This window comes from Pseudoalteromonas sp. SR43-3, from assembly GCF_014163875.1.
Classification (GTDB): domain Bacteria; phylum Pseudomonadota; class Gammaproteobacteria; order Enterobacterales; family Alteromonadaceae; genus Pseudoalteromonas; species Pseudoalteromonas distincta.
This window is the reverse complement of record NZ_JACJEC010000014.1, coordinates 57672-99332: the sequence shown is the minus strand read 5'-3', so window position 1 is coordinate 99332 and position 41661 is coordinate 57672. Positions and strand designations below refer to the sequence as shown.

At 38.5% G+C, this 41661-nt stretch carries 35 protein-coding genes and 1 pseudogene (1 of these 36 cut by a window edge); 7 read left to right on the top strand and 29 right to left on the bottom strand.

The genetic code is table 11. The annotated features are described in order from the left end of the window. Positions 1-154 precede the first annotated feature (154 nt). From H5088_RS15080 to H5088_RS15045, 8 genes and pseudogenes are all read right to left on the bottom strand, one after another. Positions 155-2098 (bottom strand): BRCT domain-containing protein, encoded by a 1944-nt coding sequence (locus tag H5088_RS15080; RefSeq protein WP_182671355.1) that lies wholly within the window; start codon positions 2096-2098, stop codon positions 155-157. Positions 2099-2116: 18 nt separating this feature from the next. Then, positions 2117-3379, bottom strand: a pseudogene (gene ligA / locus H5088_RS15075) (NAD-dependent DNA ligase LigA); the annotation flags it as partial. Positions 3380-3459: 80 nt separating this feature from the next. Further along, entirely contained in the window at positions 3460-4227 is a 768-nt protein-coding gene (gene zipA / locus H5088_RS15070; RefSeq protein WP_154903395.1) for a cell division protein ZipA, read from the bottom strand. A 74-nt stretch (positions 4228-4301) separates the two neighbouring features. After that, entirely contained in the window at positions 4302-7703 is a 3402-nt protein-coding gene (locus H5088_RS15065) for a chromosome segregation SMC family protein (protein ID WP_182753509.1), read from the bottom strand. A 67-nt stretch (positions 7704-7770) separates the two neighbouring features. Then, complete coding sequence (locus tag H5088_RS15060) at positions 7771-8502, bottom strand: RNA methyltransferase (protein ID WP_182724598.1); 732 nt, start codon at positions 8500-8502, stop codon at positions 7771-7773. Positions 8503-8578: 76 nt separating this feature from the next. Next, on the bottom strand, positions 8579-10615 hold the full coding sequence (locus H5088_RS15055; RefSeq protein ID WP_182695306.1) for an FUSC family protein: 2037 nt from the start codon (positions 10613-10615) through the stop codon (positions 8579-8581). Between the two features lie 10 nt (positions 10616-10625). Further along, positions 10626-11486 carry an HlyD family secretion protein gene (locus H5088_RS15050; RefSeq protein ID WP_138489375.1) on the bottom strand — a complete coding sequence of 287 codons (861 nt, stop codon included), beginning with the start codon at positions 11484-11486 and terminating at the stop codon, positions 10626-10628. A gap of 168 nt (positions 11487-11654) precedes the next feature. After that, on the bottom strand, positions 11655-11858 hold the full coding sequence (locus tag H5088_RS15045; RefSeq protein ID WP_024605434.1) for a DUF1656 domain-containing protein: 204 nt from the start codon (positions 11856-11858) through the stop codon (positions 11655-11657). A 392-nt stretch (positions 11859-12250) separates the two neighbouring features. On the opposite strand from H5088_RS15045, the gene H5088_RS15040 reads away from it, so the two are divergent. The 3 genes from H5088_RS15040 to H5088_RS15030 are packed head-to-tail and all read left to right on the top strand — an operon-like array spanning position 12251 to position 14777. Then, entirely contained in the window at positions 12251-13360 is a 1110-nt protein-coding gene (locus tag H5088_RS15040; RefSeq protein WP_182753507.1) for a YjgN family protein, read from the top strand. A 9-nt stretch (positions 13361-13369) separates the two neighbouring features. After that, the gene (locus tag H5088_RS15035; protein ID WP_182753505.1) at positions 13370-14392 is read left to right on the top strand and encodes a M48 family metallopeptidase; all 1023 of its coding nucleotides are present in this window, start codon (positions 13370-13372) and stop codon (positions 14390-14392) included. After that, a complete protein-coding gene (locus H5088_RS15030; RefSeq protein ID WP_182748455.1) occupies positions 14379-14777 on the top strand; it encodes a DoxX-like family protein in 399 nt (132 codons plus the stop codon). Before H5088_RS15035 ends, H5088_RS15030 begins: the two co-directional genes overlap by 14 nt. 54 nt (positions 14778-14831) lie before the next feature. Here H5088_RS15030 and speB read toward each other — a convergent pair whose 3' ends face one another. The 7 genes from speB to H5088_RS14995 form a co-directional block, all read right to left on the bottom strand. Continuing rightward, a complete protein-coding gene (gene speB / locus H5088_RS15025) occupies positions 14832-15755 on the bottom strand; it encodes an agmatinase (protein WP_182695308.1) in 924 nt (307 codons plus the stop codon). Between the two features lie 3 nt (positions 15756-15758). Continuing rightward, entirely contained in the window at positions 15759-17672 is a 1914-nt protein-coding gene (gene speA / locus H5088_RS15020) for a biosynthetic arginine decarboxylase (RefSeq protein ID WP_182724593.1), read from the bottom strand. Between the two features lie 487 nt (positions 17673-18159). Continuing rightward, on the bottom strand, positions 18160-18558 hold the full coding sequence (locus H5088_RS15015) for a hypothetical protein (protein WP_182753503.1): 399 nt from the start codon (positions 18556-18558) through the stop codon (positions 18160-18162). A gap of 294 nt (positions 18559-18852) precedes the next feature. Beyond that, a complete protein-coding gene (locus H5088_RS15010; RefSeq protein ID WP_182753501.1) occupies positions 18853-19185 on the bottom strand; it encodes a YnfA family protein in 333 nt (110 codons plus the stop codon). Between the two features lie 62 nt (positions 19186-19247). Continuing rightward, complete coding sequence (locus H5088_RS15005; protein WP_154903389.1) at positions 19248-20117, bottom strand: MYG1 family protein; 870 nt, start codon at positions 20115-20117, stop codon at positions 19248-19250. A 232-nt stretch (positions 20118-20349) separates the two neighbouring features. After that, entirely contained in the window at positions 20350-20811 is a 462-nt protein-coding gene (locus tag H5088_RS15000) for a GNAT family N-acetyltransferase (RefSeq protein ID WP_002958569.1), read from the bottom strand. Positions 20812-21018: 207 nt separating this feature from the next. Then, positions 21019-23271: an EAL domain-containing protein gene (locus tag H5088_RS14995; protein ID WP_024597466.1), complete on the bottom strand. Its 2253-nt coding sequence runs from the start codon at positions 23269-23271 to the stop codon at positions 21019-21021. Between the two features lie 310 nt (positions 23272-23581). Here H5088_RS14995 and cysZ point away from each other — a divergent pair, with 310 nt between their 5' ends. Continuing rightward, complete coding sequence (gene cysZ, locus H5088_RS14990) at positions 23582-24292, top strand: sulfate transporter CysZ (RefSeq protein WP_182671383.1); 711 nt, start codon at positions 23582-23584, stop codon at positions 24290-24292. Positions 24293-24365: 73 nt separating this feature from the next. Here the strand turns inward: cysZ and H5088_RS14985 are convergent, their stop codons facing one another. From H5088_RS14985 to hemA, 14 genes are all read right to left on the bottom strand, one after another. After that, complete coding sequence (locus tag H5088_RS14985; protein ID WP_182753499.1) at positions 24366-24887, bottom strand: hypothetical protein; 522 nt, start codon at positions 24885-24887, stop codon at positions 24366-24368. 1 nt (position 24888) lies between these two features. Next, positions 24889-28197, bottom strand: coding sequence for a PKD domain-containing protein (locus tag H5088_RS14980; protein ID WP_182753497.1), 3309 nt, complete (start codon positions 28195-28197; stop codon positions 24889-24891). Positions 28198-28213: 16 nt separating this feature from the next. Then, positions 28214-29299 (bottom strand): 23S rRNA (cytidine(2498)-2'-O)-methyltransferase RlmM, encoded by a 1086-nt coding sequence (gene rlmM / locus H5088_RS14975; protein WP_182753495.1) that lies wholly within the window; start codon positions 29297-29299, stop codon positions 28214-28216. Positions 29300-29316: 17 nt separating this feature from the next. Then, complete coding sequence (locus H5088_RS14970; RefSeq protein ID WP_024595287.1) at positions 29317-29685, bottom strand: DUF423 domain-containing protein; 369 nt, start codon at positions 29683-29685, stop codon at positions 29317-29319. Between the two features lie 19 nt (positions 29686-29704). Beyond that, positions 29705-30340: an alpha/beta family hydrolase gene (locus H5088_RS14965; RefSeq protein WP_182753493.1), complete on the bottom strand. Its 636-nt coding sequence runs from the start codon at positions 30338-30340 to the stop codon at positions 29705-29707. Between the two features lie 2 nt (positions 30341-30342). Beyond that, positions 30343-31245 (bottom strand): transcriptional regulator GcvA, encoded by a 903-nt coding sequence (locus tag H5088_RS14960; RefSeq protein ID WP_002958561.1) that lies wholly within the window; start codon positions 31243-31245, stop codon positions 30343-30345. A gap of 121 nt (positions 31246-31366) precedes the next feature. Continuing rightward, a complete protein-coding gene (gene kdsA / locus H5088_RS14955; protein WP_002958560.1) occupies positions 31367-32221 on the bottom strand; it encodes a 3-deoxy-8-phosphooctulonate synthase in 855 nt (284 codons plus the stop codon). A 9-nt stretch (positions 32222-32230) separates the two neighbouring features. Further along, positions 32231-33484 carry a DUF819 domain-containing protein gene (locus H5088_RS14950; protein WP_182753491.1) on the bottom strand — a complete coding sequence of 418 codons (1254 nt, stop codon included), beginning with the start codon at positions 33482-33484 and terminating at the stop codon, positions 32231-32233. Between the two features lie 14 nt (positions 33485-33498). Beyond that, on the bottom strand, positions 33499-34326 hold the full coding sequence (locus H5088_RS14945; protein ID WP_002958558.1) for a tetratricopeptide repeat protein: 828 nt from the start codon (positions 34324-34326) through the stop codon (positions 33499-33501). 149 nt (positions 34327-34475) lie between these two features. Beyond that, the gene (locus H5088_RS14940) at positions 34476-34850 is read right to left on the bottom strand and encodes a SirB2 family protein (RefSeq protein ID WP_007583965.1); all 375 of its coding nucleotides are present in this window, start codon (positions 34848-34850) and stop codon (positions 34476-34478) included. 29 nt (positions 34851-34879) lie between these two features. Then, positions 34880-36424 (bottom strand): response regulator, encoded by a 1545-nt coding sequence (locus H5088_RS14935; protein WP_024595292.1) that lies wholly within the window; start codon positions 36422-36424, stop codon positions 34880-34882. 54 nt (positions 36425-36478) lie between these two features. Beyond that, positions 36479-37318: a peptide chain release factor N(5)-glutamine methyltransferase gene (gene prmC, locus H5088_RS14930; protein ID WP_182753489.1), complete on the bottom strand. Its 840-nt coding sequence runs from the start codon at positions 37316-37318 to the stop codon at positions 36479-36481. A gap of 2 nt (positions 37319-37320) precedes the next feature. Beyond that, entirely contained in the window at positions 37321-38406 is a 1086-nt protein-coding gene (prfA, locus tag H5088_RS14925; protein WP_002958554.1) for a peptide chain release factor 1, read from the bottom strand. 7 nt (positions 38407-38413) lie between these two features. Further along, positions 38414-39670, bottom strand: coding sequence for a glutamyl-tRNA reductase (gene hemA / locus H5088_RS14920; protein WP_024594740.1), 1257 nt, complete (start codon positions 39668-39670; stop codon positions 38414-38416). Between the two features lie 83 nt (positions 39671-39753). On the opposite strand from hemA, the gene lolB reads away from it, so the two are divergent. The 3 genes from lolB to H5088_RS14905 all read left to right on the top strand — a co-directional run. Beyond that, complete coding sequence (gene lolB, locus H5088_RS14915) at positions 39754-40341, top strand: lipoprotein insertase outer membrane protein LolB (protein ID WP_033020640.1); 588 nt, start codon at positions 39754-39756, stop codon at positions 40339-40341. 2 nt (positions 40342-40343) lie between these two features. After that, entirely contained in the window at positions 40344-41201 is an 858-nt protein-coding gene (gene ispE / locus H5088_RS14910; RefSeq protein ID WP_138489384.1) for a 4-(cytidine 5'-diphospho)-2-C-methyl-D-erythritol kinase, read from the top strand. A gap of 88 nt (positions 41202-41289) precedes the next feature. Continuing rightward, on the top strand, positions 41290-41661 hold the beginning of the coding sequence (locus tag H5088_RS14905; RefSeq protein ID WP_002958550.1) for a ribose-phosphate pyrophosphokinase. It continues 576 nt past the right edge of the window; 372 of the gene's 948 nt are visible here — the first part of the coding sequence; it begins with the start codon at positions 41290-41292; the stop codon falls past the right edge of the window.

The window sequence follows — 41661 nt, the reverse complement described above, 5'->3', positions numbered from 1 at the left end:
GTCGAAAAATCTAATGCTCTGGCTGAATCGGCATAAAAGGTAGCCAGTTTAGTAACTGGCTGATATGCTATTTACGACAAAGTCGCTCGGTAATTAGACCGACATAATCCCTTGGTAATCACACTTCTTCATATAATTTTTTGGGATAATTGATTTATCCAATTAAGCTAAGATATTCTTGCTCTGTTAACACTTCTACGCCCTTATCTTTTGCGGCATTAATTTTTGTTTCACCAACCTTTTCGCCCGTTACCAAATAGGTCGTGTTACCTGTAACAGACTTAGCTACTTTTGCTCCGAGTGTTTTTGCATGTTTTTCCATGTCTCCACGAGAACCTTGTTGCATGGAGCCAGTAAAAACAACAACGGTTCCAGCAATTGGAGAATTTAAACTTACTCTATCGGACTCCTTAGCCGTAACACTTAATTTAAAGCCAAGATTATAAACCTTAAAAAACTCTTCTCTAATGTTTGCTAGGCCTTCAACGATAGCTTCAGCGCTCAGTTGTGCAAATCCATCTATCTTAACCATATCCTCGACTGATATTTCGAAAAGCTCCACTATAGGACAATGCTGAAGCAATTTCTCGCAGTTCCCACCACCTAATCGACTTACTCCAAAAGCTGAGAGGAAACGCCAATCTTCTATTTCAATCTCACGACTTGCTTGCAGTTGATCTACTAAGTTTTGTGACGTCTTATCACCAAAGCCAAAAGCTAAAAATTTATGTTTAGGAATTTGATATATTTCATGTATATGTTTAATTCCAAAGTTAGTAATCTTTTCTATAACTTTAGGCCCAAAACCATCATTGTTACCTAACGTCTTGAAAAAATGTATTAAAGTGTTTTCGGTTTGGGCTGGACAATCACTTTTGTTAGGACAAATTAAATGATCTGACTCCCACAAGAGCTTCGAGCCGCAACTAGGGCAATTATCCGGGAGTTGAACCTCAGATTCCTTAATAACTCTTTCAATTTTTGGTATTACAAGACCACTTCTGACTATTTCAACTATTGCACCGGAGCCAATTTTTTTGGTTTTAACCATATTATAATGATGGACAGTAACCCTCTTAATTGTTACACCACTTAATTTTGTAGGAACTAACTCAGCTACAGGAGATATGCGACCAGTCCTTGAAGTTTGCGGTGTTATGCTTATCACTTTTACTTCAGCAGAATCTTCATTAACTTTAAAAGCAATTTGCCACCTATGGCTCTTTCTTGTAGCGCCCATATACTCTTTCAAGTCTTCATGAGTTGTTTCAAGAATGACACCATCGATATCAAAATCTACAGCTTTCCATATTTCTTCAACTATTGACTCGAAATTTTCAATGATTTCAGAAAAGTGAGCTGTTTTGTTTTTAATTAAAGTGAATGGATAAAAAACGCATGCACCATCTTTTATAGCTTTCTGGACGTTTTCGTCTAACTTCTTTTCTGCGATTATAGCTGCTTGTATATTTCTTGAGTTTTCAAAAATATCACTCAATTTACTATCGAAATAACTCTTCTTAATGACTATTTCACCGGGACCTAAACCTCGAACGCCATTTTCTGCAACTTTTAGCCCTCTATCAAATGCCCTTGTGATATCTTGGCCTCTGTAACCATCGCCTCTTGTATATAATTTCTGACCATCATCAAAAGCTGCGTAACCGTCAAGTTTCGGTGTTACTCTTAAATAAATATCTTTTTCTGAAATATTAATTTCTTGAGCCGCTTTCAAGATCCTTTTCAACCATTTTTCTATATCTTCTTTTGAATAAGCTTTTTCTGTTGAAAGCATTCTTTGCGGTAATTCTACTGTTTTTGCTTCTGCAAGAGCTTCAGGTTCAGGTTCAACTTTATTAAGGTATGGGTGAAGGTGATTAATACTTCTTAGCATAGAAATATATAAATCATATTGTTCATCTGTTATGACTTGAAGACCTACTCTATAAAGAGCGTTTGATGCTTTTAAGATTTGTACTAATTCATCTGAATCTAAGTTTGATTTATCAAAAAGACTAATTAACTCATTTGGCTTAATTTCTTTATCTATTTTTTTTAGAGTGTCTATTTGCTCATTACTGAAAGTGGCTTTTAACATTACAAGATATCCTTAATGGGCTGCTGTCGATAGAAGATTTAAAGAAGATTTGCCATCGGAAAAATGATTATTCATATAGTAACTTCTTATTTGATGATTCCTACTTGAAACAAACTTACTTAAGGTGACACTCACATCTCCTGCGCGGCGAATAATAACTGTATCGCCTACTTTTACGCCTAAACGTGCAACTTCATCACTGTTATGAAGCGTTGCATTTGATACGGTAACGCCACCCACAAAAACAGGCTTCAAACGTGCAACCGGTGTAATGGCGCCAGTACGACCGACTTGAAAATCAACATCAAGTAGTTGGGTTATTTCCTCTTGCGCCGGAAATTTATACGCAATAGCCCAGCGGGGAGCTCGTGCCACAAAGCCTAAACGCTCTTGTAAGGCCTTTTGGTTTATTTTTATTACTACGCCATCAATTTCATATTTAAGCTCGCCACGGCGCGTTAAAATATCGCTGTAGTACTCAAGCGCGGCTTTAGGACCTTCAACTAATTTTGTTTCTGGGCACAGTGGCAACCCCCAGTCAGTTAACTTTTCTAATTGCTGATAGTGATCCTCAGGAATACTGCCATCAGCTACAAGCCCGGTACTATAGGCATAAAACATGAGTGGGCGTTTAGCTGTAATTTTAGAATCGAGTTGACGCAAACTCCCCGCGGCTGCATTACGCGGGTTAACAAATACTTTTTCACCGCGTTTTTGCGCTTCAGTATTTAATTTATCAAAGCCAGCGCTGTCCATAAATACTTCGCCGCGCACTTCAAGCTCTTTTGGGTAATCACCACGTAACTTAAGCGGTACATTACGAATGGTTTTAACATTTTGAGTAATGTTTTCACCGGTAAAACCATCACCTCGCGTAGCCGCTTGTACAAGCACACCATCACGATAAATAATTGATACGGCTAATCCATCAAGTTTTGGCTCACAACAAAAAGTAAGCTCATCAGTACTCATTAAGCGCTCTTTTATACGACGATTAAACGCAGTGAATTCTTCTTCACTAAACGCGTTATCAAGCGATAACATGGGTACTTGGTGCGCTACTTGCTCAAATTTACTCAGTGCGGCACCGCCTACTTTTTGTGTCGGAGAGTCGGCGGTTAAAAATTCAGGGTGCTGCATCTCTAGTGCGCTTAATTCGCGTAATAACCTATCGTATTCAGAATCAGGAATACTGGGGGTGTCGAGCACATAATAGTTATAGTTGTGTTGCTCTAATGTAGTACGAAGATGATTAATTTGCTCACTAATGCTGCTAGACATTTAAACCTCAATAAACATAAAAAAAGCCACTTTGACGATTCACCGTCCAGTGGCTTATAAAAATATAATGTATGCGTTATTTACGCTGAAAAAGAACGAACCTGTTCAACATATTGCCTGATGCGCTCTACTGTCATTTCATTTCGCTCAGCATCTAAAATTTGTGCACCAAATTCATCCGCTAACTTTTTAGCTGCGCTGTGCAACATATTAAATGCCGCTAGACCATCGCCGTCGCACGGTAACGTCATAAATAAGCTTACCCCAGCGGTACTAAACTGTTCCATATTATCAATATCAAACGTACCTGGGTTATACATATTTACTAATCTAAATAAAACAGGGCCTTGGCCAGCCGGATCTAAGTGGCGATTAAAAAAACCTTCCTCAGAATATTTAAAACCTAAAGTATTAACTGCTGGTAATAATTTACTGCCCTGCATACTAAGCTCTTCTGGCATTTGAATATGCACAATAACAAAGTCAGACATTTGAGTAGGCGCTTCTTCAGCACTTTGATCTTTTGTTTCAAGATCATCAACTATCTCTAGGTCGTCTTCAATTGGTGTTTCTGGCACGCTTGTATCAATTTGCGGCTCATTTGCATCAAAGTTAAGCTCGCCAAATTGTGGCTCATCACGTTCGTCTTGCATTGGCTCTTTTGGCTCAGCCTCAGTACGAAACGGTTTAGATGAAGCTGGTGCGCTTTGTTGTAATGGCTCAACCCGTTCATTATCCGATACTTCTGGGCGGTCTTTTTTTCTAACTGACCACAATCCATGTATTAATAAACCACCAATGACAATTACACTGATAACGATTAAAACCCATCTTAATTGTTCGGCCATCCCCTCACCTTTTATTATTTGATATGCCTAAAACCTGTATATTAATGAAAAACTAATACACTTGTTATAAAAATTTATGCGTGTGCAAGTTGCACAGCTTGCTCTATATCTACAGCAACCATACGCGATACGCCAGGTTCTGCCATAGTAACACCTGTTAATCTACCTGCCATTTCCATCGCAATTTTATTATGACTAATATAAATAAATTGCACTGATTGTGACATTTCTTCAACCAAACGGCAAAAACGCACAACGTTGGCATCATCTAGTGGTGCATCTACTTCGTCCAGCATACAGAAAGGAGCTGGATTGAGCCTGAATATAGAAAACACTAATGATAATGCGGTCAGCGCTTTTTCTCCACCACTTAACAAATGAATTGTTGAATTTTTCTTACCCGGTGGTCGTGCCATTATACTAACACCACTTTCGAGTAAATCGTCACTGGTTAATTCTAAATACGCGCTCCCACCACCAAAAACTTTAGGAAATAGCTCAGCAAAGTCTTCGTTAACTTGATCGAACGTCGCTTTAAAGCGTGTTTTGGTCTCAATATCAATTTTACGAATTGCACCTTCAAGGGTGCTTAACGCTTTTGTTAAATCATCTAATTGATTATCAAGATAATCACTACGTGCTTTGGCTAAATCAAACTCTTCTATTGCCGCCAAGTTTACTGCACCTAATTTATCTAACTGATTAGTAAATCCTGTTAACTGATTTTGTGCTGCACTTAAATTTAATGAATCTGGTAATTCATCAAGTATTGCTTTTAAGCTTTGTTTTAATTCTTCTAATGGCTCAAGCGCAACTTGCGCTTTTATTACTAAACTTTGTTCTTCAATTGTTAGCTTTTGGTGCTGCTCTTGCAAGCCCACCAGCTCACCTTGTGAATTTTTAAGGCTTATTTGCTTAGTGTTTAAGCTCTCTTTCGCCTGAGCTAATTCTTTTTGTAGCAATACTAATGCCTGCTCACCTTTTTGATGCTGTGCTAAGAGCTGCGTAATTTTATCGCTAAGTTCTTGCTCTGGTATTAGCAGCTCTTCTATTTCACTAAGTAGTTCTTGCGCACCTTCAGATGCACTAACGTGCTCTTGCTCTGCATGGCTCAATTTGGTTTGGCTTAACTGCCATTCACTGCGTGCCTTTTGCTCTGAGAGCGTTGCCTTATGCGCTTGTGTTTTATATTGCTCAAGCATGCTTAATGCTTCGCTATAACTTTTATCACTTTGTGAGCGCAAACTATTTGCAGCGTCTACTTCATCCGCTAAGTTGAGTTGCTGCTCATTTAACACTTCAAATTGCGCTACTTGCTCATCAAGCACGGTATTTAATTGTAAAAGCTGATTTGTTAATTGCTGTTTTTGTTGCTGTAGCTTTTCTAGTTGTAACTTAAAGTGCGCTACTTGCTGTTTGAGCATATCGCTGCGCGTACTGGCTACTGCTATATTTTGCGCAAGCTCATGTATGGCTTCTTTTAGCTCGCTTTGTTCGTTAATTAATTTTATTTGCTCAGCTGTATGTTCGTCACGAGTGTGTGTTACTTGTTGTAACTCGTCCTCGGCATTGATTAACTGCTGCGCTTTATCTTGCAATTGCTTATGCTTTAAAAGTAATGAGTTTTCTGCATTACATTCAGCATTTACATGCCAATTACGACCATATAAAGCACCGTTTTTATCCATAACGGCTGTATAAAAACTATCTTTTAGTATTTCTAAATCACCGCTTTCACTATAAGCAATACGTGCTAAATGCTCTGGATAAACACCGCTTGTTATATATGTAGCTAAGCTATTTGTTGGCATGCTTTTATCACTATTTGGCCACACACTGTTATCAGCTTGCTGCTCACTTACATTTAAATGCTCTAAAGATTTAAGTGCTTGCTCTATTAGAAGCTCGAAGCCTGCTTTAACACTTAGCTGATTAAACAAACCATTAGTACGTTCACTTTTCTCATCAAGCCCTAATGTACTTTTAAGCCCCGTTATACTGGCTTTTAACTCGTTTATTGTTTGAGTGAGTGTCGAATATTGTTTTTGTGAGTTATTAACAAGCTCATTTTGCACTTCAAGCTTAGCAGTGCACTTCGTATGTGCTGTTTGTTTAGCGGCAAGTTCTTGAGTTAAGGTTTGTGTTTGCTGTGTTTGCTGTATTAACTGCTGCTCTACATCACTACTTTGTAGCTCGCTAAGCTGAACAGTTAACTGATCAATTTGCTCGTTAACGTGGCTTATTTGCTGATGAGTTTGTTTAATGTGACTACTATGTAGTTGCACGTTATTATTAAGCTGTTGCTGTTGCTCACACAAAGCTTGCCAATGAGTATGGTGGCGCTGCTTAAGTGCTAATAATTCCTCAAGTTCATGCGTTAACCCACTAACTTCCTCTTCACATATTAAGGCGTTTTCATTTGCCTCTTGCAGGGCTTCTTTGAGCTGCTCGCACACAATTTGCTGCTGCGATTTTACCTCAGCACTTTGAATTTGGCGTTGCTGTAATTTAATTAAACTTTGTTTAAGCGTTTGGGTTTGCTGCTTTACATTGATTTGTTGTTGCTCAGCGCGAGTAAGCTCGGTGTGTATTACATGTTGCTGATGCTGTGCATCGCTTAGTTTATCTTGCTGGGCTTGTACTTGCCCCTCTAGGCTTGCAAGTACATCGTCATGCCCTGAGTTAGCGGTTTTAAAAAACAAAATTTGATCATTAAGTTTTTTAATTTGGGCACTTTTTTCAAGTTGCTGCTGATGTAACTTTTGCCATTTTAAAACGGCAATTTGGCCTTTTAGCGTACGTTCTTGTGCTTTTAATTCGCGGTATTTTTTTGCATCAACCGACTGCACAGCCAATTTATCGAGCTGACTTTGCAGCTCTTTACGCACATCTAACAAACGTTCAAGATTTTCGCGAGTGCTCTTTATACGAGTTTGTGTTTCACGGCGGCGCTCTTTGTATTTAGAAACGCCAGCGGCTTCTTCTAAAAATACGCGCAGCTCTTGTGGTTTACTTTCTATTAAGCGCGAGATCATCCCTTGCTCAATAATTGCGTAACTACGTGGACCAAGACCGGTGCCTAAAAATATATCGGTAATATCGCGCTTACGGCATTTACTGCCATTTAAAAAATACAGTGACTGTCCATCGCGCGTTACTAAACGCTTAATAGCAATTTGGTTTCGATCGGCAAATGTGTTTGAAGGACTTCCTTTATCGTTATCAAAAACAAGTTCTACAGAGGCTTGTGATATGGCTTTTCGATTAGTTGAGCCATTAAAAATAACGTCGGTCATGGCGTCGCCACGCAGGTTTTTAGCAGAGCTTTCACCTAGCACCCATCGTACTGCATCAATAACGTTAGATTTGCCACAGCCATTGGGGCCAACAACACACGTCATTTGATCAGGAAATGGAATTTTAGTGGGCTCTACAAAGGATTTAAAGCCCGCTAATTTAATAGTGCTTAAGCGCATCTTATTGTTATTACCGATTATTATTGTTATTGATTACAAACAATTTAACTCATTAACAGTTAAATTGTTAAGCTTGTCGTTTAAAATTATCTAAAATAATACCGGTCGCCATTGCAACATTAAGCGATTCTGCACCACCAAAAGCGGGGATGGTGATTTTATTAGTTACTAATTTTGCACATGTCTCGCGTATTCCATGCGACTCACTGCCCATTAGTAAAACGCCTGAGCCCGTAAATTGGGTTTTATGCACGCTTTGCCCATCTAAAAAAGCACCGTAAACAGGTAAATTTAAAGACTGTAGGTAATCAGGTAAATCTACTTGGCTTACCGATACCCTTACAAATGAGCCCATCGTGGCGCTAATTGTTTTTGGGTTGTAAGCGTCTGCGCTGTCGGTGCTAGTTACTATATGTTTAATACCGTACCAGTCTGCCACTCTTATTATTGTGCCTAAATTACCAGGGTCTGATACGCCATCAAGTGCGAGTATTAAGCCACTTGCTTGTGGTAAAGCTGCCTTTGGCATATCAACAATAGCAATGGCTGCATTATTGCTAACTAGCGTGCTGGCTTTGGTGAGGACTTCTTCATCAGCTTCAATAAAATTAGCGTGCTGATACTTACCTTGGTACGCATTTATAAATTCGTTTGTAGCAAAAATATTAACCACATTTAATGGGCTGTTTAATAACTCAAGTACGTTTTTCTCACCCTGTACAAGGTATTGATTATATTGCTTTCGGTACTTTTTTTGGCCAAGTTGGCGAATAAGTTTGAGTTGGTTTTTTGAAATCATAACAGCCCCATAAAATTATCCAGCAAGTATAACAGATTTCGTTATAACATCTGAACTCGAAAAGCAGCGAATGGGGCTAATTTATCTTACTCGCACTTCTTTCAAAGGTCAGATTAATGCGAATAAACATACCTTTTATTGCTTCTAATTGATTTGAATCGTCAACCGTCTGAGCCAATTCCCCATAAAGATTATCTGACGCTTGCTTAAACTTATTATTAAATTTGCCCTTGGTTGCCAACATAAATGCATCGGCTAATGTACGCTGCCACTCATTTAAATACTTTAGCTTTGTATTACCAGCCAAATTTTCACAAATTGAGTTTAATCGAACCGACGCATGCCCTAAATTTAGAGCGGTTAGTGCAAGATCAGTAATTACGCGTGAGTGTGAACCTTGATCGTAATTAGTTAGGCGAATTAACCTATCGGCCATGCGGCGGTTATACCAAATACTTGGGGTTGGATGGTTATTTATTTCGAGTAAATCTTTATAAGTGGCCTTAAAAACACGATGAACAAGTAATTGCACACTCGGGCCTGTGAATAACTGAAAAATCCAAAATAAAATACTCACCCCCGCAAAAATTGCCATTGCAGAGCTAAGTGTGTAATCGATTGAAAACGCAAGGCTCATATCGGTACTGGGTCTTACCAAAATCGTAAATGGGATACAAAACCCCAAGCCATATGGCAATGTTTGTTGATCAGCTAGCAGCAGTAAACCCAGAAAATAAGGTCCTGCTAATACAAGTAGCAATATTTCTAATTGCCCACCACTTTGTGATAATAAATTGAGTGCGTAAAAAATAGTTACAATAGCAGCAACCACCACGCCTACCAATAAACGCTTTATTACCACCTGTAAAATAGCTAACGGTATTCTCGCCAACATTATCGAAAATATGACCGGTAAAATCATAATTAATAATGCAGCAGAAGAGCCTGTATTAATCCAAATAAATGCGCCGATAGAAAATACCAAAGCAGTTCTAAATCCAACAATAATGCCAGCTAATGGGTCGCGATATGTAAGCATACTGGGTGCATTTAATAATGTTTTATCACGCTCTTCTAACGCTCTGTATGCGCGTAGTAAAATTGTTAAGTCGGCTGCTACTTCTAAGCTCACATTGAGCATGTGAGATTCAAATGGCGAATCACACACCGTATTTGCTCTATAGTCGGTTAGCTCTTTACGCAGCGTTTTAACTTGTTCGGCGCAGTAATCAAAATCGTCAGACTCTTTAATTTGCGCAAATACGTGCTTAAGTTTACTTATTAATTTATCTAAAGTAGGTGTAATAAGGTCTTCGTGGTTTCGCTGTAGACGGCCAATTATTTGAATTAAGGCCAATAAAGAAAGTACTTTTTGCGACAACTGATTTGCAGCACGCGAGCGTCCTGGACCTTTTGGTCCTTCGTACCTTACTGCGCTGGAATCTTCGTTTATTGATCCCAATGTTGCCATAATGCCATCTATTTGCTGATGACGGTTTTCGTGCGAGCCCTTAGAATCAAGCTCAATAACTAAATAATGTAACGTTTGATTTATAACCGACCGCGCTTGTGTTTGCAGTAAATGTTTAACCTTTACAGGCCAAAATAGATGACTCACAAGCCCAGCACATACAGAACCTATTATTATTTCGCTTACTCGCGCTTGTGCAATATCAAATATACTCTGGCTGCTCACCATTGCCGGAGTAACCATGACTAAAAGTACAATAATAGCGGCTGTTACACCTGCCATAGCAAACGCATACACAAAGTTTGCTTGGCGTACCATTGCCGATAACGCAGAGTTCACCCCCAACCATAATGCCAGTGCACCGAGCGCTAAATAAGGGTAAAGAATTAGCTGAGTTAAAAGCAATATGCCAAATAAACCGCCCACTATGGTGCCTATTATTTGGCAAATTGCTTTTTCAATAACCAATCCGCTTTGCGGGCGTAATTGCAAAAAAATAGCCGAGACTAACGCCCAATAAGGCCTTTCAAGATTAAGCGACATAGCAATAGTGAGCGCCATCACCATGGCTATAACGCCCTTAGTCGCAAAAATAATTGCCTGTTTTTTTGGAAAAAACAAATTTTGTAATACAACGCCCACTGTATTCCCCTTAACGTGTAGCGAGATGTATAGTGGCGGTCATTCCTGCGCTAAGCTGTGTATTTTCGGGCAATGAATCTAACTTAATATCAACAGGTATACGCTGTGATAAACGTACCCAATTAAATGTTTGTTGTACTTGCGGTAAAAGTTGTCCGTTACTTTGTGTATTCGTATTTGCAATGGCTTTACCTACACTCACTACATGCCCTGTTAATTGCTTACCACCGCTTAGAAGCGCTATTTTAGCTTTTTGATCAGGATAAATAAGCGGTATTTTACTCTCTTCAAAGTAACCCGTTACATAAAATGAATCTGACTGAACAATAGCAAAAACAGGCGTGCCTTGAGCTACATAGTTGCCTTGGCGTAAATTTAAATTAATTATTTGCCCTGATGCAGGCGCAACAATTTTAGTTCTATCAACATTTAACTGCGCAATTGTTTGCTCTGTTTTAGCTAGGTTATAATTTGCCTCAGCAATTTTAGTATTGATACGTGTTGATTCTAAAGTTTCTTCACTTATTGCCTGTTGAGTGTTTAGCTCAACACGTCTTTCGTATTTATGTTTAGCAAGTTCCCATGTATACAATGCGTTTTCTGTGTTTGCTTTACTTTTATCAAGCGCTGCTTGATAACGCTTTTTATCAACATTAAAAAGTACTTCGCCTTTTTGTACGTTTTGACCATCTTTAATATTTAAAGCAGTTACCCAACCCGACACGTCTGGAGCAACCGTGACAATATCGGCTCGAATACGCCCATCACGCGTCCAAGGAGTATGCATGTAGTCAGTCCATACCCAACGCCCAGCAAAAACCGCAGCTATAACAACCAAGATAGTAAAAGTAATACGCAGATATTTAATCATTCAATTTATCTTCCACTTAGTAATACCAACCCGCAATAATACTTGAGTAATTTGAGGGCTTAAACCTGACGCTAACTGTGTTAAAAATTTCTGATATAGAACAACTAAATAACGAAATTTTTGCCTTGTTATCGACACGGTTTTCTTGCCTCAAAATAGCTCAATTAATTAAACAGATTGGTATAAATAGACGGCGAGTGCCAAGTAACAAACAAATAGTGACACCTCAAACCAAGCCACTTTCCAAATACGGTCATGCCAATCTAGTCGATGCAAAGCAAAACGAGTCAACGCCGTTAAAATAAATGCTATTGGGAAGTAAACAATCAGCGGGCTAAACTCTAACCCCCCTAACACGACTGCTTGGAACATAATAAATATCCTAATGTTATTTAAAGCGGTGATAAAAGCTGTAAAACCTAAATAAATTTACATCCGCACTACTCTTACAATCTATTATTTTGGCATATAAATCAATTAGCTTAATTGTACGTAGGTGTGCTTAATACATAATTAATGCCATTACATTTAAGCAGCACTAAGTATGTATAGTAGCTAAATCGCATATTAATAAGCTAAAGACCCCAGTTACCAGCCAAATAAATAAACCAGCGAGGTTTATTTATAAAAAAGTATTAGAGTATTTAACTCAATATTTAAAACGCCTATTTATAGCTGTTTGCAGAAGGGTTGGATAATTATAAACATTGAATTTTGCACTAAAAATGGGTAAATTAACAAAAAAACAACATGGATATAATTTAATGGAATCAATACACCCTACCCCATCTGAAACAACCCCACCAATAAATGAACCTGCTGAACCAATTTTTAGCGGAAAAGTGCAATTTAGTGGTAAAGGTGGTGAGTTTTTTGGAATTTGGATTGTAAATATATTACTTAGCGTTATTACGCTTGGCATATATTCGGCGTGGGCTAAAGTACGTACGCATCGCTATTTTTACGGCCACACCCGTATAGATGGCCATAGTTTTGACTACCTAGCAACACCAATACAAATTTTAAAAGGTCGGATTTTAGCGGTTGTTGTATTTTTTATTTACACATTCTCAATTAGCTTTATGCCTATTTTAGGCCTATTTATTGCTCTTGGTTTTATCTTTTTAATGCCATGGATTATTAACCAAGGTTTACGTTTTAATCTGCGTATGACCCGCCATCGTAATGTTCGCTTTGCTTTTAAAGGCAGTTATGGCGAAGCCTTTGTTAACTTTATACTTTTACCTATTGCAAGCATATTTACGCTTTATTTATTAATGCCTTACGTTATAAAACGTATTGATAGTTATATCCATAGCAATATTAGTTATGGCGATAAACCACTTACTGTAAATCTTAAAGGCGAAACCTATTACCTAACAGCGCTTATTTGCTTTGTAGTGAGCTCTATCACCATGGTGGTATTTATGGGGATTTTAGGATTATTTGGCCTCAACTTAGTAGATATTGAAAACCAACAAAATTTAGAAAACTCTGCAGCGATGGTTATGCTTCCTATCTTTATGATGATTGCCTATGTGCTAATGATTGCCATTGTTTCTGCTGTATGGCACGCCGCTATTAGAAATCACATTTTTGATAACAGCCATTTTGAAGGCGTTGCTACATTTAAATCAGAGCTAAAACCAATTCCTTTCGCTGTTTTACTATTAACTAATATGTTGGCTATTGTATTTTCTTTAGGGCTTGCATACCCATGGACAAAAGTACGTACATCAAAAATGCTCGCTGATGTAACTAACGTCACTATTTATCCTGGTGCATTAAAACTAATCGATACCGCGCAAGAACAGCAATCATCATTTGCTGAAGAAGCTGCAAACGTATTTGATATTGACCTTTCTCTAACTTAAGAGCTCACCATGCATGTAAAGGGACATTTTTTCCCCATCGCATCGAGTAACTATCAAGTGTGTGTTGCCACTATTAGCGACACACACATTGAGGTTATCAACGATGAACACGTTATCGCTCGCCACGTAATCTCAAGTCTAACATTAAGTTCAGGGATGGCAGGACTTGCCGACGAATTAAACTTTGAAGATGGCAGTCGTTTTATCCCTCAGGATGTAAGTTACAGATGGCCATTTAAAGAAAATAACCAGCACATAATGGAGCGCCTTGAAAAAAGTAAATGGGTAATTTTAGCCGCAGTCATATTTACACCACTTTTTATGTGGTTAGTACTTTATAAAGCGGTACCGGCCATTGCTGTTTATAGTGTTGATACCCTGCCACGTAATGTTGTGGAACAGATGGGGGAGCAAAGTTTTACACTAATTAAAAAGATTGCGCTTGACCCAAGTGAGCTGCCCGCAGAGCAGCAAACTAAAGTACAAGCACATTTTACAAGTATGCTTAATGCGTTATCGCTTGATCAATCGGTTTATAGGTTATCGTTTTATAAATCAGACAGCTTTGGTGCTAACGCGTTTGCACTACCGCATGGTCGTATCGTGGTAACCGATGATTTAGCAAATTTACTTGCCGATAAACCCAATGCACTAAAAGCGGTATTGCTACACGAAATGGGCCATGTAGTCCACCAGCATAGCGTACGTATTACAGCACAATCTGCCGCAAGTACGATTGTACTAGCAGTTGTATTTGGTGATTTAGAGGGAGTTGCAGAGGTTGCATTAGGTACGGGTGCATCGTTTGCTCAGCAAGGGTTTTCACGAGATATGGAACGCGAGGCAGATAGCTTTGCACTCACCCAATTAGAATCGCTTGGGTATTCGAGTAATGACTTTGCTGATGCAATAGAAGCGCTGCAAGAAAGCCATACCAGCGAAAACGAACACCTAGAAAAAGTAAATGACTTATTAGAGTACTTATCTAGCCACCCAAGTGCACAAGAGCGTATTGACAATGCTAGGAAATAATCGCGGTTATATTCAACTTGCTCGCTACATAGTGAGTTTAAGTTGGATATATCACGGCTTTTTCCCAAAGCTTTATCACGTAGCACCACTTGAAAAATTAATGACTGGCAGTGCTGGTTTTTCAGCCGAAGTGTCTGATTTAATTACACGTTCGGCGGGTGTTGGCGAAATTATATTTGGCTTGTGTTTATTTGTGTTTTATAAACATAAGCATTTGGTAGCTTTAAATATATTGGCGCTTATGGGGCTTTTACTTGCTGTAGTTGTAATGCAGCCACAATTGCTTATTGAAGCATTTAACCCTGTAACTACTAACCTGCCGCTTATTGGGCTAAGCGTTATTTGGTTAAAAGAAATTGAGCAGTTGAATAATCGATACCTCTAAATAAAAAAGGGTATGCAAATGCATACCCTTTTTTGTAGTACAAAATTTATAAAATTAGTACTTATTTTTATGCGTCCACAAATGCAGTAATTCGCTCGCAATGGTTGCTGCAGCAATTGCGGTAAGCTCACTTTGGTCGTACGAAGGTGATACTTCTACCACATCCATACCCACCATGTTTATGCCTTTTAGCGCACGCAGTACTTTAAGTACTTTATCTGACGTTAAACCACCACACACAGGAGTGCCTGTACCAGGCGCAAACGCAGGGTCTAAACAATCTATATCAAACGTTAAGTAAACAGGTAGGTCACCTACTCGCTCAAGTATTTGCGCTGCAATATCATTAGCATCTAAATCGTTGGCTTGCATTGCATCAATCACAGCAAACTCATGTTTACTTTGATCAAAGTCGGTACGAATACCTATTTGTATACTGTGCTCAACATCAATCAGCCCTTCCATTGGTGCATGATAAAACATAGTGCCGTGATCAAAACGCGAGCCATTGCTATAGGTATCGGTGTGCGCATCAAAATGTACTAACGCCATTTTGCCATGTATTTTTGCGTGAGCACGTAATAGCGGAAGCGTTACAAAGTGATCGCCCCCTAAACCTAATAGTGTTTTACCTTGGCGAAGTATTTGATCAGCAGCCATTTCTAGTTGCGCAGTAAAATACTCAGGATCCCCGACAGGGTAAGTAAAGTCCCCTGCGTCTGCCACTTTTAAGCGCTCAAACAACGGGAACGTCCACGGGTATTTAGTGTCTTCCCATGCTAAATGAACCGATGCACGACGAATTGCATCAGGGCCTAAGCGCGCACCAGGGCGGCCCGAGGTCGCTAAATCAAATGGTAAGCCTAAAACCACTACGTCTGCATCAATTGCATTAATGTTTTGCACCATAGGACGACGTAAAAACGTCATCCCATTTGAGTACAATGAGTGATCTGCGTGACCAAACAAAGTTGACATTGCTTATAACTCTTCTAAATAAGTGTAGCCATCAAGGCCGCTTTGCAACTCGTCTAAAACGCTTTGCTGTTCGTGTTTTTCAATTTTAGTGCTTACTAACTGCTCGTATGATTGCTGAAAACTTTCAACATCTAAATGTACATAGCGCATCATATCGGCAACAGTGTCACCTTGGTTTATCTCGGTAATACTTGCAACGCCTTGCTCATCCATATTAACAATTGCGCTGTGCGTATCGCCAAACAGGTTATGCATATCACCTAAAATTTCTTGATAAGCGCCCACCAAGAAAAAGCCCATTAAATAAGGTTTATCGGCACTAAATTCTGGTACAGGTAATGTGCTTTCAATACCTTGTCCATCTACGTAATGCTCAAGTGCGCCATCTGAATCACAGGTTATATCAAGTAATACAGCACGTTTTTTTGGTGCTTCAGTTAAGCCACTTAATGGCAATACCGGAAACACTTGATCAATGCCCCATGCATCTGGAAGCGATTGAAATAACGAAAAGTTTACAAAAAACTTATCGGCTAAACGTACGTTTAACTCGTCAATAATAGGACGATGAAAACGGTTTTTGTTATCCATGTGCTTGTTAAGTTCATAACAAATACGAATATTAATTTGTTCTGCCCACGCACGCTGCGCTAAGTCTAATAAACCGAGTGCAAATTGGTTATGCGCTTCAGCTAAATCACCTTGGCTGTCGTGATAAATTTCAATTAATGCACGGTCATCCGTTAAATCAGTTAATTGTACAAACGATGCCCACATGTTTTTTAATAAAAGTGGTGCATCTGCCGCTGGCGCTACTAACTCTTCTGGCGTGTAACTTTCAGTACCAATAACATTAGAAATAAGCACAGCATGATGCGCCGTAAGCGCACGACCCGACTCAGAAATAATAGTCGGCATTGGTTGCTCATATTGCTTACATGTATCGCCAATGGTGTACACAATGTTATTCGCATATTCAGCTAAGCTGTAATTCATAGAGTTATGCGATTGGCTACGCGTGCCGTCGTAATCAACAGCTAAACCACCGCCTACATCAAGACAATCAATTTCTGCGCCTAGTTTACGTAGCTCACAGTAAAAACGCGCAGCTTCGCTTACACCTAAACGTACGTCACGAATGTTCGCCATTTGTGACCCTAAGTGAAAATGCACAAGCTGCAATAAATCAAGCTGGTTTGCGCCTTTTAAACGATTAACTACATGTAAAACTTGCGATGCGGATAAACCAAATTTTGATTTTTCGCCACCACTCGCTTGCCACTTACCTTTACCTTGCGACGCTAAACGTACACGAATACCAATGCGTGGTTTTACGTTAAGCTCTTTTGCTTGGCTAAGCACCATGTCTAGCTCAGAAAGCTTTTCAAGTACGATATACACTTTATGACCTAGCTTTTCGCCAATAAGTGCTAAACGTACGTATTCTTTATCTTTGTAGCCATTACATACAATAACAGCGCTGGTTTTTTCAGCTAATGCTAATACTGTGAGTAGTTCTGGCTTGCTGCCTGCCTCTAAACCAAGTTGCTTTTTTTCTACTTGTGCTTGGCTTGCTACTATTTCTTCAACCACTTCACGTTGTTGGTTTACTTTTATCGGGTAAACTAATAGATAGTCTTTAGGGTAACCATAGTTTTCAATCGCAGTATTAAATGCGCCGCATAAGCTGTGTACACGATGGTGTAAAATTTGCGGAAAACGAACTAAAGCAGGTAAGCTTAAACCTTTATCTTGTAGTTGCTTTGCGATATCTGTTAATGCAATGGTTTGCTCTGGTGCATGAGCCTTGGGCGCAACATACACATCACCTTGATCATTAATACCAAAAAAACCTTGGCTCCAATGACGAACATTGTAGCTCGTACGAGCTTGTTCTAGTGATGTTGTCTCTTTCATTTATCTTTCTCTTTTGTTTAATTAATGCCGACTCGGCTAGTGCCGCGCATTAAAAGAAAAATAGAGATTCAAGTCCAACAAGTATTTTTGCTCGTAACGAGTGATTTTTGATGATAAAAAAATAACCAAACAACTATTGCCCGCTAGCATATATAAAACAGGACTTTGATGATTTTTAAAGATAAGAAAAGTTATAAAAAATGGCTGTTTTTAAATGACTCATTATAAATTTTATTAGCAAAAATGAGTTAGCTCATTCAATAAAATTCATCTTGAGTTACTTTGTTTATAAAATTTACTTTTGATGGATTAGAGTAAGGTGTTCTCAACACCTCAAATTACTGCTATTTAGCCAACGTGTTGTGACCAAGTATTACCTATGTATTCTGCAAAGTGAATAAAAACTGCACGTCAAAAACGCTTAGCCTACATCCACCAGCACCAATAACCGCTCACAACTACTTATGAGTACTGTATAACTGACTCTTTATTTAATTATTATTGGCTTTTTATCTATCGCTGTCATATTTTCAACCGTAGCTAAACCATACCCACCAAATAGTAGAGGTGTAGTGTTTAAGTTCAACTTATAAGTGCATTGCATTGTAGATAATTTATGTGGGCTAACTTTCCAGAGTTTTTTATAGTCATTTGCATTTACATAAAAGGCCGTATTATTATCAGCTAAAGTAACTACTTTATTTCTTAAAATAACAGTTTCAAGAAAGTGTCTAAAACATGTATTTTTATCAATAAAAACAAATACAATTTCACCTTCAATACATTTTTGCTGCAGGGGTTTTGGTAGTCTATAAATTAAAAATGCAAAAAATAGGAAACTAGCTGCTATAAATATAAAAATAATCACAAGGTATAATATATTCAATCTTTTATTCTATTAAAATATGAGTGCTGGTTTGGTATTACAATTTGCGATGTTTTAATAAGGGTAAGGTAGCCATTCCTGCCAATTAAAACTTTCGCTATACATTTCATCAACTATATCCATATACTCAGATTTTGTAGCTAGGAGGTACGCTTGCCTCTCTTTTGGGCTCATATAAGCAAGCCAATAAGGGAGATAACTTGGATAGTCTACTCCAAACATATCTTCAAAAAATCGGCTTTCGGGTAGTTCAAGGGTAATTTCATTATGAGTAAGCTTTGGCATGCATTTGAATTAAATAGACTTTGGGGCGAACATAATTATTGCCATACCTAGCAGTGCTACTAAACCACCGATAATATCCCACATAGTAAGCTTTACGCCATCTACAACCCATAACCATAATAGCGCAACGCAAATATATACGCCGCCATAAGCTGCATATACACGTCCGGCAGCAGTAGGGTGTAAAGATAGCAACCATGCAAATAGTGCCAAACTTAAAGTCGCAGGAATTAAAAGTAAAATGCTTTTATCTTGTTTTAGCCAAAGGTAGGGCAAATAGCACCCCACTATTTCAGCTAAGGCTGTAATAATAAAAAGTGCGATTGTTTTTAATTCAAACATAATGCTCCGCGCAAAAATAACAAGCATAACAATCTATATAAATTGTTATGCTTAGTGCGTTGTTATTCGCTAAGCGCCATAGTGGCAAGTTTCATTGTGCTTTCAAACGACTTGGTACCCGCTATAAATAAACCATTATGGCAAAACACTGCGTCATCAATACCTGTTTCATCTACGAACGCTTGATCAGATAAACCAGACCATGCTTTAGGAAGCGGTTTTCTATCTTCAAACGAGCCAGGCTCAACGGGTACTGTTTGTAATATCCATTGCCCAGAATGCGATGGGTAAACCATGTATAGCGCCTCACTTGATAAAATATGCACTGTTTTTTTCCACGGTGTGTACTTTTCAAGCACGATTACTCTGGCATCGTCTGCATTTTCAATTGCTCTGGCGACAATCTCTTTTGCATTAACACTACCGTGAGCTGAGGCGATAAAACGAATGAGCATACGTGCTGCAAATTCAACGGCTTCATCAAAACAGGTATCAAAGTTACTTTCTTCTTCCCATGTAGGGTTAAACATTGAAATTGTTTGGCTCAAGCTTATCCCTTTTGATACACCTTCAACATGACCACAATCAATGGCGTCAATAGTTGAAACTAAGCCTGAATCCACTCTATCAGCAACGGCCTGGTTATCATCACACAGTGCTAAGCCGTATTTTTTCCACACTAAACCAAATGATGAAAAAGGAATGCCATTTTCTCGCTCGCCTGCACCACCACGTTGATGATGATCAAAGCGATTAGTTTCAGGATCGTATTCCCCACCTACATCTATTACGTAGTCGGCACTTTCTATAAGCGCTTTATCGCGTGTGCGTACCAATTTAAACGTTGGCAAAACATGTTTAAGTACCGCAATACTAAAAACGTCATCTGCATGAAAATTACCATTGTGGGTTACTACTGTTATTTCGCTCATTTGTTTATTGCTACTTTTAGAAAAGATAAAAATTCTCGCTTTGTAAGTTAGTCACTAATTATCGAGGCAGATTTTATACGAAGACAGGTGTTAAAAACAGTGAAGTATTTTTGCATCACTATAAAAGCTGCTTTTATAGTTACTAGTTTGAGTATGACTTTTATTACAAGATAATAATGAAGGCAGATATTTACGACACATTAAGCTTTAACATGTCGCAGCGTTAATGAACTTATTTACTAAGCCCTAATTCCATAAAAACACTTTGTGGATTATCTACATATGAGCCAAAACTGCTACAGCGTTTAAAGCCTAAATTTTCATATAAATTGATTGATTTTATTTGTTTTGGGCCTGTTTCTAAGCGTATTAACGGGATTTGTTTTTCGCCAGCTTGATGCAATAAAATCTGCATAATACGTCTTGATAGCCCTTTACCACGATGACTTGGTTTTACATATAAACGCCTTATTTCGCCGTAAGGCTGGGTATCAAATTTCTCTACAATCGCACCGCAGGCAATAATACCTTCTTCAGTTTTTAAACCAATAGCGTACACATTAGGTAAGGTTAATTCGTTTAACTCCAGAGACTGTGCGGTAGCCACAGGATATAAAGAATTTATAAGTCGGTCTATATCATCAAATACATTTACCACGTCGGGATCATTCGGGTTCAAATCGACTAACTGCATAAAGCTTCCATTCATTGTTATAAGTTTATTAAGCTTTAAATAATATATTTAAGCGGTCATAGCTTAGCATTGTTTAATTAAAAAATCTTTACTCCTTATTTAGCATATGGGTTATGACATTTCACCAGCTAAAAGAGCAAAAGTGGCCTAGCAAGTGTATAAATTTTGCTAAATTATTACTAATTAATAAATAGTAGTGTTCAAGTATTATTGCGCATTAGTATTAGCGCTATGCCATTTTGCATAGCCTTCTTTATCCATCGGCCTTGCAATTAAGTAGCCTTGCATGGCGTCAATATTCATTTTTTTAAGTAAGTCATATTGTTCTGTTGTTTCTACGCCCTCTGCAACTACCTCTAAGTTTAAGCTTTTTCCTAAACTGATAATTGTTTGCGCAATATTAAAGCCAACCGTGCTATCTAAAATTTTATCAATAAAGCTTTTATCTATTTTTAATTCTTTAACAGGAAACGCACTTAAGTACGCTAAGCAGGAGTAACCGGTTCCGAAATCATCAATCGAAAATAAAAAGCCAGCGGCAATGAGTTCTTTCATTTGCCTAATTGTATAATCTATATCGCTTGAGAGCATTGACTCGGTTATTTCTAACTTAATTTGCTGTGCTCGAATATCAAATTTATTGATAGTGCTAAACAGCTCTCCTTTTAAATTTGATGAATTAAACTGGCTTTGGCTAATATTAATTGAAACACTAAACGAGTCGTCAATTATGTTATCTGCTTTAAGTTCGTTTATTAAAATACATATATCATGTAAAACAATATTTTGTAGTTTTTGAATAAGCCCGTATTGCTCTGCAATTGGTATAAATTCGTTTGCCGCTATTAACCCTTTTTGAGGATGGTTCCACCTAATGAGTGCTTCAGCACCAATAACATCACCATACGTATTTACCTGAGGCTGAAAATAAGCACAAAACTCATCAGATGCAATCGCCCTGACTATATCGGTTTCTAGTTCAGTTTGTTTTTCAAGCAGTGTTTGTAAGGCTGGATCGTAAAAGCTACTGCTATTCCCCCCTTTATTTTTAGAACGATACATAGCCGTGTCTGCAAATTTTAATATATTGCCTGCCTGCGCATTTACGCTATCAATTAGACAAATACCTATGCTGCAGCTTACTTGAAATGCAAGGTTGCCCACTTCAAATTTATCATGAAAAGCTCTTTGAATCTCTTTGGCTACTATTTTGCACTCGATGCTCGCCTGCTGTGTATTTTCTCCAACGTGTTTTAGTAAAATAATAAACTCATCGCCACCCGCTCTGGCCAACGTATCAGAGCCTTTTATTATTGCGCTTAACCTTTTTGATAATTCCACAAGTACTTCATCACCCGCACTGTGCCCAAGTGAATCATTAATACGCTTAAAATTATCTAGGTCTAAAAATAATAACGCCCCTATATTTTTATCACGCTTAACACTCTCCACACACATGCTTAATTTGTCGCTAAGCATTCTTCTATTTGGAAGATTCGTTAATGGGTCGTAAAAAGCAAGCTTATGTACTTCTTGTTCGGCCTTTTTCTTTATTGAAATATCTCTAGCCATCCATACTACGTGCCTTTTTGTAGGACTATTGGGGTGGTAATGATCTAATGCAGCAGCCCTGCCTTCAAAAACTATATTCCCCTTTGGTACAGCTAATTCATATTCAAAAATTTGCGTCTCGTTAGTCGAGAGTGTTTTTTTAATAACGTCCATTATCATTTGTGCATCGTCTTGGGAGAGCAGATCCTTAACACTTTGACCAATAAGGTCCTTGCTTGAATCAAGCAGTAACTCATTAGAGGTACCATACACATCGGTATAAATTCCCTCTTCACTTAAAATAAGAATGAGATCAGGCATTACCTTAGTGAAGGCTTTAAACTTTTCATTACTTTGCTGTAAATTCGCGAGCAGCTGTTTTGCTTTGTTAAATTCGTTACTTTTTTCAAGAGCGATACTAGAAAAGTGTACAAAAAAATCGATTAACTCTAAGTCTTGCTTTGATGGTGATTTAGGAGTGCTGTGATAGATAGCAAAGGTGCCTAATAAATCGGCTTGAGTTGAAAAAATAGGCGTTGACCAACATGACTTAAGACCAAACTTTAGTGCTAAGTCTTTAAAGTCCTCCCACAGCGGTGAAGTTTCGATATTTTCAACAATAGTGCGCGATTTCGAAAATGCAGTAGTACCACATGAGCCCACTTTTGGCCCTATATAGACTCCATTAAGCAAACTACAGTACTCTGGATGAATATTAGGAGCTGCGCAATGAAAAAGCTGCTGGCCTTTAACTGATAAGATTGAACACCTAGCGGATTCATCATCAATAATCTGCTCGATTGATGAACAAATTTCAGTAAGCACCTCACTTAAAGGTACCCCTAATGCAATTTTAGATAAAATGCCTTGCTGGTGAGATAATAACTTTTTTAACCTATCCGTACCCATTTTCCTTTACCCGTATTATTTATACACATTGAAACAACAAAAGCTTTAATCAAGCGCTTTTTTCTTACGCAGTAAAGTTCAGTATAGTCATGATTAGTAAGTTTTTTATTTTATTGGCGAAAAATAATCGGGCCTGTCTAAAATAATCATAGTTGCATATTACTGAACACCTATTGTTACTATATAAACAAAACCACAATATTAAAGCTAACACTTTGTTACTTAAAAGTACTGTTCAAAATTTTTAAGCTATTTATACTATAAGTAATGGTAAATATTTTTTGAGGTTACAGTGCAGATCACACAAGGTATGGAATACTTTTTTTCGGGGTTTAAATTAATTAGCCAAAAAGGGCTAAAGCGTTTTGTCCTTATTCCGCTATTAATTAATATTTTGCTGTTTGGTAGCTCGCTGTTTTTTTTAGTTGGCTGGTTAAGTGATAGTTTTAGCTACATAAACAACATGCTCCCCGAGTGGTTAAGCTGGTTAGAGTGGCTAATGTGGCCTATTGCTGTATTAGTTGTTTTGTTTAGCTATAGTATGCTCTTTACAGTTATCACTAATTTTATTGCAGCCCCTTTCAATGCGCTCTTGAGTGAAAAAGTTGAGCTTTACCTAACAGGTCAAAAAATTAACGATGACGGCTTTGCCGAACTAGTTAAAGATATACCTCGCATGCTTGCCCGTGAGTGGACAAAACTATGCTACTACCTTCCTCGCGCAATTGGCTTTTTTATATTGTTATGGGTTTTACCGGTCATTGGTCAAATACTATGGGTGTTATTTACTTGTTGGATGTACGCAGTTCAATACGAAGACTATGCGTTTGATAATCATAAAATTGACTTTAAGCAAATGAAAGACGATTTAAAATCTAAGCAAGGTTTGTCATACGGATTTGGTTTTGCTGTTATGTTGTTAACTGCTATCCCTTTTATAAACTTAATAGTTATGCCAGTCGCAGTGTGCGGTGCAACACGTTTATGGGTAGATAACTATCGTCCAAAATATCGCAGTTAATTAAAAGGTTGCTGACTTTTCAATATTCGAAGGACACCGCATTCTAGATTAAAAAGCACCTAAGGTGCTTTTTTTAATCTATTTTTAAAGCAATAAACTCAAGCGATGCACGCCTTGGTAATGCATCGCTTTGTTTATCTACTTCTTCAAATTTTTTAATCAAAATACTAAAGCGCTGATTACTAATATTAACGGCTGTAACTTCACCAATTTTTATACTGTAGTTTTGCTGCTGATCAAACAGCTTTAGTATTTGACCTTTTACACGCTCTACGTATAAATAAGGTGTTTGGTCTGGCATCTTTAAACGAATGACATTGATTTTACTTAGTTCATGTACTGCGACCCAATTCTGACTCTGCATTAACGTATTATAACGACTAATACCTTCAGGCTGATAAACAACATCTTGGCTTATAACGCATGTATTACAGTCCTTTACTGATTCAATTCGCCAGTCAACAGCTGTATTTTTATAATACAAATTATCATTTTTTAGTAACCACTCACGTGCATTGTTAGTATCGCTACACGCTATTAGTAAGCTAAAAAAACTACTCAAGATAATAAACTTAGTGCTGAGCATCGGCTTCATACTATTGCTCTTTAATTGCTTTTAACTCAGCAATAATTGCACTACTTGGCTGTGCTTCTTTTATATAACTGGGCAGCGTTTCAATATTAGTAGGCGAGCTTTGTAAATTATGCACCTTACTGTTATTTGTATTTGGCACGCCAAATCGATTACCTGCACTTTGCATATAAAACTGTAAATTAAGCATGCTCCACTCATCTACATCACTCAGTATTGATATTGTATTATCTTGGTTAGTATCAAAGCTGGTTAAGCTTTCGGTGTTAATTGCATTACAATTAAAATCAACTGCTAGTGAGCTATTTCTATTTAACCCCTGTATTTCAAGTATGGTGCTTTCATTTAAATCTGCTGAACTACCATTTGAATAATCAATAATAAAATCATCCGTAGAGCCTAAATGACTATTAGTATTTGGTGCAATATCGCAACTAGCATTGCCTGGGTAAAAACGCTCATAGTAGCGATCGCCTTCGTTATTACCTATTGTTGATAAACCCGCTAGTTGATATAAATAGTTCATAGAGCTTAAATGATTAGGCTTAAAATTAACTTCTTCATCACCGCCATGGTATAAACCTAAGTTATGACCTAACTCATGAAATATTGTTGATGCTTGATAATTATAAGTTACATTGGTTGCTACTTGCGTATCAAGCGTTAAACCCCAGCCCCCCATAGTTACCATTAAATCATTACCGCTTATCTCAGCAATACCCGAACCACTAATACTACCGTCTTCGTTACCACTACTTGCCATTAATAAATAATGGAAAATGGGCCTGCGAGTTATATCGCTATATTCCATTTTATAAGCAAATAAATTAGGGCTACTTAAATCGTATTCAAACGGGGTATAGCTATTAAAAGGGACAAGATTTCCGCCACCTAAATCAAAGTTTTGCGGTGCTGTATTTGTATTTTGATCAAACAAATCACCTACGTCAAAGTGGACTGTATAGCCTTTTTCTGCAAAAACAGTGGCTACTTTTTCAAGTGCTGTTCGATGTGGAGTAATACCTACATCACTGCTGTCCATATAATCAACTTCAATAAATATATCTTTTTGTGAGGTACGCGCCCCCCACTCATAAAGTGGTAAACCCGCGAATGTTGTACCCTGTTGCTCAGCGCAATCAGGAATACCATCCTCATCATCATCTATTGTGCAATTTATATTGTTTGGCCCAGCGGGTGTGTTAAACACAGAATAATTCCAATCAGTACTTTGATTAGTGTCTGTCGCATTAAGCTCGCGCTTTAAGCTGCCTCCTTGCTCGGAGATGATTTGCTCTGCGTTACCACCTTGCCATTGTGATGGCGTTACTGGTTCTTGTACTGAGTTACCAAATTTTACAAAGTCGATTGTTTGTGTACCTGCACTATTAAGTAATTCTACAAAACCGTTTATGTACCAATAAGGTCTAATTTCATCACTAGCATTACCCACAAGCGCTATTTTAGGGTTGTTAACTGATGCACTGACTAAAAAATCATCTCCAAACTTGCTTTGTAAAATAAGGTACTCACCATTTTCAAGCTCTTTATTGGGCAGTGAAAAAGTTGTCTCTGCACTAGTCGAGCTATTAATCATATTAATACTGCGGGTTTTAAGCGAATAACTCTGTAAGTTTACAGCAGCCCCTGTGCCGTTATAAATTTCAATCCAAGGTAAGTCGTTACTAAATTGCACAGAAGAAACTTCAGTTATTTTTATATCTTGGCTAGAGGTAGTAAAAGAAGTAGCGGTTTGCGTTTCAATGGCCGTATCATCAAAATTAGTTAAATCAGCTGTAACACGGACAATATATTGGGTATCTTCATTAAAGCTTGCGCTTACATTTACAGTATGAAAATAAGTACTTGTGTCACTAGTAGTACCCGACAAACTTTCAATATTTAAGGCCAAGCAAGTAGTAAAATTATCTGCCGACACTTGTACGCCTCCTGTACAAACACCACTACTAGAATTAACTGCTAAAGTGCTCGTTAGCATAATATCTGAAAATGTAATACTAACAGGGCTATCTACAAGAACTGGGTCATTATTACTTTGGGGTGTTACATTACTAATTGTAGCGGGCGTTGAATCAACCACAGTAATATTCAGGGTAAATTCGGTTGTGTCTTTTGAATCAGACGCAGTTAACGTATAGCTTTGTGAAGTAATACTGTTTGCAGGAGGCGTGTAGCTAAAAAGTAAGGCTTGTGCATCAATAACACTAATTTGTGCACCATTTAAATCATCACCAAAATCAATCTGAACCGTATCGTTATCAGCATCGCTAACTACTAAACTAAATTCTGTGGCTTGATTATATTGCACGCTAATACTTACATCATCTGCAGTTGGTGGATTGTTTGGTGCTAATACTACAACTGTTTTTTGAGCGCTATTTGTAGCGTTATCGTCATCGGTTACAGTAACCACAAATGTAACATTGGTATTTTGTGCAACAGTGGGCGCATTAAAACTAATGCTTGTTTGTGTTTGAGTAAGTTCAACTACAGGACCACTTATTTGCTGCCAAGTTATGCTATTAATACTACCATCGCTGTCTTGTGCATCTGCAACTAAGGTTACACTGTCACCTTTTTCAGCTTCTTCAGGGCCTGTAACAATGACTGTTGGCGCGCTATTTACTTGATTAATTAAAACCGTTTTACTCGCTTGAGCGCTTTTACCTGCATTGTCAGTTACGGTTACGCTAAAACCTAGTGTTGTATTTTCAGATACATTAGGGGCGGTAAAACTAAGGACTCCATCAGTTTGTGAAAACTCAACATCGTCCCCAGCAGACTGAATCCAATTAATATTACTTATAGTGCCATCTGTATCTTGAGCGTTAGCAACTAAACTAACTTGTGTGCTGGCAAGTGCACTACTTGGGCCTGTTATATTAACTGTAGGAGCATTATTTTGAGAGGTGATAGTGCCTGAAAAAACTTGTTGTGCAGTAGCACCTGAGTTGTCAGTAACTGTAACCGAAAAGCTAAAGGTCGTATCGGTTGTTACACTAGGTGCAGTGGCTGTAAGCGTGTTACCGTTAGAGGTAAACGTAAACTCAGGCCCGCTAAGTTGTTGCCATTGATAGCTGGCAATTTGTCCGTCGCTATCACTTGCAAGCGCTGTAATAGTAAATGATTGATTAGAAGTAATAACGTTACTGCTAACCGAAAGCGTAACACTGGGCGCAGCGTTACCAGGGGCCGTAGTTGTATCACTACTTTCGCCTCCCCCGCCACAGCCTGTGATTAAAAGTGATAAAAAAAGTAAACTTAGCCATTTATTAATATTGTTTTTTACCACTTTTAGCCTCTACATATTAACTATACAAATTTTGTGGCACCTTAGTAACGTTTAAATGAACGGTTATTTCCTCACGATCATGATATAGATGTTTAGCTTGCAACTCGTAATTGATACCTTGTTTCTCAAGCTCTTTTCTGATCATCGAAAGACATTCATAAACACTATCAAAGCGTTTTTTCATAGGCAGCTTTAAGTTAAATATAAACTCTTTTGCGTATGCATTTACTGCCCAGTCAATCATTAGCGTAGTCACTTTGGTCGGTTTTTCCACCATATCGCACACTAACCAAGTAATATTTCTTTTTTCTGGGCGATATTTAAAACCGTCGGCTCTAAAATGTTTAACTTGACCCGTTTGCATTAAATCGTCATTCATTGGGCCGTTATCAATCGCACTTACAAACATACCACGGCGTACAAGCTGATAAGTCCAACCACCAGGGCATGCACCTAAATCAACACTGCGCATACCGGCAGCTACGCGTGACTCGCGTTGTTGCTCAGGTATAAATACGTTAAATGCTTCATCGAGTTTTAACGTTGAGCGACTCGGTGCATCGCTTGGCATACGAAGGCGCAAAATACCCATGAAAAATGGAGAATTATTAAAGCTATACGAGTAACCAACATAAGCCGTATTGTTTGTTAAAAACATGACATGCATTACTGGGCGATTTGCTTTTGGCTCACGTAGTACAGTATTTTGTTTTTCGAGGGCTTTTTTAAGCGGTGTTGAGATTTTTTTACAGAACGTTAAAAGCTCTTTGCCTTCGTTTGTGTCTGGCGTTTCAACGCGCAGTTCTGAGCACAATGTAAAATTTTTAGCAGCTTCAACTACTGCGCTCACACGGTCCTCTACTGGCATGTTTTCAAGTAATGTGCCGGCAAACCATTGACGTGCAAACACCATGTTTTTAAAATCAACTTTTTTGATTATTTCATCGCTGTGATGCGCTTCAAAACATTCGTAAACAACATAACCTGTATTTGGTTTTGCTTTTACATACCCTGCAAAACCTTGCTCTGCAGCATGAAACGTTATTTCAGCAGCGGCATCGTTTTCAAAACCACTACGACAAAAAATCACAACACTAGACATATTAACCCTTAAACTCTTTAAAACTTAAATCGTGCAACTTGCACTAAAATAACAATCCAACCAATAATAAAGCACAACCCACCAAGCGGTGTTATAGGCCCAAGCCACTTCATTCCTGTTAGAGCGAGTAAATATAAACTACCACTAAAAAGTAGTGTGCCCATTATAAAAAAGCCACCAGCCCAACTCAGGTTTATGCCCCATTTAATTAAAATAGCCACCGCAATAAGTGCAAGTCCATGTACCATTTGATACTCAGCAGCCGTTTTAAAAACGCCTAATGAATACTCCGATAAGCGGCTTTTTAAACCATGGGCAGCAAATGCACCTAACATCACCGAAAGCATACAAAAAATACTACCGGTCATTAAAAATAATTTAATCATCTAACCCCCTACTCGAGTCTTAACGTATCTCAATTTGTTGCTTAATAAATTCAACAGCACTTAACGCTGCTGTTTCTCTATTTTGCAGTTCAGTTACGCCACTTTTTTTACGTGGTTTTAATGAGTGATCGCCATCACTCAGCCAAGTAAACAAAGGCTGCTTTGGCATTTTCATAGTAAGAAGTTCTTCACGTGTACCAAATGTATCTCGCTCGCCCTGTAATACTAAAAAAGGGCAAACAATATCAGCAAAATGATCGGTGCGTAATTTTTCTGGCTTACCCGGCGGATGAAATGGATAACCAAATGCTATAACACCTGAAAGGCTTTGCTCTGTACTACATGCAAGCATTGATGCCATGCGACCGCCCATCGATTTACCGCCTATAAACAACGGCAAATCTGGCTGCGCACTCGTTAGCACTTGTTCATAATAAATAAGTAGCTTTGGTGCTCGCTCAGGAGGCCTGCGTTTATTAGTTTTTTTAGCGATTTGCATATATTCAAAATCAAATAAACCAACATCAATACCCTGCTCGCTTATTAATTTTGCCATGTGCTGCATAAAGTCAGAATCGCTACCAGCACCTGCGCCATGTGCAAATATAAACTGTGCTATTGCAGGTTTCTCCGTGCTTTTAAACCATTCAATCATTATTAATACTCATGTTCTTGCTCATGCTCTACTAAGCTCAGCATCCACTCTTTAAACGAAACTATTTTACCAAGCTCTGTTTGCGACTCACGAAGCACTAAGTAATACGCATTTTTACTCTCTAGGCTATGATTAAACGGAATTACCAAACGCCCTGCGTCTATGTCGGGTTTAGCTAATACACTATTGCCAATTGCCACACCTTGTCCATGTACAGCTGCTTGTAACACCATAGAGGAGTGGCTAAATATAGGCCCTTGATTTACCTGGATGTTACGCACGCCTGCGGTTTTCATCCACGTTTTCCAGTTTTTACGTGTAGTGTCGTGTAATAGTGTGTGATGCGCTAAATCACTAGGTTGATCAAGCGGCTTTAACCCGCTTAATAACATAGGACTACAAAGTGGTACTAAATATTCGGTATGAAGCTTGTACGCTTGTACGCCATTCCAATGACCCCTTCCATAATAAATAGCAATATCTACGTCATCCGTGAGTGAGTTTTCATCTTGGTCTTGTGCTTTTATTCGAACATCTATCTCTGGATGTAACTCATTAAACAAACTCAAACGAGGCACTAACCACTGAATAGCAAAACTAGGGGTTAGGCTTACCGTTAGTGAGCCCTTAGCGCCACGAGCTAATAGCTTTTCAGTTGCATCAATAAGCTGAGTAAAAATCTCTTTAATATCTAAAAAATAGCCTTGGCCTTCTTCAGTTAACAATAAAGAGCGGTTTTTACGTAAAAACAACTTCAGCCCTAAATGCTCTTCAAGTGTTTTTATTTGATGACTTACTGCCGCCTGCGTTACATAAAGCTCTTCTGCAGCTTTTGTAAAACTTAAATGGCGTGCAGCCGCTTCAAAGGCTTTTAATGCGTTTAATGGAGGTACCCGTCTTGACATAATAACCAAGCTTAGAATTAGTTTTTCTTATGCGTGAGATTATATACATCATATAAGTTTGTGTATATTAAAGGCATAAAAAAAGCGACCTGAGTCGCTTTTTAATAAACATCATGCTTAATTATAAATCGCTTGCACTTGTATCAAGTGGGGCAAAACTTTTAATTAAATCATCAACCGCTTTCATTTGCGTTAAGTAGCCTTCTAACTTGCTAAGCGCTAGCGCACATGGGCCATCACATTTAGCTTCGTTAGGATTTGGATGCGCTTCGATAAATAAACCAGCAATACCCAACGCCATACCACTGCGCGCAAGCTCTGCAGCTTGTGCACGACGACCATCAGCAGAGTCAGCTCGTCCACCAGGGCGTTGTAGCGCGTGTGTTGCATCAAAAATAACAGGTGCCATTGCCTTCATGTCATCCATACCCAGCATATCAACCACAAGGTTGTTGTAACCAAAGCTAGAGCCACGCTCACAAAGAGCTACGTTGTTATTACCAGCTTCATTAAATTTAGTAATGATATGACGCATTTCATGTGGCGCTAAAAACTGTGGTTTTTTCACATTAATAATTGCACCTGTTTTAGCCATCGCCACAACTAAATCTGTTTGACGCGCTAAAAAAGCAGGTAACTGAATTACATCAACAACTTCTGCAACAGGTGCAGCCTGATGCGGTTCATGTACGTCAGTAATTAGTGGAATTTTAAACGTGTTTTTAATTTCTTCGAATATTTTTAAACCTTCTTCCATACCTGGACCACGGTACGAATTGATTGAAGAGCGATTAGCTTTATCAAATGAGGCCTTAAATACATAAGGAATATTTAGTTTCGTCGTAACTTCTACGTAATGCTCTGCAACACGCATTGCTAAATCGCGAGATTCTAATACGTTAATACCACCAAACAATACAAACGGTTTGTTGTTTGCAAGTTCAATTTCATTAATTTTAATAATTTGGTCTTTCATTTAAATTCCTTAAGGTGCAACTGCTTGCATCATTAATCCACAGATATAAGCCATATAAGTACCCACACCGTAGCCCAGTACAGCTAACAAGACACCAACAGGCGCTAATGACGGATGAAACGCTGATGCTACAACAGGTGCTGACGCTGCGCCGCCCACATTAGCCTGAGAACCCACTGCCATATAAAATAACGGTGCTTTAATCAGTTTAGCCACAATTAACATAATGCTTGCATGCACTAACATCCAAATTGCACCCACTAAAAATAGCCCAGGGTTATTGAAAATAGCGGTTACATTCATGTGTAAACCAATCGATGCAACCAAAATATATAAAAAGCTAGAAGCTACTTTTGAAGCGCCAAACGCTTCTATTTGCCTCACTTTAGTAAACGATAAGCCTATACCAATCGTTGTTGATATAACAATTAGCCAAAAGAATTTACTGTTTAAGCTGTATTCTTTTGCCCATTCATAAGTAGTGCCAAAGTACGGCCCCAAAAAGTCAGCGCAAAAGTGTGCTAAGCCAGTTATACCAAATGCAATTGCAATCAGCGCCATGTAATCATTAAGAGTTGGGATGCGTGCATGTTCTGCGTGATATTCTTCCACACGCTTTTTCAAATCTTCAATTGCGCTTGTATCAGCACCCGTCGCTGCATCAATCTTTTTATGATTTGCTGCCATTAACAATAAAACAGCCATCCAAATATTAGCGACAATTACATCTACTGTAATCATTACTGAGAATATATCACCACCAACTTCAAACATTTCTTTCATTGATGCTTGGTTAGCACCGCCGCCAATCCAGCTACCTGCAACAGTTGTCATACCGCGCCATACGGCATCTGGGCCATGCCCACCAACAATACTTGGGTCAAATGCGCTCACTACTAAAATAGCTAATGGCCCACCAATAACAATGCCTAAAGTACCCACTAAAAACATAATAAGTGCTTTAGGGCCTAAGTTAATAATCGCTTTTAAATCAATACTAATGGTAAGTAGTATTAAACAGGCAGGTAGTAAGTAGCGCGAAGCCACATAATAAACATTAGATTTATTACCATCTACAATACCAAAGGTATTTAATAACGAAGGTAAAAAGTAACACAGCAATAAAGCAGGTACGTATTTATAAAATCGTTTTAAAGCTGGACGCTCACTGTTTGAGGTTTTAAAAATAAACCCCAAAATAATAGCAAGCAAACCAAGCACAACGGCATCATTTGTAATTAATGCGCTTTGAGTTTCAACCATAATTATTCCTATTCTTAATGGTGCGTTTTATTATTATCTTCTAGTTCTTCTATTTGGTGTTGAATAATCTCTATTGCAGGATCGTCCGGACACTCATCTACAAAAAACTGTAAATCATCACGTGCCATTTTAGGGCAACCGAGCTGATTTAATAAGTAACCTCTGTCGCGTCTCTCATACGGGTCGTCGCCTATTAACTCCATTAGCATCTCTACACAGGTTAAAGCATGACCAAATTTATTTTCGCTAATGAAAGACCATTTTTGCTGAGCTAAAAATAACTTATATACTTCGTCATCAAAAATCAGTTCTAGTGGCTCTTGCTCTTGACCATCATCTTCATCTGCGTTTTCAGGGATAATATACCAACTTTGTTGTCCACTGCTTGGCTCTATTATGTAGCCTTCTTCGTCACTAATCGCCACATGTACGCCAACATCACCTTGGGTAAGACTAAGGTTCGCGTCACAGTTAGCTTGTTGTAAAAAATGACAAAGTATAATTGCCAGTGTTGTAGGTGAACCACTGCGCATAGAAAGCGTATAGCTTAATGTATTTAATTTATATTCAGGCACTTTTAAACCTGATGCACTAAATAGCCAATCACTGTAAAACATATCTAATAATTTTTCGAGGCGATCGTGCTCATCACTCACTTTTAAACACAGCGCTGAAATTTGCTGTTCAAAGTCAGTTAAAGTTTCATAACATGGTGTTAAATCTATCTGAGGGTCCCACTTTGACTCTGCTTTAATACAGCGGTAAATCGCTGGAGGTGTAAATTCATCGTAAGCATCATCAAGATAAGATTCATCGTGTTCGTCAAACCCGAGGGTAGTCATTAATACTGCAACATTTTAGAAAACGAAGGCGTAGTTTACCTAACTTTAAAGCTATATACCAATATAGAGGTGTATTTGAATATTTTCTGAGAGGGAGTTGTATTTGAGCTTTACAAAACAACTATAAAGCTCAAATAGTCAGGTATTACTTAAAGCAAAAAAGCTGATTTAGACGTCGCTAAATAACCTATCGCTAAAATAACAGCGGTATTAACTAAAACGTAAGCAACTTTAGCCGTCATTTTAGTTTGTCTGGCGCTTTTAGCCCCAATACCGATGTATATAACCACTAAAACTATTTTTTCTAATAGCCAATATTGTTCAAACGGATTAATTTTAGCCATAAATATAAGCGTAAGTGCAGACACTAATAACAAAGTATCTATACTGTGACTACCAATCATTACTGCTTTATTTTTTGCTAATTTACCACTGCCCATTCGCGAAAAAGCGCGAACATAAAATAATATTACACTTAACATCGCAATTGCCATGTGCGAGTGCTTTACTGCTAAATAATCCATATGCCCCTGTACTTCTGTTTTATAAAAATTTAATCAGGAAAACGGCTAAGAACCGCCTCTAACTCATCAAGCTTTTCGTTAAATACTTCAACCATTTTTGGTTCAAAATGTGTGCCTTTTTCAGCATTAATTTCATCAACCACATTTTGTAATGTCCAAGGCTCTTTATAACACCGTTTATGGCGAAGTGCATCGTATACATCAGCAAGTGCGACTATGCGACCAAATACATTAATTGCGTTTCCGCTTAGACCTTGTGGGTAACCAGACCCATCCCATTTTTCATGATGCTCTTTTGCAATAATTGCACCTGTACTCACAATTTCATGGGGAGAGTCTTTTAAAATAGTATAGCCTTTATCAGTATGGGTTTTCATCACTTCCCATTCTTGAGGTTCTAACTTTGCTGGTTTGTTTAAAATCGCATCAGGAATACCCACTTTACCTACATCATGAAGAGGAGACGCCAACCTTACTAAATCTGCATCATGTTTAGATAAACCATAGCCCTCAGCTAAAATATGACAAATATGTGCTACACGTTTAACATGATTACCTGTCTCGGTTGAGCGCTGCTCTACTGCTTCACTTAACCTATAAACAAGCTCTTGTTGTGTCGCTTCTATTTCAGACTGAAGCTGCACATTTTCAAAGGCAAGTTGCACATTTTGAGAAAATATTTTGATTAAATGACGCTGAGTATCCGTTAAATCCTTTGGGACACCTGATATGAACAGCATTGAATTATGATTGTACTCACTACTGCAGTACGCAAATAAGTAATTATCTTTATAAATGATACTTTTATCATTAAGCGCCTGATGACACGCACTTAACTGCTCAGCTTGTAATACCTCATCAAGCTCTTTACCTTCACTTTTTTCAAAATCGCCAGTGCCAGAGCAAACTATTAGTTTTTTATTTTTTTCATGTTCTGGGTTTTGTGCAACTAAAGTGGTGGCATACATAGCTTGATCAGCAATACCCAATAAAGATGTTAATTGCTGCATAACGCCTTCAATAAAGTGCTCTATTGAATGCGCAGAAAAAATATCACGAGACGCTATAATTATTTTCTCAAGCCCTTCGCGTGATTGCTCAATCGAAATAATATCCCGATACGAGCGTAGGCTCGACATAATAACAGTAAATAATTTTTGAGCCGTTAGCTCCGTTTTCGATTTGTAATCGTTAATATCATAATTAATAATGACTTGACGTTCAGGTGCCTGGCCAGGTTGGCCTGTTCTTAAAATAATCCGTATATGATTATTTTTAGCTTCTTCACGAATAAACTTAGCAACCTGCAAACCAGCGTCGTCGGTTTCCATTACCACGTCAAGTAGCACAATAGCGGCATCTGGATGCTCTTTTATGAGCTCTTTCGCTTCAGCACCTGAGTAGGCACTAATAAACTCTAAGCGTTTATTTTGAAATTCAAAATCACTCAGTGCTAGTTTTGTAACAGCATGAACTTCAGGTTCATCATCAACGATTAATACTTTCCAGGTACCGTGTTCAATCTCATCGATTGTTTCTTCTGGTTCATCTGAAAATAAAAAATCACCCATCATAGTCGAAATTCCTTCATGGCATTATTTAACGCACTAGTAGGCAATTATTATTCTCTAGGGCCACAGTGCAAGTGTTACACGGTCATTGTTACCAAGGTCTTTCACTGTTTTAATATTAACAAACGCCATTTTTTCAAAAAAATGACGAACAGCTTCACCTTGCTCAAAACCGTGTTCTATTAAAAGATAGCCATTAGATGACAAATAGTCACGTGATTGTGTAATTATTTGTTTAATATCAGACATTCCGCAATCATCAGCCACTAATGCCGATAGAGGCTCAAAGCGCACATCACCCTGATTTAAATGTATATCACTACTTTCTATATAAGGAGGGTTAGTGACAATTAAATTGAATTTTTCGCCATGCAACTCACTAAACCAGTTACTTTGTTTAACATGTACATTATTAATCGCTAATCGCTGCTGGTTACGTGTAGCAAGTGCAACTGCATCGCTTACTCTATCTACTGCAGTAATTTGCCAATTAGGCATTTCACTACCCAGTGCCAACGCAATTGCACCAGTACCGGTGCCTAAATCAAGTACTTTAGCTGTAGCAGGTACAGTCACTTCAAGTGCTTGTTCTACTAGCGTTTCAGTATCTGGTCGAGGTATTAAGGTTGTTGCGTTAACTTCAAGCGATAAACTCCAAAACTCACGCTGCCCCGTAATATGTGCAACAGGTTCACCGTTTAAACGCCTTTGGCAAAATGTATTAAATTGCTGTTGTTGCTCAGCGTTAAGTTCATGCTCTGGCCAAGTGAAAAGGTAACTGTGAGGTTTTTGAAGAATATGTAAAAGTAAAACTTGTGCATCTAATTTAGCACTTTCGCTGCTAGGTGCTAATAAATTAGCGCCTGCAGCAATAGCTTGTTCAAGAGTTTGGCTCACGACTACTCGTCGCCCATAGCCGCTAATAAGTCAGCTTGATGCTCTTGCATTAATGGGTCAATAATCGCACTTAAATCACCGGCTACCACTTCGTTTAAACGATAAAGTGTTAAGTTAATACGGTGATCGGTAATACGACCTTGCGGGTAGTTATAAGTACGAATACGCTCAGAACGATCGCCACTACCTACCAAGTCACGACGTTCAGAGGCTTCTGCCGCATGGCGTTTTTCATCTTCAGCTTGTTGCAGTCGAGCTGCAAGTACTGACATCGCTTTAGCGCGGTTTTTATGCTGCGAACGCTGATCCTGACACTCAACCACAACACCGGTAGGTATATGTGTAAGTCGAATAGCAGAATCAGTTTTATTTACGTGCTGACCACCTGCGCCTGATGCACGAAATGTATCAACTTTTAAATCTGCTGTATTAATTTGTATCGCTTCTGCTTCTGGTACTTCTGCCATAACCGCAACAGTACACGCTGAGGTATGAACACGACCTTGTGATTCAGTCTCTGGTACACGTTGTACGCGATGTACGCCTGATTCAAACTTTAATTGACCGTAAACGCCTTCGCCACTGATATTTGCAATAACTTCTTTGTAACCGCCATGCTCACCTTCATTGGTGCTTACAACTTCTACTTTCCATTTTTTATTTTCTGCGTAGCGGCTGTACATACGAAATAAGTCACCAGCAAAAATAGCCGCTTCATCGCCGCCCGTCCCTGCACGTACTTCAACAAACACGTTGTTGTTATCTCGCGGATCTTTTGGCAACATTAATACTTGAATTTGATCTTCAATCACTAGTATTTGTGCTTTTGCTTCTTTATATTCTTCTTGCGCCATTTCACGCATTTCAGGGTCAGAATCTTTAAGCATTTCTTCTGCACTGGCTAAATCGTCTTGCGTTTCTTTATAGTTTAAAAACGTTTTTACAATCTCTTCAAGCTCAGAATACTCTTTTGAAAGCGCACGAAAACGGTTTTGATCACTAATGACCGACGGGTCGCTTAGCAGCGCTTGTACTTCTTCATAACGCTCTACTAAGGTTTCTAATTTATTATAAACAGACTCTTTCATTTAACGGTTATTCCTGATCAATACCTAACATTTTTTTCAACTGGTTTAGCTGCGCCACTTCACCTTTTTTCGCTGCATCTTGTATTGCACGGGTAGGCGCGTGCATTAAGCGATTGGTTAATTTATTGGCGAGCTCTAATATAATTTTTTCTGCATCTTTACCTGTATTGAGCTGACTAACAGCACGCTCTACAAGTTCAGACTTAATTGTTTGTACATCGTTTCGATAATGGCGGATTAAATCTACCGAATCGAGTGAACGCATCCACATTGCAAATTCTTTGGTGCGTTCAGTAATAATTATTTGCGCTTGCTGTGCAGCTTGCTCGCGCGCTGCCATATTCTCGCTTACAATGGTTTGTAAGTCATCAACGGAATATAAATAGGCAGCATCTAGCTCCCCAACTTGGCTTTCTATATCACGCGGAACCGCTATATCTATAAATAGCATAGGTTTGTGACGTCGCTGCTTTAGCGCCTGCTCAACCACCCCTTTACCAATAATAGGCAAAGTGCTGGCTGTAGAACTAATCACTATATCGGCTTTATGCAAACGCTCAGGCAATTGCGCCAAAGCAATCACATCTGCCGACACTTCATCAGCTAAGTTACGAGCTCGCTCAATAGTTCTATTTGCAACAGTGATATTTTGAGGCTCATTTTGGTATAAATGTTTAGCAACCAATTCAATGGTTTCACCTGCGCCAATTAATAACACATTGGTCTTATCAAGCTTGCCATAAATATGCTTTGCCAAGTTAACTGCAGCAAACGCTACCGATACAGCACTTGCGCCAATATCGGTTTCAGTTCTAACTTGTTTCGCTACTGAAAATGTTTTTTGAAACAACCTATCAAACGTAACACCTACTGCATCGTGGTTTTTAGCACTAAAAAACGATTGTTTTATTTGCCCCAAAATTTGCGGTTCGCCCAACACCAAAGAATCCAACCCACACGCCACGCGCATTAAGTGATTAATAGCATCGTTATCTTCGTAGCAATAAGTGTTTTTGCTCAGTTCATGTTCATCCAAACCATGGAAACTGGCAAGCCAGCTCAACAGTGTTTGGGAATTTTGCTGAGCGAGGCTACAATAGATCTCGGTTCGATTGCAGGTAGACACAATAACCGCTTCATTAAAGTCGGCATGGCCACTTAATTGTTGCAACGCCTCTGAAATTTGCTCAGGCGAAAAAGCCACTTTTTCACGTAATTCTACGGATGCGGTTTTGTGATTTATACCTAGTGCTATTATGGTCATATTTGCCAAATATTGCTGAGCCCTACTTCAAAGGCGGTAATTTTACCAAAAATCAGCGGAATATGGAAAGTAAGGAACAACATTTGATTCGACAATATTTGATTTTATTCATGTTTTTTTTGTTTTTAGGTGGCTGTGCTCATCAAATTGATACAAAAACAACACTTTATGATGATTGGAAACCACGTTTAGCTGCTCAAAAAACTTGGCAAGTAGAAGGTAAACTTGCATTTATTAGCCCAGAAGAGCGTCAATCTGCAAACTTAAATTGGCAGCAAACAACAAATTCCAATAATTTAATACTGACTACTTTTATTGGTACTCGTATTTTGTCGCTTAAACAAACAGCTAACGGTGCTGAATTAGAGTTTGACGGTGAACAATACTTTGATACTAACGCTGCAGAGCTTTTAAAACGATTAACGGGTTTTACACTACCGGTTGATAATGCCGATAACTGGCTTAAAGGCACTATTGACGATGAAAGTTTAATTGTTGATGAGCTTGGGCGTGCAAAGCAAGTATTATGGTTTGATAATACAGGCAAAAAATGGCAAATAGATTATGGCACCTATGTACAAAACGCAGGTTACTGGTTACCTACTAAACTGACGTTAAAGCACCAACAAATAAAAATTAAAATTCAACTATACGATTGGCAGTTTAAATAAGTATGAATAACAAAACCTCTTTTTCACTTATTGCTCCGGCAAAACTCAATTTATTTTTACATATTAATGCTCGCCGAGAAGATGGCTATCATGAACTTGAAACCTTATTTACTTTTTTAAATTTTGGCGATGAGCTGCATTTTGAGTTAACAACAGATGGGAGTATTTCTGTCGGTGGTGATACTAAAGACATCCCTCTAAATGATAATCTCATCTATAAAGCGGCTTTATTATTACAAACACACTGTAAAACCTCTTTGGGTGTAAAAATAAATTTAATTAAGCGCTTGCCGATGGGGGGCGGTGTTGGAGGAGGTTCATCTGACGCAGCGAGTACTTTATTAGCCCTAAATAAGTTATGGAAATTGGCACTAAATTTAGAAACACTAGCACAATTGGGGCTCAAGTTAGGGGCAGATGTTCCGGTGTTCATACAAGGTCAAAGCGCCATAGCGCACGGTATTGGTGAAAAACTACACCAAGTAACACTTGAACAAAAATGGTACTGCGTTGTACACCCTAACCAACATGTAAGTACCGCAAAAATATTTACACATCCAGATTTAAAACGCGACACACCAAAAATAATAGGCGACTGGAAACACCATACTTTGACCAACGATTGTGAGCCTTTAGTTAAAAAGCTTTGCCCCGAGGTTGAAAAAACCCTCCAGTGGTTGCTAAAATACGCACCGTCGAAGATGACCGGAACAGGTTCATGTTGTTTTGTCGAATTTGCTAGCCAAGTTCAAGCACAAGATGTACTTGAAAATCTCCCCCATACTTGGCAGGGTTTTGTGGCTTCAAGCGCAAATGTCTCACCTGCTCATACGGAGTTAACCGCCATATTCGATCAATGAAGTAACGTACAAGTAATCATAAGTTAACCCGCAGTGATATTTATCATTGCCCGTTAGTCCAAATATTCAGTGCCTGAGGAACCCTACCGTGCCTGACATGAAGCTCTTCGCTGGTAACGCAACACCTGAGTTAGCTCAAAAAGTTGCAAAACGTTTATATATTGAATTAGGCGATGCTGTTGTTGGCCGTTTTAGCGACGGTGAGATCAGTGTTCAAATAAATGAAAATGTTCGTGGCTCGGACGTTTTTATCTTGCAATCAACCTGTGCCCCTACAAACGATAACCTGATGGAACTTATCGTTATGGTTGATGCTCTACGTCGTGCATCTGCAGGTCGTATTACTGCCGTCATTCCTTATTTTGGTTATGCGCGCCAAGACCGTCGTGTACGTTCTGCTCGTGTTCCAATTACCGCTAAAGTTGTTGCAGATTTCTTATCAAGTGTTGGTGTTGACCGT

Coding starts and splice junctions, on each gene's coding strand:
- H5088_RS15080 (WP_182671355.1), bottom strand. CDS start 2,098: ATGTTAAAAGCCACTTTCAGTAATGAGCAAATAGACACTCTAAAAAAA.
- zipA (WP_154903395.1), bottom strand. CDS start 4,227: ATGGCCGAACAATTAAGATGGGTTTTAATCGTTATCAGTGTAATTGTC.
- H5088_RS15065 (WP_182753509.1), bottom strand. CDS start 7,703: ATGCGCTTAAGCACTATTAAATTAGCGGGCTTTAAATCCTTTGTAGAG.
- H5088_RS15060 (WP_182724598.1), bottom strand. CDS start 8,502: ATGATTTCAAAAAACCAACTCAAACTTATTCGCCAACTTGGCCAAAAA.
- H5088_RS15050 (WP_138489375.1), bottom strand. CDS start 11,486: ATGATTAAATATCTGCGTATTACTTTTACTATCTTGGTTGTTATAGCT.
- H5088_RS15045 (WP_024605434.1), bottom strand. CDS start 11,858: ATGTTCCAAGCAGTCGTGTTAGGGGGGTTAGAGTTTAGCCCGCTGATT.
- H5088_RS15040 (WP_182753507.1), top strand. CDS start 12,251: ATGGAATCAATACACCCTACCCCATCTGAAACAACCCCACCAATAAAT.
- H5088_RS15035 (WP_182753505.1), top strand. CDS start 13,370: ATGCATGTAAAGGGACATTTTTTCCCCATCGCATCGAGTAACTATCAA.
- H5088_RS15030 (WP_182748455.1), top strand. CDS start 14,379: ATGCTAGGAAATAATCGCGGTTATATTCAACTTGCTCGCTACATAGTG.
- speB (WP_182695308.1), bottom strand. CDS start 15,755: ATGTCAACTTTGTTTGGTCACGCAGATCACTCATTGTACTCAAATGGG.
- speA (WP_182724593.1), bottom strand. CDS start 17,672: ATGAAAGAGACAACATCACTAGAACAAGCTCGTACGAGCTACAATGTT.
- H5088_RS15010 (WP_182753501.1), bottom strand. CDS start 19,185: ATGTTTGAATTAAAAACAATCGCACTTTTTATTATTACAGCCTTAGCT.
- H5088_RS15005 (WP_154903389.1), bottom strand. CDS start 20,117: ATGAGCGAAATAACAGTAGTAACCCACAATGGTAATTTTCATGCAGAT.
- H5088_RS15000 (WP_002958569.1), bottom strand. CDS start 20,811: ATGCAGTTAGTCGATTTGAACCCGAATGATCCCGACGTGGTAAATGTA.
- H5088_RS14995 (WP_024597466.1), bottom strand. CDS start 23,271: ATGGGTACGGATAGGTTAAAAAAGTTATTATCTCACCAGCAAGGCATT.
- cysZ (WP_182671383.1), top strand. CDS start 23,582: ATGGAATACTTTTTTTCGGGGTTTAAATTAATTAGCCAAAAAGGGCTA.
- H5088_RS14985 (WP_182753499.1), bottom strand. CDS start 24,887: ATGAAGCCGATGCTCAGCACTAAGTTTATTATCTTGAGTAGTTTTTTT.
- rlmM (WP_182753495.1), bottom strand. CDS start 29,299: ATGTCTAGTGTTGTGATTTTTTGTCGTAGTGGTTTTGAAAACGATGCC.
- H5088_RS14970 (WP_024595287.1), bottom strand. CDS start 29,685: ATGATTAAATTATTTTTAATGACCGGTAGTATTTTTTGTATGCTTTCG.
- H5088_RS14965 (WP_182753493.1), bottom strand. CDS start 30,340: ATGATTGAATGGTTTAAAAGCACGGAGAAACCTGCAATAGCACAGTTT.
- H5088_RS14960 (WP_002958561.1), bottom strand. CDS start 31,245: ATGTCAAGACGGGTACCTCCATTAAACGCATTAAAAGCCTTTGAAGCG.
- kdsA (WP_002958560.1), bottom strand. CDS start 32,221: ATGAAAGACCAAATTATTAAAATTAATGAAATTGAACTTGCAAACAAC.
- H5088_RS14950 (WP_182753491.1), bottom strand. CDS start 33,484: ATGGTTGAAACTCAAAGCGCATTAATTACAAATGATGCCGTTGTGCTT.
- H5088_RS14945 (WP_002958558.1), bottom strand. CDS start 34,326: ATGACTACCCTCGGGTTTGACGAACACGATGAATCTTATCTTGATGAT.
- H5088_RS14940 (WP_007583965.1), bottom strand. CDS start 34,850: ATGGATTATTTAGCAGTAAAGCACTCGCACATGGCAATTGCGATGTTA.
- H5088_RS14935 (WP_024595292.1), bottom strand. CDS start 36,424: ATGATGGGTGATTTTTTATTTTCAGATGAACCAGAAGAAACAATCGAT.
- prfA (WP_002958554.1), bottom strand. CDS start 38,406: ATGAAAGAGTCTGTTTATAATAAATTAGAAACCTTAGTAGAGCGTTAT.
- hemA (WP_024594740.1), bottom strand. CDS start 39,670: ATGACCATAATAGCACTAGGTATAAATCACAAAACCGCATCCGTAGAA.
- ispE (WP_138489384.1), top strand. CDS start 40,344: ATGAATAACAAAACCTCTTTTTCACTTATTGCTCCGGCAAAACTCAAT.